This is a genomic window from Pseudomonas sp. KB-10 (assembly GCF_018221585.1).
Classification (GTDB): Bacteria; Pseudomonadota; Gammaproteobacteria; order Pseudomonadales; family Pseudomonadaceae; genus Aquipseudomonas; species Aquipseudomonas yangonensis.
Genome location: NZ_QYYB01000006.1, coordinates 170,270 through 226,230 on the forward strand (window position 1 = coordinate 170,270; position 55,961 = coordinate 226,230).

General features: G+C 62.6%; 51 protein-coding genes and 2 pseudogenes (2 of these 53 running past the window's edge). 27 read left to right on the top strand and 26 right to left on the bottom strand.

The window, feature by feature from the left end; genetic code table 11:
* Positions 1–139, bottom strand: partial view of an SDR family oxidoreductase gene (locus DXK50_RS17375; RefSeq protein WP_212631196.1) — the 5' portion only. It extends 692 nt beyond the left edge of the window; the window shows 139 of its 831 coding nt (coding positions 1–139); the start codon lies at positions 137–139; the stop codon falls past the left edge of the window.
* Between the two features lie 99 nt (positions 140–238).
* Between DXK50_RS17375 and DXK50_RS17380 the strand changes: the two genes are divergently transcribed.
* Positions 239–1,159 carry a LysR family transcriptional regulator gene (locus tag DXK50_RS17380; RefSeq protein ID WP_212631197.1) on the top strand — a complete coding sequence of 307 codons (921 nt, stop codon included), beginning with the start codon at positions 239–241 and terminating at the stop codon, positions 1,157–1,159.
* Here the strand turns inward: DXK50_RS17380 and DXK50_RS17385 are convergent.
* The 4 genes from DXK50_RS17385 to DXK50_RS17400 form a co-directional block, all read right to left on the bottom strand.
* Complete coding sequence (locus tag DXK50_RS17385; RefSeq protein ID WP_161867122.1) at positions 1,147–2,010, bottom strand: helix-turn-helix transcriptional regulator; 864 nt, start codon at positions 2,008–2,010, stop codon at positions 1,147–1,149. The genes DXK50_RS17380 and DXK50_RS17385 overlap by 13 nt on opposite strands.
* Before the next feature lie 202 nt (positions 2,011–2,212).
* Complete coding sequence (locus DXK50_RS17390) at positions 2,213–2,716, bottom strand: hypothetical protein (protein ID WP_212631198.1); 504 nt, start codon at positions 2,714–2,716, stop codon at positions 2,213–2,215.
* A 166-nt stretch (positions 2,717–2,882) separates the two neighbouring features.
* Positions 2,883–3,773, bottom strand: a complete 891-nt coding sequence (locus DXK50_RS17395) for a chemotaxis protein CheV (RefSeq protein ID WP_161867120.1) — start codon at positions 3,771–3,773, stop codon at positions 2,883–2,885.
* A gap of 58 nt (positions 3,774–3,831) precedes the next feature.
* Positions 3,832–4,854, bottom strand: coding sequence for a zinc-dependent alcohol dehydrogenase family protein (locus tag DXK50_RS17400; protein WP_161867119.1), 1,023 nt, complete (start codon positions 4,852–4,854; stop codon positions 3,832–3,834).
* Positions 4,855–5,073: 219 nt separating this feature from the next.
* Here DXK50_RS17400 and DXK50_RS17405 point away from each other — a divergent pair, with 219 nt between their 5' ends.
* The 4 genes from DXK50_RS17405 (at position 5,074) to DXK50_RS17420 (ending at position 11,996) form a co-directional block, all read left to right on the top strand.
* Positions 5,074–5,988 carry a LysR family transcriptional regulator gene (locus DXK50_RS17405; protein WP_161867118.1) on the top strand — a complete coding sequence of 305 codons (915 nt, stop codon included), beginning with the start codon at positions 5,074–5,076 and terminating at the stop codon, positions 5,986–5,988.
* A 177-nt stretch (positions 5,989–6,165) separates the two neighbouring features.
* Positions 6,166–7,404: a multidrug efflux RND transporter periplasmic adaptor subunit MexE gene (gene mexE, locus DXK50_RS17410; RefSeq protein ID WP_161867117.1), complete on the top strand. Its 1,239-nt coding sequence runs from the start codon at positions 6,166–6,168 to the stop codon at positions 7,402–7,404.
* Positions 7,405–7,431: 27 nt separating this feature from the next.
* Positions 7,432–10,611 (top strand): efflux RND transporter permease subunit, encoded by a 3,180-nt coding sequence (locus DXK50_RS17415; RefSeq protein ID WP_212631199.1) that lies wholly within the window; start codon positions 7,432–7,434, stop codon positions 10,609–10,611.
* Positions 10,608–11,996 carry an efflux transporter outer membrane subunit gene (locus DXK50_RS17420; RefSeq protein WP_161867115.1) on the top strand — a complete coding sequence of 463 codons (1,389 nt, stop codon included), beginning with the start codon at positions 10,608–10,610 and terminating at the stop codon, positions 11,994–11,996. The genes DXK50_RS17415 and DXK50_RS17420 overlap by 4 nt, the downstream gene beginning before the upstream one ends.
* A 76-nt stretch (positions 11,997–12,072) precedes the next feature.
* Here the strand turns inward: DXK50_RS17420 and DXK50_RS17425 are convergent, their stop codons facing one another.
* Positions 12,073–13,920 carry a sensor domain-containing diguanylate cyclase gene (locus DXK50_RS17425; RefSeq protein WP_212631200.1) on the bottom strand — a complete coding sequence of 616 codons (1,848 nt, stop codon included), beginning with the start codon at positions 13,918–13,920 and terminating at the stop codon, positions 12,073–12,075.
* A 119-nt stretch (positions 13,921–14,039) separates the two neighbouring features.
* On the opposite strand from DXK50_RS17425, the gene DXK50_RS17430 reads away from it, so the two are divergent.
* Together DXK50_RS17430 and DXK50_RS17435 are read left to right on the top strand one after the other, a co-directional pair.
* Positions 14,040–14,837 (top strand): aminoglycoside adenylyltransferase family protein, encoded by a 798-nt coding sequence (locus DXK50_RS17430; RefSeq protein ID WP_212631201.1) that lies wholly within the window; start codon positions 14,040–14,042, stop codon positions 14,835–14,837.
* Complete coding sequence (locus tag DXK50_RS17435) at positions 14,834–15,187, top strand: MmcQ/YjbR family DNA-binding protein (protein ID WP_212631202.1); 354 nt, start codon at positions 14,834–14,836, stop codon at positions 15,185–15,187. The genes DXK50_RS17430 and DXK50_RS17435 overlap by 4 nt, the downstream gene beginning before the upstream one ends.
* Here the strand turns inward: DXK50_RS17435 and DXK50_RS17440 are convergent.
* Both DXK50_RS17440 and DXK50_RS17445 read right to left on the bottom strand, forming a co-directional pair.
* The gene (locus DXK50_RS17440; RefSeq protein WP_212631203.1) at positions 15,173–15,895 is read right to left on the bottom strand and encodes a DUF1294 domain-containing protein; all 723 of its coding nucleotides are present in this window, start codon (positions 15,893–15,895) and stop codon (positions 15,173–15,175) included. The two genes, DXK50_RS17435 and DXK50_RS17440, sit on opposite strands and share 15 nt — an antisense overlap.
* A complete protein-coding gene (locus DXK50_RS17445) occupies positions 15,892–16,722 on the bottom strand; it encodes an undecaprenyl-diphosphate phosphatase (protein ID WP_161867110.1) in 831 nt (276 codons plus the stop codon). The genes DXK50_RS17440 and DXK50_RS17445 overlap by 4 nt, the downstream gene beginning before the upstream one ends.
* A 247-nt stretch (positions 16,723–16,969) precedes the next feature.
* On the opposite strand from DXK50_RS17445, the gene DXK50_RS17450 reads away from it, so the two are divergent.
* From DXK50_RS17450 to DXK50_RS17465, 4 genes are read left to right on the top strand one after another with little or no spacing between them, the layout of a single operon-like run.
* Positions 16,970–18,604: a methyl-accepting chemotaxis protein gene (locus tag DXK50_RS17450; protein ID WP_212631204.1), complete on the top strand. Its 1,635-nt coding sequence runs from the start codon at positions 16,970–16,972 to the stop codon at positions 18,602–18,604.
* Positions 18,605–18,611: 7 nt separating this feature from the next.
* Complete coding sequence (locus tag DXK50_RS17455) at positions 18,612–19,226, top strand: hypothetical protein (RefSeq protein WP_212631205.1); 615 nt, start codon at positions 18,612–18,614, stop codon at positions 19,224–19,226.
* A 50-nt stretch (positions 19,227–19,276) separates the two neighbouring features.
* Positions 19,277–19,846, top strand: a complete 570-nt coding sequence (gene pnuC / locus DXK50_RS17460) for a nicotinamide riboside transporter PnuC (RefSeq protein ID WP_212631206.1) — start codon at positions 19,277–19,279, stop codon at positions 19,844–19,846.
* Positions 19,843–20,394 carry an AAA family ATPase gene (locus DXK50_RS17465; protein ID WP_212631207.1) on the top strand — a complete coding sequence of 184 codons (552 nt, stop codon included), beginning with the start codon at positions 19,843–19,845 and terminating at the stop codon, positions 20,392–20,394. Before pnuC ends, DXK50_RS17465 begins: the two co-directional genes overlap by 4 nt.
* On the opposite strand, the gene DXK50_RS17470 is transcribed toward DXK50_RS17465, so the two are convergent.
* Together DXK50_RS17470 and DXK50_RS17475 are read right to left on the bottom strand one after the other, a co-directional pair.
* Complete coding sequence (locus DXK50_RS17470; protein WP_161867105.1) at positions 20,362–20,829, bottom strand: DUF3429 domain-containing protein; 468 nt, start codon at positions 20,827–20,829, stop codon at positions 20,362–20,364. The genes DXK50_RS17465 and DXK50_RS17470 overlap by 33 nt on opposite strands.
* A gap of 68 nt (positions 20,830–20,897) precedes the next feature.
* The gene (locus DXK50_RS17475; protein ID WP_349292103.1) at positions 20,898–21,956 is read right to left on the bottom strand and encodes a sigma-54-dependent transcriptional regulator; all 1,059 of its coding nucleotides are present in this window, start codon (positions 21,954–21,956) and stop codon (positions 20,898–20,900) included.
* Positions 21,957–22,329: 373 nt separating this feature from the next.
* Here DXK50_RS17475 and DXK50_RS17480 point away from each other — a divergent pair, with 373 nt between their 5' ends.
* From DXK50_RS17480 to DXK50_RS17495, 4 genes are all read left to right on the top strand, one after another.
* Positions 22,330–24,204 carry a di-heme-cytochrome C peroxidase gene (locus DXK50_RS17480; RefSeq protein ID WP_212631208.1) on the top strand — a complete coding sequence of 625 codons (1,875 nt, stop codon included), beginning with the start codon at positions 22,330–22,332 and terminating at the stop codon, positions 24,202–24,204.
* 33 nt (positions 24,205–24,237) lie between these two features.
* Positions 24,238–25,431: a catalase family protein gene (locus tag DXK50_RS17485; protein WP_212631209.1), complete on the top strand. Its 1,194-nt coding sequence runs from the start codon at positions 24,238–24,240 to the stop codon at positions 25,429–25,431.
* Between the two features lie 171 nt (positions 25,432–25,602).
* Positions 25,603–25,875 carry a hypothetical protein gene (locus DXK50_RS17490; protein WP_212631210.1) on the top strand — a complete coding sequence of 91 codons (273 nt, stop codon included), beginning with the start codon at positions 25,603–25,605 and terminating at the stop codon, positions 25,873–25,875.
* Positions 25,876–25,967: 92 nt separating this feature from the next.
* Positions 25,968–26,195 carry a DUF1272 domain-containing protein gene (locus DXK50_RS17495; RefSeq protein WP_212631211.1) on the top strand — a complete coding sequence of 76 codons (228 nt, stop codon included), beginning with the start codon at positions 25,968–25,970 and terminating at the stop codon, positions 26,193–26,195.
* A gap of 51 nt (positions 26,196–26,246) precedes the next feature.
* Here the strand turns inward: DXK50_RS17495 and nfuA are convergent, their stop codons facing one another.
* From nfuA to DXK50_RS17510, 3 genes are all read right to left on the bottom strand, one after another.
* Positions 26,247–26,831 (bottom strand): Fe-S biogenesis protein NfuA, encoded by a 585-nt coding sequence (gene nfuA / locus DXK50_RS17500; protein WP_017360966.1) that lies wholly within the window; start codon positions 26,829–26,831, stop codon positions 26,247–26,249.
* A 70-nt stretch (positions 26,832–26,901) separates the two neighbouring features.
* Entirely contained in the window at positions 26,902–27,921 is a 1,020-nt protein-coding gene (locus DXK50_RS17505) for an acyltransferase family protein (protein WP_212631212.1), read from the bottom strand.
* Positions 27,922–28,080: 159 nt separating this feature from the next.
* Positions 28,081–30,357: a fatty acid cis/trans isomerase gene (locus DXK50_RS17510; RefSeq protein ID WP_212631213.1), complete on the bottom strand. Its 2,277-nt coding sequence runs from the start codon at positions 30,355–30,357 to the stop codon at positions 28,081–28,083.
* Between the two features lie 152 nt (positions 30,358–30,509).
* Here DXK50_RS17510 and metH point away from each other — a divergent pair, with 152 nt between their 5' ends.
* Together metH and osmE are read left to right on the top strand one after the other, a co-directional pair.
* On the top strand, positions 30,510–34,220 hold the full coding sequence (gene metH / locus DXK50_RS17515; protein ID WP_212631214.1) for a methionine synthase: 3,711 nt from the start codon (positions 30,510–30,512) through the stop codon (positions 34,218–34,220).
* A 141-nt stretch (positions 34,221–34,361) separates the two neighbouring features.
* The gene (gene osmE, locus DXK50_RS17520) at positions 34,362–34,697 is read left to right on the top strand and encodes an osmotically-inducible lipoprotein OsmE (RefSeq protein WP_161867097.1); all 336 of its coding nucleotides are present in this window, start codon (positions 34,362–34,364) and stop codon (positions 34,695–34,697) included.
* A gap of 39 nt (positions 34,698–34,736) precedes the next feature.
* Here the strand turns inward: osmE and DXK50_RS25535 are convergent, their stop codons facing one another.
* Positions 34,737–34,823, bottom strand: a complete 87-nt coding sequence (locus tag DXK50_RS25535; protein ID WP_461818883.1) for a small membrane protein YohP — start codon at positions 34,821–34,823, stop codon at positions 34,737–34,739.
* An 86-nt stretch (positions 34,824–34,909) separates the two neighbouring features.
* Positions 34,910–35,203, bottom strand: coding sequence for a DUF1883 domain-containing protein (locus DXK50_RS17525; RefSeq protein WP_003246948.1), 294 nt, complete (start codon positions 35,201–35,203; stop codon positions 34,910–34,912).
* A 139-nt stretch (positions 35,204–35,342) separates the two neighbouring features.
* Here DXK50_RS17525 and DXK50_RS17530 point away from each other — a divergent pair, with 139 nt between their 5' ends.
* The 4 genes and pseudogenes from DXK50_RS17530 to DXK50_RS25545 all read left to right on the top strand — a co-directional run bounded on the left by DXK50_RS17530 (position 35,343) and on the right by DXK50_RS25545 (position 39,611).
* Positions 35,343–36,389 (top strand): DUF5924 family protein, encoded by a 1,047-nt coding sequence (locus tag DXK50_RS17530; RefSeq protein ID WP_161867096.1) that lies wholly within the window; start codon positions 35,343–35,345, stop codon positions 36,387–36,389.
* 154 nt (positions 36,390–36,543) lie between these two features.
* Entirely contained in the window at positions 36,544–37,584 is a 1,041-nt protein-coding gene (locus DXK50_RS17535) for an RNA methyltransferase (protein WP_212631215.1), read from the top strand.
* A 143-nt stretch (positions 37,585–37,727) separates the two neighbouring features.
* Positions 37,728–38,753: pseudogene (locus DXK50_RS25540) on the top strand (HAMP domain-containing protein); the annotation flags it as partial.
* Positions 38,754–38,783: 30 nt separating this feature from the next.
* Complete coding sequence (locus tag DXK50_RS25545; protein WP_461818884.1) at positions 38,784–39,611, top strand: methyl-accepting chemotaxis protein; 828 nt, start codon at positions 38,784–38,786, stop codon at positions 39,609–39,611.
* A 66-nt stretch (positions 39,612–39,677) separates the two neighbouring features.
* On the opposite strand, the pseudogene DXK50_RS17545 reads toward DXK50_RS25545, so the two are convergent.
* The 4 genes and pseudogenes from DXK50_RS17545 to DXK50_RS17560 form a co-directional block, all read right to left on the bottom strand.
* Positions 39,678–40,753: pseudogene (locus tag DXK50_RS17545) on the bottom strand (polyamine ABC transporter substrate-binding protein).
* 54 nt (positions 40,754–40,807) lie between these two features.
* The gene (locus tag DXK50_RS17550) at positions 40,808–41,149 is read right to left on the bottom strand and encodes a cupin domain-containing protein (RefSeq protein ID WP_212631217.1); all 342 of its coding nucleotides are present in this window, start codon (positions 41,147–41,149) and stop codon (positions 40,808–40,810) included.
* Between the two features lie 33 nt (positions 41,150–41,182).
* Positions 41,183–42,586 (bottom strand): NAD(P)/FAD-dependent oxidoreductase, encoded by a 1,404-nt coding sequence (locus tag DXK50_RS17555; protein WP_161867091.1) that lies wholly within the window; start codon positions 42,584–42,586, stop codon positions 41,183–41,185.
* A 45-nt stretch (positions 42,587–42,631) separates the two neighbouring features.
* Complete coding sequence (locus DXK50_RS17560) at positions 42,632–43,453, bottom strand: AraC family transcriptional regulator (protein WP_212631218.1); 822 nt, start codon at positions 43,451–43,453, stop codon at positions 42,632–42,634.
* A gap of 118 nt (positions 43,454–43,571) precedes the next feature.
* Here DXK50_RS17560 and DXK50_RS17565 point away from each other — a divergent pair, with 118 nt between their 5' ends.
* A complete protein-coding gene (locus DXK50_RS17565; protein ID WP_161867089.1) occupies positions 43,572–43,799 on the top strand; it encodes a DUF2970 domain-containing protein in 228 nt (75 codons plus the stop codon).
* A 1-nt stretch (position 43,800) separates the two neighbouring features.
* On the opposite strand, the gene DXK50_RS17570 is transcribed toward DXK50_RS17565, so the two are convergent.
* Complete coding sequence (locus tag DXK50_RS17570) at positions 43,801–44,829, bottom strand: ABC transporter substrate-binding protein (RefSeq protein ID WP_212631324.1); 1,029 nt, start codon at positions 44,827–44,829, stop codon at positions 43,801–43,803.
* A 464-nt stretch (positions 44,830–45,293) separates the two neighbouring features.
* Here DXK50_RS17570 and DXK50_RS17575 point away from each other — a divergent pair, with 464 nt between their 5' ends.
* The 3 genes from DXK50_RS17575 to DXK50_RS17585 all read left to right on the top strand — a co-directional run bounded on the left by DXK50_RS17575 (position 45,294) and on the right by DXK50_RS17585 (position 47,974).
* Positions 45,294–46,952 (top strand): nitrite/sulfite reductase, encoded by a 1,659-nt coding sequence (locus DXK50_RS17575; protein ID WP_212631219.1) that lies wholly within the window; start codon positions 45,294–45,296, stop codon positions 46,950–46,952.
* Positions 46,936–47,433: a DUF934 domain-containing protein gene (locus DXK50_RS17580; RefSeq protein ID WP_161867087.1), complete on the top strand. Its 498-nt coding sequence runs from the start codon at positions 46,936–46,938 to the stop codon at positions 47,431–47,433. The genes DXK50_RS17575 and DXK50_RS17580 overlap by 17 nt, the downstream gene beginning before the upstream one ends.
* Before the next feature lie 139 nt (positions 47,434–47,572).
* Positions 47,573–47,974 carry a transcriptional regulator gene (locus DXK50_RS17585; RefSeq protein WP_212631220.1) on the top strand — a complete coding sequence of 134 codons (402 nt, stop codon included), beginning with the start codon at positions 47,573–47,575 and terminating at the stop codon, positions 47,972–47,974.
* 86 nt (positions 47,975–48,060) lie between these two features.
* On the opposite strand, the gene DXK50_RS17590 is transcribed toward DXK50_RS17585, so the two are convergent.
* Both DXK50_RS17590 and DXK50_RS17595 read right to left on the bottom strand, forming a co-directional pair.
* Positions 48,061–49,743, bottom strand: coding sequence for a DEAD/DEAH box helicase (locus tag DXK50_RS17590; protein ID WP_212631221.1), 1,683 nt, complete (start codon positions 49,741–49,743; stop codon positions 48,061–48,063).
* A 312-nt stretch (positions 49,744–50,055) separates the two neighbouring features.
* The gene (locus DXK50_RS17595; RefSeq protein WP_212631222.1) at positions 50,056–50,829 is read right to left on the bottom strand and encodes a spermidine synthase; all 774 of its coding nucleotides are present in this window, start codon (positions 50,827–50,829) and stop codon (positions 50,056–50,058) included.
* Positions 50,830–51,105: 276 nt separating this feature from the next.
* Here DXK50_RS17595 and DXK50_RS17600 point away from each other — a divergent pair, with 276 nt between their 5' ends.
* Positions 51,106–52,452 (top strand): class II 3-deoxy-7-phosphoheptulonate synthase, encoded by a 1,347-nt coding sequence (locus DXK50_RS17600; protein WP_161867083.1) that lies wholly within the window; start codon positions 51,106–51,108, stop codon positions 52,450–52,452.
* On the opposite strand, the gene DXK50_RS17605 is transcribed toward DXK50_RS17600, so the two are convergent.
* Genes DXK50_RS17605 through DXK50_RS17620 form a run of 4 tightly spaced genes read right to left on the bottom strand, consistent with a single transcriptional unit; the run spans position 52,449 to position 55,327 of the window.
* Positions 52,449–53,645 carry a winged helix-turn-helix domain-containing protein gene (locus DXK50_RS17605; protein ID WP_212631223.1) on the bottom strand — a complete coding sequence of 399 codons (1,197 nt, stop codon included), beginning with the start codon at positions 53,643–53,645 and terminating at the stop codon, positions 52,449–52,451. The two genes, DXK50_RS17600 and DXK50_RS17605, sit on opposite strands and share 4 nt — an antisense overlap.
* Positions 53,646–53,659: 14 nt before the next feature.
* Positions 53,660–54,106 (bottom strand): DUF3291 domain-containing protein, encoded by a 447-nt coding sequence (locus tag DXK50_RS17610; protein ID WP_212631224.1) that lies wholly within the window; start codon positions 54,104–54,106, stop codon positions 53,660–53,662.
* A 28-nt stretch (positions 54,107–54,134) separates the two neighbouring features.
* Complete coding sequence (locus tag DXK50_RS17615) at positions 54,135–55,079, bottom strand: DMT family transporter (protein WP_212631225.1); 945 nt, start codon at positions 55,077–55,079, stop codon at positions 54,135–54,137.
* 23 nt (positions 55,080–55,102) lie between these two features.
* Positions 55,103–55,327 (bottom strand): DUF1127 domain-containing protein, encoded by a 225-nt coding sequence (locus DXK50_RS17620; RefSeq protein WP_212631226.1) that lies wholly within the window; start codon positions 55,325–55,327, stop codon positions 55,103–55,105.
* Positions 55,328–55,424: 97 nt separating this feature from the next.
* On the opposite strand from DXK50_RS17620, the gene DXK50_RS17625 reads away from it, so the two are divergent.
* A protein-coding gene (locus DXK50_RS17625) for a LysR family transcriptional regulator (protein WP_212631227.1) crosses the window boundary here: on the top strand, positions 55,425–55,961 show its 5' portion. 318 nt of this gene lie beyond the right edge of the window; only the first 537 of its 855 coding nucleotides appear in the window; the start codon lies at positions 55,425–55,427; the stop codon falls past the right edge of the window.

Consider the following 55,961-nt stretch of genomic DNA (forward strand, 5'->3'; position numbering starts at 1 on the left):
CGTTCAGCGTGGCCAGCTCCCTGCCCGCGCTTACATCACGCATGGTCGCCACAACATTCCAGCCAGCCTCGGAGAAGCGCCGAGCGCTGCACAGTCCGAAACCACTGGATGCGCCAGTAATCAGTACCGTCTTTTTCATGTGTGCCTACTCCTACATGGATTCAGCAGCAGGGTAACGGCACATATGGCTGACGATAATCAGCCCCTTCTTGCATGTGTTGATGAGTGATACCGAACAATGAATCGCCCGGCCTTGCTCGAACTCAATGCCTTCGTCGCCGTAGCCCGGCACAGCAACTTCCGCCGCGCAGCCGTGGAGCTGCAGGTCTCGCCCTCTGCCATCAGCCACGCCGTTGCAGCCCTTGAGCGGCGCATGGGAGTCAAACTGCTGCACCGCACTACACGCAGCGTGGCCCTGTCCGAAGCGGGTGAGCAGTTTCTGGTACGTATCGGACCCGCGCTCGAGGAAATCTCGGCGGCGATGGAGCAAGCCAACGATTTTCGGCAAACCCCCATGGGCACCCTGCGCATCAATACGTCTGAAGGTGCCGCCCAGATAGTGCTGGCACCTCTGATACTCGCTTACACCCGACGCTATCCAGACATGCAGCTGGAGCTGGTTACCGACGATGCCCTGGTCGACATAGTCGCCCAGGGATGTGATGCAGGCATTCGCCTGCTTGAGAATGTGCCACAGGATATGGTCGCTGTGCCCTTGACCGCGCCATTGAAACTGGTGACCGTCGCCGCACCGAGCTACCTGAACCAACACGGCCGACCGGAAACACCGCAAGACCTGTTGAGACACAACTGCATTCGCCGGCGTTTCCCAAGCGGCGCGATACACAGATGGGAGTTTGCCAACGCCGAGCAACAGCCGAGCATAGATGTCACAGGGCAGTTGACGCTAGGCAGCCATCAGCTGATTCTGCAAGCCGCACTGACTGGCGCAGGCATCGCCATGCTCAGCGAATTCGCCGCATCTCGCTACCTGGCCAGCGGAGAATTGGTCCAGCTGCTCGAGTCGTGGACACCGACGCACTCCGCTCTGGCCTTGTTCTACCCGGCCAATCGTCATCCTTCGGCAGGTCTGAGGGCATTCGTCGAGCTGGCCAAGACGCTCGGCACCAACGCAAGCGGGTCCCCTCAGTCGCGGTAGATCTGCACCTGCAATCTCGCCGGTACGTCCTCACCCTCACTGCGCAACCACTCTCCTGGGGGCTGACCTACCTGCTGGGCGAAGGTGCGTGAGAACGACGCCTGCGAGGCGTAACCGACGGCGTCGGCGATTACCTTGATCGGCTTGCCCTCGCGCAGCAGGTCCTGTGCAACCTTGATGCGCCAGGCCGTGACATAGGCCATGGGGGTCATTCCCATGATTTCATGAAACAGCGCGGCGAACTGGGTACGCGACATCTTCGCCAGCTCGGCCAGACGCTCGACGCTCCAGGCCAGCTGTGGTTCCTGATGAATGCAGATCAGCGCCGGGCCCAGCTTGCTGTCCTGCAGGGCATAGAGCAGCCCCCTGGTGATGCGCCCTTCCTTCACCGCACGGCGGACCAACAGCACGAACACGTATTCGAACAGCAGATTGAGCGCCTTGCTGCGACCGGGCGCAGGTGTGCGGAACTCGTTGACCAGCGAGCCGATCACCGGCCCGAGCTGCTCCAGGGCACTCAGTGGAAACACCAGCGTTTCCTCCAGACCGAGTTCGAAAGGCTGTTGACCATAGCGCCCGAACTGGAAAGACGAGCAGATCAGATCCACGCCACCGGGCTCATGGGCACGCAGTTTGTAGCAGCAACAGCTGGGACAGAACAAAACGCTGGGCCGATCGATCGCGACGCGAGGCTTTTCGGAATGCACCATATCCAGTGCGCCGCGCTCGACCACGTGAATGAAGGCCATGCCAGGAGGCTTGTCCAGCACCAGCGTACCGTCTACCGGGCCTGCGAATAACAGGCGCCCTTGCAGGCTAGTGCGCTCGAAGAACTCGGAGAGAACATCCATATTTCGGGAACGACCAAATAAGATTCTTTGGGAAAGTCGATCCAGTTGCAGCCCACTAAGGGTGAACTGTCGTCGATTGATAGAGACAGTTCAGGGGATAAAAATTCCCAAAGACTTTCAGGAAAATGAAAATTCTCCGCTATCCATATCCCAGGTCCATTTCACCGAGTTCGTCGAGCCGGGCTGGCGAGACTGAAGACAATCAAATCAGTCCATAAGAGCGGGTGTCACCTCCCCCTTGCGCCTGCATCTCAGCTCGCTCCTGCAGACGCTGAGCGATCTCTTCTTCCACTGCCTTCTGCTGCTCCGGCGTCATGGCTTCGATCTCCTCTTCGGTCAGCCCCATCTCCTTGAGAATACCGTCGCGCAGCTTTTCCGCCGGAGTCATCTCCATGTAGGCCTTGAATGCCTCCAGTGCAGCGTCACCGCCATCCTCACCCAGGCGCTTTTCCAGGCGCCCTGAAGTGACGCTGGTTTCTACTTTTCCTTCGGATGCGTTCTGCAAGGCGACACGCAGGCGGGCGAACCCCTCCTCCGTGGCCTGCCTGGCGCGAAGTTCCCGCTCTGACTCGGCGTTTGCGGTGCGCGTGGTTTTCTCGACGTTACGCGCCATCAGGGCCAGTTCGCCCTGCTCCTCGCTTTGTTTGTTACGAAACCCGGTTAGCGATATGCCGCTGTAGCCGCCAATACCTCCAATGGTGCTCATGCTGTGCTCCTTGACTAGGTTGCAAATTGCCAGGCGCACCGATTCAAGGCGCGTGCCAGTTCGCAGCACGTACCTAACTCACTGTAAATATTGGATTAACTGATATTTCCGAAGGGAAAGAGAGGCAAGCCCTTGCCGCTGAGCGGCAAGGTGCGGCATTGCCAGGTCAGGCTTGTCCGCTCATTTGCCGGAAGGCATCGAGCAGTGCCTGGCTGAGATCAACCGAGGAGAACTTGGTCAGCACTGCGTTGGCCCCAACCGAACGGGCCCTCTCGGTATTCATGGTGCTGTCCAGCGAGGTGTGTAGCAGCACATAGGTCTCGGCAATGTCAGGGCTGCGACGGATTTCCTGAACCAGGCTGTAGCCGTCGAGCTCAGGCATCTCGATATCCGAGACCAGCAACTCGAAAGGCATGCCGGCCTGATGGTATTCGTGCAGCTGCTGCAAGGCTGCCTGGCCGCTGCGCACCGCCGTGCAATCGAAGCCCAGCTGGCGCAGCACGTTGAGGGTCTGTTGCAGCGCCACTTGCGAATCATCGACCAGCAGCACGCGGCGCCCCTGCAGCAGGCTGGCGTCCTGCCCCTGGAGCAGACCAACGGGCGCCTCTTCCAGTGCAGGCGCGATATCGTGCAGAACCTTCTCGATATCGAGAATCTGCACGATGGCACCGTCGATCTGGGTCACGCCGGTGATAAAGGCTCGATTACCAGAGCCGGCAGGTGGCGGGCGCACGTCTCGGGTGGAGCACTGCACGATGCGTTCGACGTTCTTCACGTGCAGGCCCTGACGCGAGCGGCTCAACTCCGTGACGATCAGGCAGCCGTCGTCTTCATCAGCCGCGCCGCGTTCACCGATGGCGCGCGCCAGGTCAATCACCGTCATCGCAGCGCCACGCAAGGTGGCAATGCCGCGGACGTTGGGATGCCGATTGGGCAGCTTGGTCAACGCCGGGCAGGGAATGATCTCATTGACCTTGAGCAGGTTGATCCCCAACAGACGACCGCTATGCAGACGAAACAACAGCAGCGATAGCGCGTCGCCGGTAACCAGACTCATGTACCTTTCCTTAGAACGAACGTAGACCTAAGTTATAGCGACCACACGGCCACGGACTTTAATCCGTGGCCAGCTTCAGGGCCACCCGGCCGCGATTGGGACAGGTTTCCATGTAGCGATGGGCCGCGACGAAGTCCTCGAAATCGAACACCTTGTCGATAACAGGCGTCAACAGGCGGTCCGCGGTCATCTGGTTGATATGCGTGAGCGCACGCTGCACCGCCTCGTTGTTCGGCTCAATGCCCAGCTCCGGACACCCGGTGAAGTCCAGCACGCAGTGACGGAAGAACTGCAGGTGCTTCTTGAACGCGGCACAAGCTGGAAAAGCCGTGTCGTTGCCGCCGTTGATCCCATAAAGGACCAGCTTGCCACGCGGCGCGGCGATATCGCCCAACAACTTCATCTGCGGGCCGGCACACTGGTCGAGGATGATCTCGACGCCCTTGCCTTCGGTGTAGCGCTCCACCTCCAGAACCAGGTCCTGTTCCTCGGTCACGATCACCTTGTCGGCACCCAGGCCGCGCAGGAACTCGCGATCATCGGCTGAACCGGTGGATACGATGACCTTGGCACCCAGCGCCTTGGCCAGCTGCACGGTCTGCGGCGCCATGCAGTGGCTGGCCTCGGTGATCAGCACATGCTGGCCGGGCTTGAGATGGGCAAGATCGTTAAGCGCCAGGTAGCCGAACAGCAGGCTGGAGTAATGCACGCTGGCCTCGACCGGGCTGAGCACCTCGGGATAGCGGGTCAGGGCGTGGCTGGGCATCAGCACCAGATCACCCCAGGTCGGGTAGCGGTTCGGCGTGCCCGCCGGGAAACCGGCAACGGCAGCGCCAACTTCCAGCTCACTCACGCCGTCACCCAGCGCCGCCACGGTGCCGGCCAGTTCGAAACCGGTACCGGCAGGTAGCTTGGCCTGTTCTGACGCAAGGTTCTGCCGCCAGAGCACGTCTTTCCAGCCCAGGCCGACAGCCTGAACGCGCACCAGTACCTCACCAGGGCCGGGCACGGGCGTCGGAACCTCTTCGTACTGGAGCACATCGGCATCGCCGAACTTATGAAAACGGATCATGCGGGACATCGCTTACCTCGAGCTTGATCGCGGATTAACACTTCAATGACTGTGGACTCTATCCGCTGTGCGGCGGCGACACTATCAGACTCTATCGATAGTCTTCATGCCTGTCAGTGATTCAGCGTCTTTCAATCCGCTACACACTGCCCGTACTATTGCCCAGGCAAAGGCTCTCATTTGCAGCGCGGTGCTGACAAGGCCCGTTTCCCCTCGGATGGTACCCGGATGAATCGCAACGACCTGCGTCGCCTCGATCTGAACCTGCTGATCGTCTTCGAGACGCTGATGCACGAACGCAGCGTGACCCGGGCTGCAGAAAAGCTGTTTCTCGGCCAGCCAGCCATCAGCGCGGCACTTGCCCGTCTGCGCACCCTTTTCGACGACCCCTTGTTCGTGCGCACCGGCCGCAGCATGGAGCCGACACCGCGCGCGCAGGAGATCTTCGCCCTGCTTTCGCCAGCGTTGGACTCGATCTCCACCGCCGTCAGTCGCGCCGCCGACTTCGACCCGGCCACCAGTAAGGCCGTGTTCCGTATTGGCCTTTCCGATGACGTCGAGTTCGCCCTGCTTCCTGCCCTGCTGCGTCGTCTGCGTGCCGAAGCGCCCGGCGTGGTGCTGGTGATCCGTCGCACCAACTATCTGATGATGCCTGGGCTGCTGGCCTCCGGGGAAATCTCCGTGGGCGTGGCCTACACGGAGGAACTGCCAGCGAACGCGAAACGCAAGGTGTTGCGCCGCAGCAAGGCCAAACTGCTGCGCGCCGATACCGTCCCCGGTGCGCTGAGCCTGGAAGATTACTGTGCGCGTCCTCATGCGCTGGTGTCCTATGCAGGCGACCTGACAGGCTTTATTGATGAGGAACTGGAGAAGGTCGGCTGCAAACGTCAGGTGGTACTGGCGGTGCCGCAGTTCAACGGCCTGGCCAGCCTGCTGGCGGAAACCGATATCGTCGCCAGCGTGCCGGACTACACGGCTGCAGCCCTGACCGCAGCCGGAGGCCTGCGCGCCGAGGAACTGCCACTGGAAACGCCCTCTTTCGAACTGCACATGGCCTGGCGCGGCGCCCAGGACAACGACCCCGCCGAGCGCTGGCTGCGCTCGCGCATCCAGATGTTCTGCGGCGACCCGGATAGTCTCTAAAGGCTTGCACCATTGACGTGCCGCCAGGAACTGACGCGCACCTTTATGACTCAAAGTTGATATAACTGCGTCATTCATCATTCCCGCTGATATTCAATTTCATGGCGTTCGATTCGTAGCCTTCCAAGACTCGCAGCAGACTCCGCCCATCCACAAATCCGACTGGCGGAGTCACCCATGGAACAACATCACAAGAAAATCTGGATATTCCCGCTGGCTCTCGCCGGTGTCCTTGCCCTCAGCGGTTGTGATCAGGCGGCGCAGCCCCAGGCACAAATGCCTGCGCCCAAGGTCAGCGTGGCCGAAGTCATCGAGCAACCCGTCAACGAGTGGGATGAGTTCACCGGTCGCCTCGAAGCGCCGCAATCCGTCGAAATTCGCCCGCGCGTTTCCGGCTATATCGACAAGGTCGCCTTCGATGAAGGCACGCTGGTGAAGAAAGGCGATCTGCTGTTTCAGATCGATCCGCGGCCATTCCAGGCCGAAGTCAAACGTCTCGAAGCCCAGCTGCAGCAGGCCCGCGCCAACCAGGCTCGCGCCGCCAACGAGGCACGCCGCGGCGAGCGCCTGCGTCAGAGCAACGCCATCTCAGCCGAGCTAGCCGATGCCCGCGCCAGTGCGGCGACCGAGGCCCAGGCGCAGGTCGCCGCGATCCAGGCGGAACTGGACAACGCCCGCCTGAACCTCGGTTTCACCCGTATCACCTCGCCCATCGACGGTCGCGTCAGCCGCGCCGAGATCACCGAAGGCAACCTGGTGGGTGCCGGTGAGAGTCTGCTGACCTCGGTGGTTTCCACCGACAAGGTCTACGCCTACTTCGATGCCGACGAGCGCGCCTTCCTCAAGTACGTCGAGCTGGCGCGCCAGTCCGGTGCCGATGCCCGTGGCGCCAGCCCGGTGTACCTCGGTCTTTCCGATGAAGCCGGCCACCCCCATCTGGGCCAGCTGGACTTCCTCGACAATCAGGTCAACCCGCGTACCGGCACCATTCGTGGCCGCGCCGTGTTCGACAACCAGGACGGTCGTTTCACCCCCGGCCTGTACGCGCGCCTGAAACTGGTGGGCAGCAAGCCCTACGCGGCCACCCTGATCAAGGACGAAGCGGTCGGCACCGACCTGGGCAAGAAGTACGTGCTGGTGCTCGGCGCAGACAACGCCGTGGCCTACCGCGCCATCGAACTGGGGCCGAAGCTCGAAGGCCTGCGCATCGTCCGTAGCGGCCTGAGCAAGGGCGAAAAAATCGTCGTCAACGGCCTGCAACGCGCCATGCCGGGTGCCACCGTCGACCCGCAGCCAGTGACCATGGCCGATGACAGCACCCTCGAGCAACTGGCCCGCATGCGCCAGGCCGTCGATGGCAGCCAGGCCCCGCGTATCGCCGCCGAAAAGATCGACGCGCGCGCGCCGCGCGGCTGATTCAGACCGCGCCCAGAGGAAAGACCCATGAATTTCTCGCAATTCTTCATCCAGCGGCCGATCTTCGCCGCGGTGCTGTCGCTGCTGATCCTGATTGGCGGCGGTATCTCCCTGTTTCAGCTGCCCATCAGCGAATACCCCGAGGTGGTACCGCCGACCGTGGTGGTGCGCGCCAACTTCCCAGGCGCCAACCCCAAGGTGATCGGTGAAACCGTCGCCTCGCCGCTGGAACAGGCCATCGTCGGCGTCGAAGGCATGCTCTACATGTCGTCGCAATCGACCGCCGACGGCAAGCTGACCCTGACCGTGACCTTCGCCCTCGGCACTGACCTGGACAACGCCCAGGTGCAGGTGCAGAACCGCGTCACTCGTACCATGCCGACCCTGCCCACCGAAGTGCAGCGTCTCGGCGTGACCGTGGACAAGGCCTCTCCGGACCTGACCATGGTAGTGCACCTGACCTCGCCGGATCAGCGCTACGACATGCTCTACCTGTCCAACTACGCCGCGCTCAACGTCAAGGACGAGCTGGCGCGCCTGGATGGCGTGGGCGATGTGCAGCTGTTCGGCATGGGCAACTACTCGCTGCGCGTCTGGCTCGACCCGAACAAGGTCGCCTCGCGTGGGCTGACGGCCACCGATGTGGTCAGCGCCATCCGTGAGCAGAACCGCCAGGTCGCTGCCGGCGCCCTAGGCGCACCGCCCGCCGATGCCGGCAACAGCTTCCAGCTGTCGATCAACACCCAGGGGCGCCTGGTCACCGAGGAAGAGTTCGAGAACATCATCATCCGCGTTGGCGACAATGGCGAGATCACCCGCCTGCGCGATATCGCCCGCGTCGAGCTGGGCTCGAACCAGTACGCCCTGCGCTCGCTGCTGAACAACCAGCCGGCCGTGGCCATGCCGGTGTTCCAGCGCCCCGGTTCCAACGCCATCGCACTTTCAGACTCGGTGCGCGAGCGCATGGCCGAGCTCAAGCAGAGCTTCCCGCAGGGCATGGACTACGAAGTGGTCTATGACCCGACCATCTTTGTCCGTGGCTCCATCGAGGCAGTGGTGCATACCCTGCTCGAAGCCGTGGTGCTGGTGGTACTGGTGGTCGTGCTGTTCCTGCAAACATGGCGCGCCTCGATCATCCCGCTGGCCGCCGTACCGGTATCGCTGATCGGCACCTTCGCGGTCATGCATATGTTCGGCTTCTCGCTCAACGCCCTGTCGCTGTTCGGCCTGGTGCTGGCCATCGGCATCGTGGTGGACGACGCCATCGTCGTGGTGGAGAACGTCGAGCGCAACATCGCCCTGGGTAAAACACCGGTAGAAGCCACCCGCCAGGCCATGAAGGAAGTGACCGGCCCCATCGTCGCCACCGCCCTGGTGCTGTGCGCGGTGTTCGTACCGACGGCCTTCATCTCCGGTCTCTCGGGCCAGTTCTATCAGCAGTTCGCCCTGACCATTGCCATTTCCACGGTGATCTCGGCAATCAACTCGCTGACTTTGTCGCCGGCCCTCGCGGCCATCCTGCTCAAGGACCATCACGCGCCGAAGGATGGCTTCTCGCGTGTGCTCGACAAGCTGCTCGGTGGCTGGCTGTTCGGCCCGTTCAACCGCCTCTTCGACCGAGCCAGCAATGGCTACGTCGGTACCGTGCGCCGCGTTCTGCGTGGCAGCAGCATCGCCATGCTGATCTACGGTGGCCTGCTGGTGCTCGGCTACCTGGGCTTTTCCAGCACCCCGACCGGCTTCGTGCCGCAGCAGGACAAGCAGTATCTGGTGGCCTTCGCCCAATTGCCTGACGCCGCGACACTCGATCGTACCGAAGCGGTGATCAAGCGCATGAGCGAAATCGCGGGCAAGCACCAGGGCGTGGAGAACACCGTGGCCTTCCCGGGCCTGTCGATCAACGGCTTCACCAACAGCCCGAACAGCGGCATCGTTTTCGTCGCACTCAAGGACTTCGACCAGCGCAAGGACGAAAGCCTGTCTGCAGGGGCGATTGCTGCCGAGCTCAATGGCCAGTTCGGTGAGATTCAGGAAGCCTACCTCGCCATCTTCCCGCCACCCCCGGTACAGGGCCTGGGCACCATCGGTGGCTTCCGCCTGCAGATTCAGGACCGCGGCAACCTGGGCTATGAAGAGCTGTATACGCAGACTCAGAATATCCTCAACAAGGCCCGCCAGTTGCCTGAGCTGAACCCGATGTCGGTATTCACCAGCTACCAGGTCAACGTGCCGCAGGTCGATGCCGCCATCGACCGCGAAAAGGCCAAGACCCATGGTGTGGCCATCAGCGATATCTTCGACACCCTGCAGGTGTACCTGGGCTCGCTGTATGCCAACGACTTCAACCGCTTCGGCCGCACCTATCAGGTCAACGTCCAGGCCGACCAGCAATTCCGTCTGGAGCCGGAGCAGATCGGCCAGCTCAAGGTACGCAACAACCGTGGCGAGATGGTGCCGCTGTCGACCTTCGTCAAGGTCGATGACAGCGCCGGCCCGGACCGGGTGATGCACTACAACGGCTTCCTCACCGCCGAGATCAACGGTGCCGCCGCGCCGGGTTACAGCTCTGGCCAGGCCGAAGCAGCCATCGCCAAACTGCTGAACGAGGAACTGCCGATCGGCATGACCTTCGAGTGGACCGATCTGACCTACCAGCAGATCCTCGCCGGCAATACCGCGATCTTCATCTTCCCGCTCTGCGTGCTGCTGGCCTTCCTGGTACTGGCCGCCCAATACGAGAGCTGGAGCCTGCCAATGGCGGTGATCCTGATCGTGCCGATCGTGCTCTTCACCGCCATCACCGGGGTGATCATCGCCGGGCTGGACAACAACATCTTCACCCAGATCGGCCTGATCGTGCTGGTGGGCCTGGCGTGCAAGAACGCCATCCTGATCGTCGAGTTCGCCAAGGAGAAACAGGTAGAGGGTCTCGATCGTGTCGCGGCGGTCCTGGAAGCCTGCCGCCTGCGTCTGCGCCCGATCCTGATGACCTCGATCGCCTTCATCATGGCCGTGGTGCCGCTGGTGCTGTCTAGCGGCGCAGGCGCCGAAATGCGCCATGCCATGGGTGTGGCGGTGTTCTCCGGGATGATCGGCGTGACCTTCTTCGGTCTGCTGCTGACTCCGGTGTTCTATGTCCTGATCCGTGGCTTCGTCGAAAAACGCGAAGCGCGCAAAGTCGCCCGTCTGCAGGAGTCGCATGCATGAAAGCCTTTGCCCCCGCTCTGCTGACCCTGGCGCTGTCGGCCTGCGCCGTCGGCCCGGACTATCGAGCGCCCGTGACCGATCCTGCACGCATTGCCGCGCTGGAGGCGGCCGATTACGACCGCAGCCGTTTCGAAGCCGCCTGGTGGCAGCAGTTCGACGACCCGACGCTGAACCAGCTGGTGCAGCGTTCGCTGCAGGACAACCGCGAGCTGCGCGTGGCGTTCAACCGCCTGCGTGCGGCACGGGCGATCCGCGATGATGTGGCAAACGACCGCCTGCCCACCGTCACCAGCCGCGCCAGTGGCGAGTTCGGCAAGGCGCAGCAGCCGCCGACCACGGACGAGCGCATCCGTCAGGAACGCTACGACCTGGGCCTGGACATGGCCTGGGAGCTGGACCTGTTCGGTCGCATCCAGCGCCAACTGGAAGCCAGCGAGGCTCGCATCGAAGTGGCCGAGGCCGACTACTACCAGTTGCAGGTAAGCCTGATCGCCGAACTGGTCGACGCCTACGGCACCCTGCGGGGCGCGCAACTGCGCGAAAGCATCGCCCGCGAGAACCTGAAGAACCAGCAGGACTCGCGCGCCATCACCGAGCAACTGCGTGACGCCGGCGTCGGCACCGAACTCGACGTGCTGCGCGCCGATGCCCGGCTGGCCGCCACCGAAGCCAGCCTGCCACAGCTGCAGGCGCAGCAGGTACGTGCGCAGAACCGCATCGCCACCCTGCTCGGCCAGCGCCCGGAACAGCTGCAGATCGATCTGTCGCCCAAACCCCTGCCGGTGATCGCCAAGGCACTGCCGATTGGCAACCCGGGCGAACTGCTGCGCCGTCGCCCGGATATCCAGGCGGCCGAACGGCAGTTGGCAGCGGCAACCGCCGAGGTCGGCGTGGCGACGGCGGATCTGTTCCCGCGGGTCAGCCTCTCCGGCTTTCTCGGCTTTACCGCCGGGCGCGGCTCGCAGCTGGGCTCGTCAGCCGCACGCGCCTGGGGCGTAGCGCCGAGCATCAGCTGGGCTGCGTTTGATCTGGGCAGTGTACGAGCACGTCTGCGCGGCGCCGAAGCCGAGGCCGACGGCGCGCTGGCACAGTACGAACAGCAGGTGCTGCTGGCGCTCGAAGAATCGGAAAACGCCTTCAGCGACTACGCCAAACGCCAGCAGCGCCTGGTTTCCCTGGTGCGGCAGGCCGAAGCCAGCCGTGCAGCAGCGGATCAGGCGGCGATTCGCTATCGCGAAGGCACGGTGGACTTTCTCGTGCTGTTGGACGCCGAACGTGAGCGTCTGGCCGCCGAAGATGCCCAAGCGTCCGCGGAGACCGAGCTGTACAGCGGCATCGTCGCGATCTACAAGGCACTGGGTGGCGGCTGGCAGCCGCAGGCCTGAACAGACTCTCCCGGTCGGTAGCCCTGCCGACCCTCCTCAGCCCCGGAGCCGATGCTTCGGGGCTTTTTTATTTCTGTCAGCCGCATTCCACCCGATTACGGCCCTGTGCCTTGGCCCGATACAACGCCGCATCGGCACGCTGCAGGAGGATTTGCGCCGAGCTGTCGCCATCGTTCTGCATCGAGGCGATACCGACGCTGATACTGACGTGACCCAGTGGCGAGCGTTCATGTGGCAAGGCCAGGGCTTCGACGGCCCTCACCAGTTTCTCTGCCATGCTCTGCGCCCCGACGAGCCCGGTCGACGGCGCGAGAAATACGAACTCCTCACCGCCGTAGCGAGCCACCAGGTCAGTGGAACGACTGATGGTGGCGGCCAGGGTTTGTGCGACCTGCTGTAGACAGCTATCGCCGGCCGGATGGCCGTAATGATCGTTGTAGGCCTTGAACCAGTCGACATCCAGCACGGCCAGGGCCAACGGCTCGCTGACACGCTGGGCGCGTTTGCATTCCTTGGCCAGCACATCGTCGAAGTGCCGACGGTTGGCGATACCGGTAAGGGCGTCGGTCAGGCTGAGCATTTCCAGGCGGCTGTTGAGCACCTGCAATTCCTGGGTTCGCTCAGCGACACGCTGTTCCAGCTCTCGCTCGGATTGCTGCAGGGTTTTCACCAGCTGCTCGCGGGTTTGCAACAATCTGGCTTGGGCTTGCAGTTTTTCCTGACGCATCACGTTGATGCGGTCGGCCAGGGCGAAGGCCAGCAGCAGCATTTCCAGTGACGAACCGATCTGCAGACCGTCCTCCGTGAAGGCGTTGGTAGGCAGGATGCCCAGGGCGCGCAGCGTGGTAGTGGCGCCGCCGAGAATCAGCAGGCCGAAGGCGGCGAGAAAGAAGTAGGCGCTACGCTGACGCTTGAGGGCGCAGCCCAGCCCTACAGCCATCATCACCAAGGCCGTCAGCAGCTTGACCAGGACGGCGGCACGTGAGACCTGCGGCAAGGCAACGGCGTAGATCAGCGGGGAAATCAGGTACAGGGCCACCAGGGCCAGTAAACCGCGGTCGACCCGCGGCAACAGACGTGCGGTCTGCAACATGCTGCGCATGAACAGCAACAATCCGCTCAGCGCTAGCGAGGCGCCCGAGTAATACGCCACATTGGAATTGAGCGGCAGACCGAACAACGTCCAGTCCGGCGCCATGCCGTTCTTGATCGTCAGGGCGCACACGGCGCACAGCACGAAGGTCACGTAGAGCAGATAGATGCGTTCACGCAGGGCGATGAACAGCATCAGGTTGAACAGGATCATGGCAATGGCGATGCCCATGTAGCCGGCACGCGCCATGTAGTCTTCGCGCTCATAGGCCTTGAAGCCTTCGACCGTCCACAGCTGTAACGGTACCAGCAGACCGATGCTCGACTCGACCCGCAGGTAGACCGACTGCTGCGAACGTGCCGGCAGGTGCAAGGGGAAGACGAAGTTGCGGTTGTCGTAGGCCTTGCCGCTCTGCGGCCGGTCTGCCCCGGTGAGCCAGGCACGATAGCCACCCTGCCCGTCCGGCACATAGGCATCGACCAGGGAAATACGTGGGTTGTCCACCACCAGCAGGCGCGTCAGCGGCTGGTCGCTGGAGTTGCCAACATCAAGCCGGAACCAGTAGGCCGAACGGGTAAAGCCCAACGCAAAGGATGAACTTTCGACCGATTCATAACGAAAGCGATCACGCATTTCGGCAGAACGGACATTGTCGAACGTCAGGGTGCGGCTGGTATCTTCCAGCACGCCAACGGAGGTGGTCAGTGGTTTGGGCGTTTGCTCGATCTGCGCCGCATCAAGGTAACGAACACTGGCCCACGCTTGCGAAGAAAGCAGCAGCATGCCGAGCACGAGCCAGGGCAACAACCGAAAACGACGAATGCGATTCATGAAAAGGTTCGACTGGGGACAGGCCGGCCCCAGCTCAGATGAGCACAAGGTGCCGGAGTCTACTCGACAAAACCGAATGCCGGCAAAATGTCACGAAACCACGTCAAGGCGCTGACAAGATGAACACCCAGATAACCGATACGCTCGCTTTGCTGCGACAGCATCTGGGCGACGAACTGCTGGCAGTGCATCTTTATGGTTCTGCCGTGGCTGGCGGTCTCAAACCTGGTAGCGACATCGATTTGCTCGTCACTGTACGCACGCCGTTGCGTGACGCTGTGCGCCATGCGCTGATGCACGGGCTCCTGGGTCTTTCGGCCTGGCCTGCGAACGAGCGGCTACGCCCGCTGGAAGTGACGATACTGAGTTGTGATGCCGTGCACCCCTGGCGCTATCCGGCGATGCGCGAGATGCAGTTCGGCGAATGGCTGCGTGAGGATTTGACCGCCGGCCGCATCGAGCCTGCAATAGCGGATCATGACCTGGCGATACTGCTGAGCAAGGCGCGGCAAGACAGTATCGCCCTGATAGGCCTTCCTGCTGACGAGTGGTTCGACCCGGTTCCCCAAGCCGACCTGATCCGCGCCTTGCACGACACCGTGGCGCAATGGCGAGAGGCATCGGGCTGGCTTGGCGACGAAACCAACGTAGTGCTGGCGCTTGCGCGTATCTGGCTGACGTTGAGCACGGGCATGATTGCGTCCAAGGACTTCGCCGCCAGTTGGCTGCTCGAACGTCTGCCAGAGATACATCGTCCCGTGCTGGTGACCGCCCGGAGCGTCTACCTGGGCCACTGCCGGGACGATTTGGGCCAGCGCACCCCGGCAGTGGCAGCATTCATCGATCATGCAAGAAAGCAGATCGAGCGCCTCGACAGGGCCGACTCCAAGCTCGACGCCACGCAGAGGAACTCATGACCCGCGATCAGATCACCGCCTTCTGCCTCGCCCTGCCCGGCGCTCGCGAAGACCTTAAATGGGGCGGCAACCGGGTGTTCTCGGTGGCGGGCAACAAGATGTTCGCCATTCTCGATTTTCTTGGCGAAGACCTGGCCTTCAAGGTCGATGACGACCTGTTTCTCGGCTATGTCGACCGCCCGGGCATTCGTCCCGCGCCCTATCTGGCCCGAGCGCGCTGGATCAGCATGAGTGCCCGGCAGTTGCCGCTGGGCGAGCAGGAGCTGCGCCAGCTACTGACTCGCTCGCATCAACTGGTGGTACGCAAGCTGCCCAAGCGCTTGCGGCCGGGCCTGCTACTGGACGAATAACGGGATAAGGCGGGCGATGTAGGCGCCATCGAGCAACAACAGATCAATCCAGAGCACCTGGTGAGCGACAACGATCAGCCAGAAAACTGTCTGGTAGGTTGCCTTGCGGGTCTTGTGGCGGAAGGTCTGCTGGGCAATCAGTGCACCCGGCCAACCACCGGCCAGCTCCACCAGATGCAAGGTGTTTTCCGCCGTGCGGCGGCTACCATTCTGGGCGCTGCGCTTGTCCAGCCAGTACTGTACAAAGCTCAGCAGACTGGCCAGCAGATAAAGCGGCAGTACCCACCAGAAGCCCTTGTCGAACAGTTGCAGTGCGCCCAGCAGCGGCAAGAGGCACAAGGAAACAAGCACCACAGCCTTGCCGGAAAAGTTCTGGATGGAGCCCTTCCCTTCTGCTTTGCGCACGGACCTGACAGGCGCCTTTGACGATGCCGGAACGGCCTTGCCGGCACTTTTCGGTTTGCGCCGTATCGCCTGTCGGTCGAGGCTCAGCTCGCCTGCCAGACGCAGATGCTCCGCGCATGGGCGACCACGCGGGTCACGTCCCTCGATGAACAGCACCTCGTCACCAGACAGCGGGCGACGATCACCACGCACCACCGAAATATGTGCGAAAACCTCGGGGCCACCGTCCAGCGGCTGGATGAAACCGAAGCCCTTGGCATCATCCCAGCTTTTCAGGCGTCCCCTGCGCTCGTTGCCGGTCAAGGCTGCGCCGTGCTCCAGTCGATCAGGTGCAGTTGCCAGGTGGCGAGAATCACCAGACCGAAAGCGATGCGGTACCAGGCGAACACCGCGTAACTGTGGCTGGTGATGAACTTGAGCAGTGCCCGTACGGTGATCATCGCGACGATGAAAGTGCTGACGAAACCGATGGCGAAGATCGGCAAGTCGCTCAACTGCAGAATGTCGCGGTATTTGAACAACGAATAGACCGTGGCCGCGACCATGGTCGGCATGGCCAGGAAGAAGGAGAACTCGGTCGCTGCCTTGCGCGACAGACCGAATACCAGGCCACCGATAATGGTGGCGCCCGAGCGTGACGTACCCGGTATCAGCGCCAAACACTGGGCGAAGCCGACCTTCAGGGCCAGTTTCCAATTCATGTCGTCGACCGTTTCGGCCTTGATAGCGTGATCGCGCTTCTCTGCCCAGAGCATGATGATGCCGCCGATGATCAGTGCCATGGCCACGGTGATCGGATTGAACAGCCAGTGTTCGATCAGATCGGCGAAGGCCAGACCGAAGATCACCGCCGGAATGAATGCCAGAAACAGATTGAAGCTGAAGCGTTGGGCCTTCGGGTCGTTGGGTAAGCCGACCACCACTCCCAGCACCTTCGCCCGGAACTCCCATATGACCGCCAGAATGGCGCCGAGCTGGATGATGATCTTGAACGCGGTTGCTGTCTGGCCATTGAAGCCAAGCAGATCCCCCACCACGATCAGGTGCCCGGTGCTGGAAATGGGCAAGAACTCGGTCAGGCCTTCCACTATGCCCAGAATGAGGGCCTGAAAGGCCGCCCAGATATCCATCAAATCCCCCAAAGCGCGGCGACTCACCTACGCGTAAACCAATTGAAATGCGGGTCCCGCCGTGGGACACAAAGCCGCCGCAGAGGTTCCTCGGCGGCGGCTCTGGCTCGGTGCTTGTTCAGCTTCTGCGCCAGCGGCCGAAATGTATCAGACAACTGGCGTGAAAATCGCCCTGATATGACAGTATTGTCTTGCGCAACCTTGGGTTAGCCTGACGCCGATAATTACAACAATACGGAGTTCATCCATGAACAGCTTACGCAGCCTTCCCATCAGCCGCCGCCTGTGGCTGATCCTGGCACTGGCCATCCTGACCCTGGTCCTGCAGGGCGCCTACATGCTGCGCCAGATCCACACCGACCTGTACTTCGGCAAATCGGAAAAGACCGAACATGTGGTACAGAGCGCTGCCGGCATCCTCAAGCACTTCCATGGTCTGGAAAGCACCGGCAGCCTGAGCCGCGAAGAAGCGCAGAAACAGGCCATGGAGGTGATTCGCGGCTTGCGCTACGACGGTCAGGAGTACTTCTGGATAAACGACCAGACGCCGGTCATGCTCATGCATCCGATGAATGCGAAACTCGAGGGACAGAACCTTTCGGGCTTCAAGGACCCGGACGGCAAGGCTCTGTTCAACGAGATGGTCGCCATCACCCGTAACCAGGGCGCCGGCCAGGTCGACTACCGCTGGCCGAAGCCAGGCGCCAGCGACCCTGTTCCGAAGATTTCCTACGTCGAGCTGTTCCAGCCCTGGGGCTGGATCATCGGATCCGGTGTGTATGTCGATGACGTGCAGGAGGAATTCAGAGCTCAGGCGCTGAAGGCCATGAGTATCGGCCTGCTGATCGCCCTCCTCCTTGCCGCCCTGGTGGTGCTGATCACCCGCAGCATCGTGCAGCCGCTCCAGGCAGCCGTGGGAGCCATGGCCAACATTGCCAATGGCGAAGGTGACCTGACCCGCAATCTCGACACTCACGGTCGCGACGAACTCACTGCGCTGTCCACCTATTTCAATGCCTTTACCGACAGGCTGCGCCACGTCATTCGGCAGATGCTCGACTCGGCGGGCTCGCTGGACCAGGCCGCACGCACCCTCGGCGATATTTCCAGCGAAGCGCAACGTCACAGCCAGCAACAAGCGCAGCAGATGGAACTGGTAGCCACCGCCGTCAATCAGGTGACCTACGGTGTGCAGGACGTGGCGAAGAACGCCGAGCACGCCTCCAGCGAAATGCATACGGCCGAGGACCAGGCCGGCCAGGGGCAGCAGAACATCGAAGCGAGCCTGCGCCAGATCGATCAGCTGTCGGGCACCATCGACAAGGCCGTCGAGGTGATCCAGTCGCTGGCCAGCGAGAGCACGCAGATCGGCAGCGTACTGGAAGTGATCCGCTCGATTGCCGAGCAGACCAACCTGCTTGCCCTCAACGCCGCCATCGAGGCAGCACGCGCGGGCGAACAGGGCCGCGGTTTCGCCGTGGTCGCGGATGAAGTGCGGCTTCTGGCGCAACGTACCCAGCAGTCCACTGCAGAGATCCAGGGCATGATCGAGCGCCTGCAAGGCAACTCCGAGGCGGCCGTCAAGGTGATCCACGAAAGCAGCCGCGCGTCCCAACTGACCGTGGAACAGGCCAGTCAGGCCGGTGAGAGCCTTGCCCAGATCGCCCAGTCGCTGCGCAACCTGACCGGGCTCAACGCTTCGATCGCCAGTGCCACTCTGGAGCAATCCCACGTGGTGGAAGACATCAACCAGAACGTCACGCAGACGGCCGCTCTGGCCCATAACACCGCCGAGGCCGCGGAGCAGTCGAGCGCGGCTAGCCAGCACCTGAAGCAACTGGCCGACCAGCTCAACCTTCTGCTCGGGCAGTTCCGTGTATGAGGCGGGCATGAGCAGCATGCAGCATCAGGAGGTCGATTTCAGTCGGCCGCCGAACCTGGACCTGATCTGGGACCTGGACAGCATCGCCCGCCGCGAGCTGGCCGAGCGTTTCATCAAGCTGTTCGAGAACCGCCTGTGTGTCTATTCCGAATCGGTGGGGCAGCTGTACACCAACTACAGCCTGCACTTCCCCACCGACCTCGGCCGCAAGATGGTGGTGCTGCCCAACCCTTATGCGTTCCACGACACCCTGCACGGCATCGACAGCCAGGCCATTCGCAAGACGGGCCTGTGTGTCTTGCCCGGCCGGGTGATCGGCAAGCCCGGACTGCTGCTCAGCACCCAGATCAGGGACGGCGGCCCCGCGCCCAAGACCATGGCGTTCAAACCGGCACTGGCGCAGATCATCAGCAACCAGAAAAAAATCGGTGACCTGTTCCTACCCGTACTGATGAAAGGCGATCTGCGCGAGTTCGACCAGCAGATGCCCTACATCCACCTGCACCGTCTGCAACTGGCGCGCCTGGAACGCTTGTCGAGCTTCGAGCGCGACGACATCCAGCAGACCATCACGCGCAAGCTGCTGATGCTCTACCGGCAGGCCGACAGCCTGGTGTGCTGAGCCGCCCACATCAGTACAATCGCCACCCTTTCCCCAGTTGAGGACGCTGCATGTCCTGGCTCGAACTCATTGCTGCCGGGCTCGGCATCGTCGCGGTATGGCTGACCGTCCGGCAAAACCCCTGGTGCTGGCCCATCGGCTTGATCATGGTGCTGCTCTACGCCTGGCTGTTCTACGACTGGCGCCTGTACTCCAACCTGCTCCTGCAACTGTTGTTCGCCGCACTGCAGCTCTACGGTTGGTGGCAATGGACCCGTGGCGGCGAACGCCACGATGGGCGCAAGGTCAGCCGCCTGGGGCTCATTGCAGTGGCCGCCGGCCTGCTGGTCGGCGCTCTTGGCGCCTGGCTGCTCGGCTATCTGATGGCTACCTACACCGATGCCAGCTCGCCCTGGCTGGATTCGGCGCTGACCGCCTTCAGCCTGGTCGCGCAGTTGTGGATGGCGCAAAAACGCCTGCAGTGCTGGGCTCTGTGGGTGGTGGTGGACGTCTGCTACGTCGCCTTCTTCCTGCATAGCGAGCTGTATCTCACTGCCGCGCTTTACGCCGCTTTCACCGCCCTGGCCGTCAGCGGCTGGCTGAGCTGGCGCCGCGACCCCGCGTTGCACTACGCATCATGAAAGTGCTGGTGCTGACCGGGCCGGAGTCCAGCGGCAAAAGCTGGCTGGCGAGTGAAATTCAGGCGCGCTTCGGTGGCCTGGTGGTGGGCGAGTATGTCCGTTACTTCATCGATGAGCAGCGGCGCGATACCTGCTATGCCGATATCGGCGAAATCGCGCGCGGCCAACTCGCCTGGGAGGATGCTGCAAGGGCAGCCAAACCCTCGCTGCTGGTTCTCGACACGCATCTGCTGAGCAACATGCTGTGGAGCCGATGCCTGTTCGGCGATTGCCCAGGCTGGCTGGAAAACGAATTGCTTGCACGTCGCTATGACCAGCATCTACTGCTTGACCCTGCAGGTGTGCCATGGATAGAGGATGGCCAGCGTTGTCAGCCACAACTGGCTGAACGTCAGGCGTTTCATCAGGCCTGTCGGGACTGGCTGCTGAGGCACGGCCAGCCCTTCAGCGAGCTCTGCGGCAGCTGGAGTGAACGGCGCCAGGCAGCGTTGGAGCAGGTCGCGGCGCTGCTCGGCTCAGCTGACCAGCACGCTGGCCCAAGCCACTAACAGGCTCAGGCACACCACCAGCGTCAGGGGCGTACGCAGTGCCGGATACCATTGAGGCGCCAGCCCCACGCGTACTGCGTGCATATCGGCCAGGTACAGACCAATGAAGGAGAACAGGCAGATCGGCAGTGACAGCCCCATCGGCAGCCCACCGGCCAGTGCAGCCCAACCCAGCAAAGGCGGAATCACCGAAAGTCCCAGCTGCAGCCTGGCATTCTGGTCAGTTTCTTCCGCGCGCATGGCCAGGCCCCAGTGAATGGCGCCCATGAAGGCCAGGATCACTGCCGAATAATCCAGCAAGGCACTTAGCACGAACGGTCGCCAGCCCAGGGGAATCACCCAGATGCCCAGCGCGCCACCCACGAAAGGCAGAAGCCCGGCATAACCCAGCAACACGGCCAGCTTCGGCGGCTTCGCGGCGTCGAACGGGTGCATGGAAATTTCCTCGGCTGTGGGTTTGACGAGCACCTTAGCAGTGTTTCTCGAGCGTTACAGCAAGAGCCTCAGCGCAAGCGATGCTTGTGCAGCAGGCGATAGAAGGTCGGCCGCGAGATCCCCAGCGTGCGTGCGGCCTGACTCATGTTGTGGGTGTAACGCCCCAGCACATCGTTCAGCGCCTGACGTTCGGCCCGCAGGATGTAATCCTCCAGTGTCACCGGGACGTCAATCTCGACCGGAACCGACTGCAAGCCCAGGTCGGCAGCCAAGATCTGCCGCCCCTGCGCCGACACCAGGGCACGCACTACGCGATTATGCAATTCGCGTACGTTACCCGGCCAGGCGTGTGCTCTCATGGCGTTGACCGCATCTTCGCTGAAGCGCCGGTGGTGGCGCGCGAACACGGCGCCGTGCTGTTTGGCGAAGTGTTCGGCCAGCAGCAACTGGTCGCCAGGATGCTCGCGCAGATTCGGCGTGCGCAATTGCTGCGCCGTCAGCTGGTGAAACAGATCTCGGTTGAAACGCCCGTGCTGCAGCGCTTGCATCAGCTCCCCTCGATCCAGCGTCACGAGCGATGCTCCAGGATGGGCCAGCAGGTAATTCAGCAAGCGCTGCTGCGACGCATCGGGCAGCTCTGCGGGGTTCTCAAGCACAACGGTGGTGTCAGTCGACGCGGCCATGACTGCCTCATCGAAGGGTTCGGCACCATCCATCAGACGCATGGCGCGTACCCGGCGTGGTGAGCGCAGATGCAGCAACTCCGCCAACAGATGCTTGCCGCTGCCCCGTTCGCCACTGACGAGCAGCGGGCCGTCGCCACGGCTCAGGCGATCCACCTGTTTGCGCAGGTCTCGCACCGCGCCGCTATTCCCCAGAAACTGCAGCGACTGCCGCGCAGCCTTTAGCCTGCGCAGACGCGTAACGGCTTGCGCCTGCTGCAAGGTTTCCATCAGTCGCGGGGTTTCCACGGGTAAAGACAGGGCGGCGAATAACCATTCGCCGGCAAGCTCTTCAGTGTCGAACCGTCTCGGTCGCTGAGCATTCACCAGCGCCACGCAGGCAAGCCCCGTGCGCTGCAGCTGCTTGAGCAGCTTGCGTTCAGGTTGCTGATCGACAAGCAGCACAAGCGCGTCCGCCTCATGACCAGCAGGTCTCAGCCGTACAGCGCTGCAGGATCCAGCCCGCAGCCTGCAGAGGCTGAAGCAACGCTTCGCATACCATGAAAGGCTCGAGCACCAGTAAACGCCGGGATAAAACGGAAACGGCCCGCATACTCCATCCTTGGCGCCATTATTTTGTAATTCCAATAAAAACAATGCTTTGGCGCACACAAGTGTAACGCTAGCAAGAACTTTGACGCTTAATGGATCGTTTCTCTATAAGTCTTGTTCCTGTGGGTTATTGCGCAGTTTCATGATCTCGGCGATAGCAACTTGCCAATAGCCTGCAGTATTGGCATAACGGCCAATCAATAAGAACGCCACAAGGAAGTTTCCGATGCGTCTGCTGCGCCGTACTCTCAAGTTCGTGATCTTGCTGGCACTGGTCGGCCTGGCCGTGGTTCTGTATTACGTGGCCAACCCCAACCTGCCAACCTACCAGCAGCCCAACGAGCTGCACTATCTGCAGCAGTGGAGTGACGAGCAGCGCCAGACCTATTACTACACGCCGCAAGGCACCACGGTGAAAGGCCTGCGCTACGACTGGTTCACTGCGCTGGAAATGCCATTCAGTACGGAAAAGTTCGCTCGCCTCGATTATCTTGCCCGCTTCGGTTTTCTTACCGATCCCAGGCAACAGCCAAGCGCGCTCAACCCCGGCAATCTGCCCGTTGGCTTCACTCGCCATCAGGACAGCGAGAGCGGCGAACACTTTCTCGACATCAGTTGCGCCGCCTGCCACACCGGCGAGCTGCGCTACAAAGGCCATGCCGTACGCATCGACGGCGGCGCCGCCCTGCATTCGCTGGCATCCACCGTACCGACTCTGCGCGGCGGCGGCTTCGGCCAGGCGCTGGGCATGAGCATGGCGTTCACTTACTACAACCCGCTGAAATTCCGTCGTTTCGCTCAGCAAGTCCTGGGCGACCAGTATGAGCAGGACCGTGATCAGCTGCGCGAGGAGTTTAAGCAGGTACTCGATCGGCTGCTGGCGACCGCGTTCAACGACTGGCATCGCGGTCTTTACCCGACCGAAGAAGGTTTTGGCCGCACCGATGCGTTCGGGCGCATCGCCAACACGGTTTTTGGTGATGCTCTGGACGAAGCCAACTACCGCGTCGCCGATGCCCCGGTTAGCTATCCGCACCTCTGGGACATCTGGAAGTTCGACTGGGTGCAGTGGAACGGCTCGGCCATGCAGCCCATGGCGCGCAACGTCGGCGAAGCCCTGGGCGTCGGGGCAAGCCTGCATCTGCTCGACGAACAGGGCAAAGGCGTCGCCGCGGCGGACCGCTATGCGTCAAGCGTGCGCCTGCACGATCTGTATACCCTCGAGGAAACCCTGAAACGACTGCAACCACCGAAGTGGCCAGAGGCAGTATTGGGCAAGGTAGACCTGCCTCTGGCCAGTCGCGGCAAGGCCCTCTACAGCGAAAACTGCGCCTACTGCCACGCCCCTGATCCCAAGCCCCGCGACCAGCGCCTGGCGCCGTCACGCGACCCCGAATGGAGGATGCGAGTGGTGCCGATCAGCATCGTCGGCACGGACCCGGCCACTGCCGACAACATCGCCGATCATCGTTTCGACATCAGCCGCCTCGGCTGGACCAAGGCCGAACTGTCGCAGCTTGACGTAAAGCTATACGGCGCCAGCCTCGACGACGTCGACTTCAAGCGCATTTCCAGCGCCAAAGCCCTGGCCTACATCACCGCCTACGTGGAGAACCGCGCCTATCAGGACGCCGGCATAGGGCCACGCCAGCGCCAGGAAATGGATGGTTACGGGTTGCCCATCGGCGTTCAGGAGAAACGCGGCTACAAGGCGCGCCCGCTGGACGGCATCTGGGCCACCCCGCCCTTCCTGCACAACGGTTCGGTGCCCAATCTGTTCGAGTTGCTCTCTCCCGTTTACGAGCGGCAGGCCAGGTTCTGGGTCGGCAACTTCGAATACGACCCGGTACGGGTGGGCTATCGCAGCGAGGAGTTCGCGGGCGGCTTCCTGCTCGACACCCGCGTCACCGGCAATGGCAACGGCGGCCATGAATTCCGCGATGGTTGCCGCCAGGAAGGTGTGATCGGCCGCGCCCTGTCGCCGGACGAGCGCCTGGCACTGATCGAATACCTCAAGGTACTCGGCAATGCCGAACTGGAAACCCAGCTCAGCGACGTGCCGGTACGCCCCTGGACACCCGGCCCGAGCTGCGAAGGCTGATTTCAACCGATATCTAGAACAAGGATTACAACGATGTTGAAACGCTTCTGGCTCTGGCTCGGTCGCCTGCTTGGCAAACTGCTGCTCACCGTCGCACTGCTCGGCCTGGTTGGCTGGGGGCTGGGCGAGGCCTATTACGGCTGGAAATTCTCCGGCCCGGTCTCGACCCAGGAAGAGATCGCTCCGGATGAAGCCGCACTCAGCCGGCTGATCATCGAAGATGCCGTACGCATCGTCGAGCAGCACCGTGACAATACCCGCGTGCTGCGCGATGCCCATGCCAAGGCACACGGCTGCGTCAGGGCCGAAGTGCAGGTGCTCGACACTCTGGACGAATCGCTGCGCCAGGGCGTGTTCAGCGAGCCAGGGCATACCTGGCAAGCCTGGATGCGCCTTTCCAACGGCAATGCCTATCCCCAGTTCGACCGCGCCCGCGATGCCCGCGGCATGGCCATCAAGCTACTCGACGTGCCCGGTGAGAAACTCATGAAGAGCCCGGCACATGCCGGCGAGCAGGATTTCGTGATGTTCAATCACCCTGCCTTCTTCGTGCGCGACGTCGCCGAATACCGCAGCAACTTCGCCGCCCAGGCCGACGGCAAGAAGGCTCTGGCGTTCTTCCCCAGCTGGGACCCGCGCAGCTGGGAGATCCGTCATCTGTTCATCGCCCTGAAGACCCTGGCGCCTGCGCCGGAAAGTCCGGTGGCTACCACCTACAACTCCATCGCGCCGTTCAAGCTCGGAGAGCTGAACATCAAGTACCGGGTGATACCGACTCCGCAGAACTGCCCGCCCTACGAACTGCCGGAACAGAACACCGGCTTGCCCAACTTCCTGCGCAACGCGCTTTACCAGCAACTGTCACTGGACCGCGTACCCGCTTGTTTCGAACTTCAGGTACAAAAACAGAACGCGCAGTACTACATGCCCATCGAAGATCCGACCGTGGAATGGAGCGAAAAGATATCGCCTTTCGAAAGCGTCGCACGCATTACCGTGCAGCCTCAGGACTTCGATAGTCGCGAACAAAACCTCTTCTGCGACAATTTGTCCTTCAACCCGTGGCATGCATTACCCGAACACCGGCCTATCGGCGGTATCAACCGTTTGCGCAAGTCGGTTTACGAAGCGGTGAGCGCCTACCGGCAGCAGCGTAACGCTCCAGCCCCCGCTGCGCCTGAGCTGCGACCGATCGACGCGGAAGCGGGTGCGGAACTTTCGCAGTAAAAAGTTGTAATCGGCGAGACGCCAGAAGTTTTTATTGCGGCACTTCGCACAGCAATAAAACTTTTTTCAGCGATGTGTGACTTATGGGTTCGCTGAGTTCATCAACAGCAATGTAAGGCCAACATGCTGGCCGCAATTAATTGTTGGGATCAACTCGGAGAAACCGAACCCATGAACACACCGCTGCGTTTCAACGAAGCCTTGCTGATTGCCGATCGCGCCTTCCGCCCGTTCCAGTGCGTAGCTTGGACTCCGCAGGACGGCACCGGCACCGGCATCGTCAACATCAGCGTCATCGACCGCACCAGCACCCGCCTGCTCGGCCGCCAACTGTCCAGCGCCACCTACACCGACCCGCAGCAGCTGGAAGATGCGCTGCAGCACTCGCGCGACGAACTGCGCAGCCAGGGCTTCGACCTGGCGCCGTGGAGCATGCCTGAGTAAGGCCTTTGCGGGGCGCCTTGTGCGCCCCGTTGCGCTTGGGCCTGGGGAGACTGCAGACTGCTGCAATCGCCCACCATTGCGAGCCTAGCGCCATGCTTGAACTGCGCCCCAACTGCGAGAACTGCGACTGCGATCTGCCGCCAGCCAGCTCCGACGCTCTGATCTGCTCCTTCGAATGCACCTTCTGCCGCTCCTGCGCGGAGTCGGTGCTGACACTGCGCTGCCCGAACTGCGGCGGCGAACTGGTGAAGCGGCCGATCCGCCCTGCGGAAAAGCTCGAACGCTTTCCAGCATCCAGCGAACGCGTGCACAAAGCCTGAAATGAAAAGGGGCGACCTCTCGGTCGCCCCTTTTCATGTGCGCTGCGCCTGTCAGTAATAGGCGTTCTCACGATTGCTGTGGTCGGTCACGTCACGCACGCCCTTGAGTTCCGGAATACGCTCGAGCAGGGTTTTCTCGATGCCTTCCTTGAGCGTGTAGTCAGCCTGGCCACAACCCTGGCAACCACCACCGAACTGCAGTACGGCAATACCTTCGTCGACCACGTCGACCAGGCTCACCTGGCCGCCGTGGCTGGCCAGACCGGGATTGATCTCGGTCTGCAGATAGTAGTTGATGCGCTCGTTCAGCGGGCTGTCCTCATTGACCATCGGCACTTTGGCGTTCGGCGCCTTGATGGTCAGCTGGCCGCCCATACGGTCGGTGGCGTAGTCGACTACGGCGTCTTCCAGGAAAGGCTCGCTGATGCCATCGATCCAGGCGGTGAAGCTGGCCAGACCAACGGCGGTGTCTTCAGGCTTCTGTTCACCCGGTTTGCAGTAAGCGATGCAGGTTTCTGCATAAGGCGTACCTGGCTGGGTGATGAAAACGCGGATGCCGATACCCGGGGTGTCCTGCTTGCTCAGCAGCTCGGCCAGGTAATCTTCGGCAGCTTGGGTAATGGTGATGGCACTCATGGCAACTCCTCACGGTCATGCGGCGGATTGTACGCCAAGTGACGACCTGAATATAGTCCTACTAATTTACTCAGGATAGCGACTGCAGCCCTTCCCGTCCTGCTCGGTGCCCGACCCAGACTTTGGCACGAACGACAAAACGCTTTTCGATCAGCTCATAACTGCCCCAGGCGGCGACCGCGATCACCGGTACGCAGGCCGCAATCACGACGGCAGGCGCAAGATCCAGACGGGTCTGCAGGTACCAAGCCAGGGACAGTACGATCACGTGCAGCAGATAGACCGAATACGAGCAGTCGCCCAGATGGCTCAGTAGCCGGTTGTCCTTGAACCAGGGCTCCATGGCGATACAGGCGGCGACGATCAACGCGCTCGGCAGCCCCCAATGCAGCAGGCGCATGGAGTTGTCGAAGTGGTAGATGGTCAGCAGCGAGGCCGCGATGACCAGCAGCGGCAGCCACAAGCCCTGGCGAATCCAGCCCCGCTTGTAGGCCACGCCCAGGAGCATGCCGAAGATGAACTCGTAGACGATGCTGTTACGGTAGAAGTCGCTCATCCACGGCTGGGTTGCCAGCAGGCTGAACGTGGCCAGGGCCAGGACGATGAACAGCAGGCGCAGACGCTCGGTCACGATGAAGGCCAGGGCGAACAGTAGGTAGAAGAACATCTCGTAGTTCAGCGTCCAGCCAACGTTGAGCGTCGGATAGAGGCCGAAGCCCCCAGGATTTTCGGCGGGGATGAAGAACAGCGAGAGCAGCAAATGGTGCAGGTCGAACTCCTGCACGGGCATCACCTGATTGGCGAAGGCGATGATCAGCGCCGCGATCAATGAGTAGAGCCAGTAGGCCGGGACGATGCGCAGCACACGATTGAGCATGAAGCGCCAGGGGGTGATGGTCTTGCCCCGAGTGGGCAGATAGATCACCAGCCCGCTGATGACGAAGAAGATATCGACGCCAACCGCCCCCCTTTCGGCGAACAGCCGCCCGACGAAGCTGTCGGCCTGAAAATTGAAGAACACCTGCATGACGTGATGAAACACCACAACCCAGGCCGCCAATGCCCGTAAAGCCTGCACTGAAACCAGCATGAAACCGCCATTCCGCTGAACTCGTAACCCGGCTGCCTGAATCAGGCAACTACAGGGTCCGACCGCAGCGGGGGAAGAAAGGTCGGCGGAATAAACGCTGGACGACAGGTTGCAAGCAGCGCAGCGGACACCAGTGTCCGCCACGCGCTGTTTTCGGCGCTAGAGGTTCTGGTACCGGTTCATGTCCAGTACCCCCGCCTCCAGCGGCTGGGTTTCGCGGATATGCTCGGCCAGATCATGGAAATAACGCCAGAACTCGGGATGGCTGCGGCGTATGCCCCAGCGCTCGACGATACACTCGAAGGATCGTGCGTCGCGCACGCCTTCCATCTGCTTGACGAAGGCATCCACCTCCCCGGCTTTGACGTTGAAGAGAAAGTTTGGATAGCTGCTCAGCACCTCGGGATAGAGGGTCAGGGTGTCCAGGCGTGGCTGATAGCGCAGCTCCTCACCCAACATGAAGGCCACATTGCTGTGCGCGCGGTTGCGCAACAGGCTGTAGATCTCCCGTGAGCCGTCGCTCAGTTCCACTCGCAGCATGGTCGCTTCCGGCAGTTGATCGATCACTCGCAAACCGCCTGCCGGACGACTAGCCAGACGCGACAGCGCCTGTTCGGCATGTTGCAACTCCTTGGGCAGACCGGCGCGATAACAGTGCGCACCGGCGCAGCGGTTGATCGGATCGGGACGCGCATTCAGCCTGTCATAGCGCTGCAGCAAGTGTTCGGCGAACTGCTTCTTCGGGTCCTTGCCATTCAGAGCGATAGCGCTCGGCGAACGGTGATCGACCGAGGTGTAGTCCAGCAGCATCTTCAGCTTGCCGCTGTTCTGGTACCAGTCGTCCAGGTAGGCCTCACGCGAACGAGCCGGCAGCAGGCGCAGGAAGTTCACCTCGGCGCCATTGCGGATCAGATCGAAGTACAGGCGCGTCTGCGCCTGATGCGAGACATTGCCGAACACGTCGAAGTTGACTACCAGCTGGTAGTAGGTGCGCTCCAGCAGCGGATAGTCCAGCCACCAGAGGGTCTGCGGTATCTCACCCAGCAGGCCTTTACGCACCGAGGCACTGTCGTGCTGGCGGAAGATCGACAACAACGCGTTGTCGTTGCCACTCCAGATATGTTCCCAGTCCGCCGGCGGCGCATCGGCGTAGGCTTCCCTGCGCAGGTTTTCATAATCGTTGCGCTTGTTGCGATAGTCGCGCCACAACCCCAGCAGATCGCCGATATCGTCGATCTGGCCGGGCATGGCCAAAAGCGGCGTGGCCTCGCGTCGATACTCGGCATCGGTGAGGTAAAGGTCATGTTCCGGGGCCTGGAACAGCGCCCAGAAATTGTCGCGAATCACGTCGGTGGCGATCTGCCCGCGGCATACCGGGCCACGGATAAAGGTACGCACGAAGTATTCGGCGTTATCCAGCATGAACTGATAACGCGCCTGCGCCGGGATCGCAGCGAAGGTTTCGAACGGGTTGGCCCGACGTTGCGTCCCGTAGCCCGGCACGGCATCGAGTGCCCAGTCCTCTGCGAAGAACAGCGTCTTGACCCGGGCCAGCTTGTCCTCGCTCAGCGGATAGGTGATGTGCGTCTTGTGCACGATCACACCCTGGATCGGCCACAGGCGGTAGTAGAACTCCGAGCCCGGGTCATCGTTAGGGCGCCGCGTGGCGATGGGGTCGATGGGTTTGCCGCTGGGGGTACGCGAGCGCACCATCTGGAAAAAGTGGCCAGGCTCGCCGCCCTCGAAGTGCAGATGCGCCAGGAACAGGTGCTCGTAGAGCCAGCGTGAGACCAGATCCTGCCGCGCACCGGGCGCGTTGAGGAAAGTCTCCCACTGCTCCACCTGACGCAACTCGACCGCGCTGGGTTTGAGCGCCTGCTCGGCGACCGGCGCCCCCTGCGCCAGCCACTGTTCCAGGGTGGCGAACTCTTCATCGTTCAGGCCGACCACCGCGAACGGCATGCCGCCGTGGGGATTCTTCTGCGCATAGGCGGTGAACTCACCCGGCAGTGGGCAGCTGTTACTGCGGGTGATGGCTATGTCGAGGTTGTCAGGGAGCTTGGCGTTGGGCTCGAGCGGCTGGCTGCGCCCAAGCTCCAGCATGCGCCTGATCAGTGCAGCCTGGCCGTTCTCGCCATCGAGCACCGAGTGAAAGTCGCGTTTACGCCAGGCCGCCTCGCCCTGCGCGTCCAGGTAGAGCCGTGTGGTGGCCTGCGCCTTGCTGCGCGTGCCGTCATAGACCAGCTGTTTGCTGGCCCCCCGCAGGACGCCGTCCCCGCTGCCGAGATTGAGCTGGCAGGGGGCGTCATAGCAGGTATGGCACGCCACGCACTTGTGGGTGAGGATGGGCTGGACGTCATCGACGTAAGAAATCGCTTCGGCGCGGGCCAGGCCAGCTGCGAAGGAAAGAAAAAACAATGCAGCGGGCTTGAGCATGGCCTCGTCCTTGGTTGCGATGCTGGCAATTCTAGCGAGACGGCGCCTCCAGTAACATGAATGAAATTCATGAAAACTGCCCGAGCGCTCCAGAACCCTGCAGCTTTGCTATCATCGCGCACCTTTGTTCCCGCTTTGCTCAGGTAGTCCTCATGTCCGATCGCAGCGCACGCCTCCAAGCCCTCCAGCAAGCCCTGAAGGAGCGCATCCTGATCCTCGACGGCGGTATGGGCACAATGATCCAGAGCTACAAGCTGGAGGAAGCCGACTACCGCGGCGAGCGCTTTGCCGACTGGCCAAGCGACGTCAAGGGCAACAACGACCTGCTGCTGCTGACCCAGCCGCAGATCATCGCCGCCATCGAGAAGGCCTATCTGGATGCCGGCGCCGACATCCTGGAAACCAACACCTTCAACGCCACCCGCGTGTCGCAGGCCGACTACGACATGGAGGAACTGGTCTACGAGCTGAACCTGGCCGGCGCCCGCGTCGCCCGTGAAGTCTGTGATGCCAAGACCCTGGAAACCCCGGATCGTCCGCGCTTCGTCGCAGGCGTTCTAGGCCCGACCAGCCGCACCTGCTCGATCTCCCCGGACGTCAATGACCCCGGTTACCGCAACGTCACCTTCGACGAGCTGGTGGAGAACTACACCGAAGCCAGCCGCGGCCTGATCGAGGGCGGCGCCGACCTGATCCTGATCGAAACCATCTTCGACACCCTCAATGCCAAGGCGGCGATCTTCGCCGTGCAGCAGGTGTTCGAGGAAGACGGCGTCGAACTGCCGATCATGATCTCCGGCACCATCACCGACGCCTCCGGCCGCACCCTGTCCGGCCAGACCACCGAGGCGTTCTGGAACTCGGTGCGCCACGCCAAGCCAATCTCCGTGGGTCTGAACTGCGCCCTCGGCGCCAAGGACCTGCGCCCGTACCTGGAAGAGCTGGCCAACAAGGCCGACACCCATGTGTCCGCCCACCCCAACGCCGGCCTGCCCAACGCCTTCGGCGAGTACGACGAGTCGCCTGCCGAAATGGCGACGGTGGTGGAAGAGTTCGCCGCTTCGGGTTTCCTCAACATCATCGGCGGTTGCTGCGGCACCACCCCGGCGCATATCCAGGCGATCGCCGAGGCGGTGGCCAAGTACCCGCCGCGCGTGATCCCGGACATTCCCAAGGCCTGTCGCCTGTCGGGCCTGGAGCCCTTCACCATCGACCGCAACTCGCTGTTCGTGAACGTCGGTGAGCGCACCAACATCACCGGCAGCGCCAAGTTCGCCCGCCTGATCCGCGAGGAGAACTACACCGAGGCCCTGGAGGTCGCCCTGCAGCAGGTGGAAGCGGGCGCCCAGGTGATCGACATCAACATGGACGAAGGCATGCTGGACTCCAAGGCCGCCATGGTCAGGTTCCTCAACCTGATCGCCGGCGAGCCGGACATCTCCCGCGTGCCGATCATGATCGACTCCTCCAAGTGGGAGGTGATCGAAGCGGGCCTGAAGTGCATTCAGGGCAAGGGCATCGTCAACTCCATTTCCATGAAGGAAGGCGTCGAGCAGTTCAAGCACCACGCCCGCCTGTGCAAGCGCTATGGCGCCGCCGTGGTGGTAATGGCCTTCGACGAGGTCGGCCAGGCCGACACCGCCGCGCGCAAGAAGGAAATCTGCCAGCGCAGCTACGACATCCTGGTGAACGAAGTGGGCTTCCCGCCGGAAGACATCATCTTCGACCCGAATATCTTCGCCGTAGCCACCGGCATCGAGGAGCACAACAACTACGCGGTGGACTTCATCGAAGCCTGCGCCTATATCCGCGACCAGCTGCCCTTCGCGCTGTCCAGTGGCGGCGTGTCCAACGTGTCGTTCTCCTTCCGTGGCAACAACCCGGTGCGCGAAGCGATCCACTCGGTGTTCCTCTACTACGCCATCCAGAACGGCCTGACCATGGGTATCGTCAACGCCGGCCAACTGGAGATTTACGACGAGATTCCCAAGGAGCTGCGCGACGCTGTCGAGGACGTGGTGCTCAACCGCAATGACGGCGCCACCGAGGCGCTGCTGGCCATCGCCGACAAGTACAAGGGCGACGGCGCCGCCAAGGAGGTGGAGAACGAAGAGTGGCGCTCGCTGCCGGTGGACAAGCGCTTGGAGCACGCGCTGGTCAAGGGCATCACCGCCTTCATCGTCGAAGACACCGAGGAGTGCCGTCAGCAGTGCGCGCGCCCCATTGAGGTGATCGAAGGCCCGCTGATGGCCGGCATGAACGTGGTCGGCGACCTGTTCGGCTCGGGCAAGATGTTCCTGCCCCAGGTGGTCAAGTCCGCCCGGGTGATGAAGCAGGCCGTGGCGCATCTGATCCCCTTCATCGAAGCCGAGAAAGGCGACAAGCCGGAAGCCAAGGGCAAGATCCTCATGGCCACGGTCAAGGGCGATGTGCACGACATCGGCAAGAACATCGTCGGCGTGGTGCTGGGCTGTAACGGCTACGACATCGTTGACCTGGGCGTGATGGTGCCGGCAGAGAAAATTCTGCAGACCGCGCGCGACGAGAAATGCGACATCATCGGCCTGTCCGGCCTGATTACCCCCTCGCTGGACGAGATGGTCCACGTGGCCAAGGAAATGCAGCGCCAGGGCTTTACCCTGCCGCTGATGATCGGCGGCGCTACCACTTCCAAGGCGCACACGGCGGTGAAGATCGATCCGCAGTACAGCAACGACGCCGTGGTCTACGTCACCGACGCCTCGCGCGCCGTGGGCGTGGCCACCCAGCTGCTGTCCAAGGAACTCAAGGCCGACTTCGTGCAGAAGACCCGCGAGGAATACGTGGTGGTGCGCGAGCGCACCGCCGCCCGCGCGACCCGCACCGAGCGCCTGAGCTATGCCGATGCCATCGCCAACAAGCCGGCCTTCGACTGGAACGGCTACGTCGCACCCAAACCGAGCTTCACTGGCGCGCAGGTGCTGGAGGACATCGACCTCAACGTGCTGGCCGAGTACATCGACTGGACACCGTTCTTCATCTCCTGGGACCTGGCTGGCAAATACCCGCGCATCCTCACCGACGAGATCGTCGGCGAAGCCGCCACCAGCCTGTTCAACGACGCCCAGGCGATGCTGAAGAAGCTGATCGACGAGAAACTGATCAAGGCCCGTGCGGTCTTCGGCTTCTGGCCCGCCAATCAGGTGCGTGACGACGATATCGAAGTCTACGGCGACAACGGCGAACAGCTCGCCACCCTGCACCACCTGCGTCAGCAGACCATCAAGCCGGACGGCAAGCCGAACCTGTCCCTGGCCGACTTCGTCGCACCGAAGGAAAGCGGCATTACGGATTATGTAGGTGGCTTTATCACCACCGCCGGCATCGGCGCCGAGGAAGTCGCCAAGGCATACGAGGCCAAAGGCGACGACTACAACTCGATCATGGTCAAGGCCCTGGCCGACCGCCTGGCCGAGGCCTGCGCCGAGTGGCTGCACGAGCGGGTGCGCAAGGAGTACTGGGGCTACGCAGCGGATGAGCAACTGGACAACGAGGCGCTGATCCGCGAGCAGTACAAGGGCATCCGCCCTGCCCCTGGCTACCCGGCCTGCCCGGATCACACCGAGAAAGGCACGCTGTTCAAGCTGCTCGACCCCGAAGCGGACTACAACAAAGCGGGCCGCAGCGGCGTGTTCCTCACCGAGCACTACGCCATGTTCCCGGCCGCCGCCGTTTCCGGCTGGTACTTCGCCCACCCCGAGACGCAGTACTTCGCCGTGGGCAAGGTCGACAAGGATCAGATCGAGCGCTACAGCGAGCGCAAGGGTCAGGACCTCGCCATCAGCGAGCGCTGGCTGGCGCCGAACCTCGGCTACGACGACTGATGCAAACGAGCCCGCGAAAGCGGGCTCTTTTCATTCTAAGAGAGACGACTCGCGCCGATCATCGAAAAACACGAACTCCCACGCCGGAACACCGCTCCAACTCATGTCGAGCCAATTCGGCTCATTCGACGGAGCGATGACATGCACAAGCACAGCCTTGCAGTCCTGGCCGTAGCGGCCGTGATGACCGGTTGCTCGACCATCGAGAACCCGGTCGACTACGTGACCTTTCGCAACGAACCTCTGGTCAAGCAGGTCGACCATGGCATGACCAGGGAACAGGTACGCACCCTTGGCGGCCCGCCCTCATCGGAAGTGCGCAACAGCGTCACCGGCGGCACCTGCAATAACTACGTGATGAATGTCGACGGGGTGGAACAGCCTTATTACGTGGACTTCGACGTCAACGACCGCGTCGACAGCAAGGGCTTCATGACCTGCGAACAGCATCAGGGCAATCAGCGCAAAAGGCTCTGAATACGGTCAGCCCCGCTGCATGCAGCGGGGCTGATGGGTCTAGAAGATGAGTTTAAACAGCCCGATCACCACGATCAGGCCGATGATGAAAATGATACCGGCGGTACCGCCTATGAATTTCAGCATGCTGACGCTCCTTTTTTGGGGGTTCACGAGTTGTGACCCGGCGAGAACGTCAGCGTTTAGCTTTTTTCCATCTGCGACAGCATTGATCAGGCGCCCGGGCGGCGAACGATCTTGATGCTGTATTCCATCTGCGGTTTACGCGTCATGCTCACGGCGCGCCGGGTCACGGTGTCCAGGGTGATGTTCCAGAAGCCGCTGGAGGGCACCCGTATCTTCGCCGGGAACTTGATAAAGGCGCCGCCGTGGTAACTGTGCCGACCACGGTTCCTGAATGCGCGAAAGTTGGCATCGTTCATCAGGCGGATGTTGCAGGGTTGCGAACACTGGATGACCACCAGATCGCCCTCTTCCAGATGCTCGCGTTGATGGATGAATTTCATCGTATTCGGACTCGGTGGTGAAACGGGGGCGCAATAGTGCCGCAAGCGGCGCGGCATCGCCAGCACAGCTGACGACTCGCTTGCCGTCCAGGCACATGCTGCCTAGCATGCGCGCCCACAATTGCCATGCCCTGCCGCCATGAAAGCCGTGCTCGACCACATCCCCGCTCTTATCGCACTGCTCAAGCGCTATCCCGGCCTGGTTGCGCTGTTCGGCTTCTGCTCGGGCTTGGCCAGTTTTCTTTTGGTCGACCGCCAGGCGCATCTGGCCAAGGTCTTGGGGGTGGTGCTGGTGATCAGCTGGGTCTGGCTGATTCTGGAAAACCTGCTGCGCGAGCGCATTGCCCAGCGCTTCGGCTTCGAGCTGCCGCTGCCGTTGCTGCGCTACGGCACGCAGATGATCCATCAGGAAAGTCTGTTCTTCGTCCTGCCGTTCTTTTTCATCACCACAACCTGGAACAGCGGGCAGTTGCTGTTCAGCGGCCTGCTGGCGATTGCTGCGCTGGCTTCGATCACCGACCCGATCTACTACCGCTGGCTGGCGCCTAGACGCTGGCTGCTGTTGATCTTTCACAGCCTGACGCTGTTCACGGTAACGCTGACTGCGCTGCCGATCATCTTTCACCTGAGCACGCCGCAGAGCTATCGCATCGCCCTGGCGGTCGCCACGTTGCTGGCATTACCGAGCCTTCCGGGGCTGATCGGTCTCGCTGGCTGGCGACGTAGCCTGCTGCTGGCTGTCTTGCCGCTGGCCATGGCCAGCGCGGGCTGGATGGCGCGGGTTTGGGTCCCGCCGGCGACGTTGTGGCTGACGGAAGTGGCGATCAGTGACCGCTTCGATGGTGAGCAGCGAGCGCCAGGTGCCAGTCTGAAACGGGTTACACCGCAGCAGCTGCATGATGATGGGCTCTACGCCTACACCGCGATCAATGCCCCGCGCGGCCTAAACGAGCGCATCTATCACATCTGGCAGCACAATGGCCGGGAAGTCGATCGCATCGCCCTGGACATCAGCGGCGGGCGCAAGCAGGGCTATCGCGCCTGGACGCATAAGCTCAATTTCCCCGCCTCGCCCGAGGGGCGCTGGCAGGTTCGGGTCGTCACCGAGGCCGGGCAGATGATCGGTGTACTGCGCTTCGAGGTGGTCTCTTCGGCGCCACGCGAGCCGACCACTCCACCGTTCTAATAACGGAAGTCCACGGTGACTCTTGCGCCGCTCGCAGGCACCGCTCCAAGCGCTTGAAGAGCCGTGTCGCGGGGCCTGGCCTGCGTAGCCGATCTCGCGCCCCCGCTGAAACGGCCTACGCAGGGGCGCGTCGCGGTGGTAGCATGCGCGCCCCATGCAGCTCAACGAACTCAACCAACGCCTCGCCGATCTCGGCGCCAAACCCCAGCATATCGGGCGCATTACCCGTGCCTGGCTGCAGGGCAAGTCGCTGGACACCGGCACCAAGCACCAGAAAACCGAGAATTTCCTGCCGCTTACGGTGCGTGAAGGGCTGCCTGCCATTGCCGAAAGCCTCGAGCAGCTGGCCCGGGTCAGCAGCGAACACCCGGGCTCCGACGGCTCATCGCGCCTGCTGGTGGAGTTGGCCGACCGGCAGATGGTTGAAAGCGTGCTGTTGCCTCGGGACGGCCTGTGCATCTCAAGCCAGGTGGGTTGCGCCGTTGGCTGCACCTTCTGCATGACCGGCAAGAGCGGCCTGCTGCGCCAGCTCAGCAGTGCCGAGATGGTCGCTCAGGTAGTGCTCGGCCGGCGTCGGCGCGCGGTGAAGAAGGTGGTGTTCATGGGCATGGGCGAACCCGCCCACAACCTCGACAACGTGCTGGAGGCCATCGACCTGCTCGGCACCGAGGGCGGTATCGGTCACCGCAATCTGGTGTTCTCCACGGTTGGCGATCCCCGTGTCTTCGAACGCCTGCCGAAACAACGCGTGCGCCCTGCCCTGGCCCTGTCGCTGCACACCACCGACGCCGAGCTGCGCCAGCGCCTGCTGCCCAAAGCGCCACGCATCGACCCGGAGCAGCTGATGGAGCTGGGCGAAGCTTATGCCCGCAGCATCGACTACCCAATCCAGTACCAATGGACGCTGCTCAGGGGCATCAACGACAGTCAGCAGGAAATGGACAACATCCTGCGCCTGTTCAAGGGCAAGTTCGCCGTACTCAACCTCATCCCCTACAACAGCCTGGAAGCCGACGAATACCAACGCCCCGACGGTGAGCGCATCGTCGAGATGGTGCGCTATCTGCATAGCCGGGGTGTGCTGACCAAGGTGCGCAACTCCGCCGGCCAGGACGTGGATGGCGGTTGCGGTCAGTTGCGTGCACGGGCGGTGGATGTGGTCAACACCAGTCGGCTGCATAAAAATCGCGGCTGATGCTCAAGAACGGCTGCGTTTAACCGATAAGCAACGTACAGAGAACACACGTCCAGCAGGCAAAACGCCAGCACTGTACTAGGTTTTAAAGAACCACCTTGCATGGATGCAGCCCCGCCTTTCTTGCATCCTGGAGTCCACCGATGAAAATCGCCCACAAGGTCGGTATCGCAGCCGCGACCGTGCTTTTTCTTACCACCAGCTTGTTATCCCTTTCGCAGGTCAGCCAGGTACGAGAAACCCTGCGCAGCCAGGTTGAAGAAAGCATTGCCGAGTCGAGCAGCGCCCTGGCCGGGCAGATCGAGAACTGGCTCAACGCCAAGCTGAGGCTGATTGACCTGATGGCGCAGACCATCGATAGCAACTACAGTCCCGAAGAAACCCAACGGGTGTTCAACGCGCCGCTGCTTAAGAGCGAATTCATTCTGGTATTCGGAGCGTTGGAAGCAGACGGTAAACCGATCAAGAACAGCGATGAGTGGAAACCGAACGCGGATTGGGATGGACGCCAACGCCCCTGGTACGCCACTGGCAAAGCTGCCAGCCAGGCCATGCTGACCGAGCCGTACGTGGATTCCACCACAAATGAAATCCTTATCTCCGCCGTGGCCCGCATCAGCGATGCTGGCCAGTTTCTGGGCGCGTTCGGCGGCGATATCCGCCTGCAATCGGTAGCCGACGCGGTCAATACCTTGGATTTCAACGATGCTGGCTACGCCTTCCTGCTCAGCCGCTCGGGCAACATCATTTCCCACCCCAACGCCGACTATAACGGCAAGTCCTACAGCGCACTCTTCGATGGTCAGAGTCCGGCACTGGGTCAGGATCTGCGCGAGGTCGAGGCCGGCGGCAAAACGCTGCTGATCTCCTTCACCCCGCTGCCCAATCTGCGTGGCATGGACTGGTATATCGGCGTGGTACTGGACGAAAGCGTGGTCATGGCCGAGGCCAATCGCCTGACCTGGCTGGCGGTAGTCGGTACCGTGGTCGGCGTGGCCATCAGTTTGGTGGTGCTGGGCCTGCTGATGAACAGCCTGCTCAAACCCTTGGGGCTGCTTGGCACCTCGCTGCGCGAAATCAACAGCGGTGAAGGCGATCTGACCCGCCGCCTGGCGATCACCAGTAACGACGAGGTGGGCGAGCTGTCGCAGGAGTTCAACCGTTTCCTGCAGACACTGCAGACACTGATCGGCGACGTCATGAGCAGCTCGCATCAGGTCCGCGAAAGCACCGCACTGACCTCGAACGAATCGGAACAGGCCGCTCGCCGCCTGCAGGAACAGCTGCAGGAACTCGATCAACTGGCCACCGCCATGCAGGAAATGGCCTCCACAGCCGAGGAAGTGGCACGCAACGCCCAGGCCGCAGCCCAGGCAGCCGTTGCCGCCAACGAGGAAACCGAGAACGGCGTGCGCGTGGTGTCGCAATCGAGTTCGGCGATTCGCCACCTGGCCGACGAGATGGACGAAACCAGTCATGCCATCAACGAGCTGGCCAAGCTCAGCCACAATATCGAGTCAATCCTGCAGGTCATAACCAGCATCGCCGAGCAGACCAACCTGTTGGCGCTGAACGCCGCCATCGAGGCTGCGCGCGCCGGCGAATCCGGCCGCGGCTTTGCCGTGGTCGCCGACGAGGTACGCTCGCTGGCCTCGCGCACGCAACAGGCCACGCAGGAAATCCGGCAGATGATCGACCAGCTCCAGGGCGGAGTGCGTCAGGCAGAGAACCGTATGCAGCAAAGCCGCGACACGGCCAGCAAGACCGCTGAGGAAGCCGGCGCGGCCAACGACATGCTCGGCCGCATCCGCGAGGCGATCACCCGCATCAACGACATGAACCTGCAGATCGCCACTGCAGCCGAAGAGCAGAGCGCCACCACCGAGGAAATCAACCGCAACACCACCAACATCCGTGACATCAGCCATGAGCTGGCTGGCGGCGCCGAACAGCAGGTACAACAATGCGCGTCGATGGTGGAGCAAGTCGGCCAGCAGGATCGTCTGCTGGGGCGTTTCAAGGTCTGAACCAAGCGCAGCCAATCCGCGCGCAGGAAAAAGCCCCGGCATGCCGGGGCTTTTTAATCGATGCCATCAGACGCCGCTCTTGACCTTGCTCCAAATCCGCGTGCGCACCCGGTCGATCTTCAACGGCATGGCCTCCAGCGTGTACAGCTTGTCCATCACCGCATCAGGTGGATAGACGGTCGGATCTGCCTTGAGCGCTGGCTCGACCAGACTGTCGGCCTTGGCGTTGCCATTGGCGTACTTCACATGATTGCTGATGGCCGCCATCACCTCGGGCTGCAGCAGGTAGTTCATGAAGGCATAGGCGCCCTCCTCATTCCCCGCATCGGCCGGCATGGCCACCATGTCGAACCAGATCGGCGCGCCTTCCTTGGGAATCTCGTACTGAATCTTCACCCCGTTGCTCGCTTCTGCGGCGCGGGCGCCAGCCTGCATGATGTCGCCAGAGAAGCCGACTGCCATGCAGATCTCGCCATTGGCCAGGTCACCAACATATTTGGAGGAGTGGAAATAGCGCACGTTCTTGCGCATCTCCATCAGTAGCGCTTCGGCGCGCCGATAATCCTCGGGGTTCTTGCTATGGTGCGGTAGCCCAGATGATGCAGGGCAATCGGCAGCATTTCCGGGCCGTTGTCGAGGATCGCCACGCCGCACTGGTTGAGCTTGGCCAGCGTGGCCGGGTCGAACAGCACGTCCCAGCTGCCCATCTTCACGTCATCGCCCAAGACCGCACGTACCTTGTCGACGTTGTAACCGATACCAGTGCTGCCCCACAGGTAAGGGAAGCCGTGTTCGTTGCCCGGATCGTTCACCTCCAGCGCTCTCATCAGCACCGGGTTGAGGTTGTTCCAGTTCGGTAGCTTGCTGCGATCGAGCTTCTTCAGTGCGCCACCCTCGATCTGCCGGGCCATGAAGTGGTTGGAGGGGAACACCACATCGTAGCCGGAGCGACCGGCCATGAGCTTGGCGTCCAGCGTCTCGTTGCTGTCATAGACGTCGTAATGGGTGCCCAGGCCGCTGCTCTTTTCGAACTGTTTGAGGGTGTCCGGGGCGATGTAGTCGGTCCAGTTGTAGATACGCACGCTGTCAGCGGCATGGGCGGTGCCGGCCAGTATCAGGCACGGCAGGAGTTTCTTCAGCATGAAATACCTCGTCGATGATCTTGTTGTTGTAGGCAGTCACTGAAAAGGTGCTGGTCAGAAGATCAGCACATAGCTCTTACGCACCGTTTCTTGTATGTCCCAGATGCCAAGGGTGTTGGCCGGCATCATCAACGCGTCGCCAGCGCGGATCTCGATAGCCTCGCCGCCGTCAGGCGTGAAGGTGCAGCGCCCGGCCACGAAGTGACAGAACTCCTGCTGCACGATCTGTCGGCGCCAGCGCCCCGGGGTGCATTCCCAGACGCCGGTCTCGACGCCATCACTGCGCTCGACACTGGTGGTCGAGGCGACCGCCACCGGCTCGCCCAGCGGGACGGCGACAGGGCTGGACGTATCTAGGGCGATGCCGGGGGTGTCGCGAAAAAGGGTAATGTTCATGAGTACTCCAGATAAAGAACGGCTGGCATTCGCTCAGCCCATCAGGCTTTCCATGCGCGCCGCCACCGCCTGCGCCAGACGCCGTCGCCAGGCTGGGCTGCGCGGGTTGGCGAGTACTTCGTCCTCGTGAACGAAACTGCGGATGATCGCGTTGTAACCGAGCCAGCGGCAGGGTTCGGGCTCCCAGCGAGGCAAACGGGAAATCGGGCTGTCATTCAGCACCCAGGGCTGGTGCAGCAGTTCGCTGTCGCGGCCCAGAATCAGATCAGCCAGGGTTCGTCCACCCAGGTTGCTGGCACCGACGCCCTCACCACCGTAGCCGCCAGACAGCGCGATGCGGTTGCGCGAGTCACGCAGCATGTGCGGCTGGAAGCGCCGTGCCATGCCCAGATTGCCACCCCAGGAGTGGCTGAAGCGCACGTTGCGCAGTTGCGGGAAGAGCTCACCCATCAGGTAGCGGCGCAGACCGCGTTCGTCCTCAGTCAGGTTGAAGTCGTTACGCAGCCGGCCTCCAAAGCGATAGCCACCACGCGCACCGAAGATAAGACGATCATCGAGGCTGCGCTGGCCGTAGGTGACCTGGCGGCTGAATTCGCTGAACGCCTGCCCACGCTCCAGGCCGATACCGGCCCAAATGTCCGCCGGCAGCGGCTCGGTGGCCACGATCAGGCTCTGCACCGGCAACTGGTGATTGCCCAGCGGTGACAAGGTGGCCGCATAACCCTCGATGGCCGGCACCACCCAATCAGCCGTGACGCGAGCCTGAGCCGTGCGCACCTGGCCTGGCTGCCAGTCGATCACCGGGCTGCGCTCGTAGAGCTCGACGCCCATATCTTCGACGCTACGCGCCAGACCCCGCACCAGCTTGGCAGGCTGAATGGTCGCGCAATGCGGGCTGTACAGCGCGCCATAGGCATTGGCGACACGCAGTTGCGCGACCAGCTCGCTCGGTGACAGCCAGCGGTAATCGTCTTCACCGAGGCCCAGCTCGCGCAAGTGCTCGAGGTAATCGCGCAGGCGCACTTCCTGCTCCGGATAGCGCGCGGCGCAATACAGCACGCCACCCTTGCGCAGGTCGCAATCGATGCCTTCGCGGGCCACCACCTCGGCCACTTCGTCGGGAATAGCGTGCAGCAGGTCGAAGGATGCCTTGCGCGCGGCAGACGGCCGAGCGGCCAGCAGGTGATCCTCACCGAGCAGGTTACCCATCAGCCAGCCGCCGTTACGCCCGGAAGCGCCGAAACCGGCCGTCTCGGCCTCCAAAATCACGACGCGCAGTTGTGGGGCATACCGTTTGAGGTAATAGGCCGTCCACAGGCCGGTATAGCCGGCGCCGATGATGGCTACGTCTGCCTGAATATCGTGCTGCAGGCTGGGCCGCGCCTGCAGTGGATCATCGAGCTGATCCATCCATAGGCTGATGTTGCGCCAGTTCATCCATGCCTCCGTCATCGGTTGATGACGCAAGGCTAGTAGTGGCGATCAGGTGCTGTCTTGCGTGCGTACCCGCGAGGAAATTTTCTTGAGATAAGCCTTCGGCGATAGCCCGGTGTGGCGCTTGAAACAGCTGTAGAACGCCGACAGGGAATTGAAGCCTGAAGCAAAGGCCAGCTCGTCGATACGTTTCAGGTCACTGCCGGCCTGCAGGGCGTCGAGCAGGTACTGCAGGCGAGCGCGATTGACGTAGCGATAGAAGCTTTCGCCGAGTACCTGGTTGAGCAGATGGGAAATCTGGTTGCGGCTGTAGCCAGTCGCCGCTGCCACCTGCTGCAGGTCCAGCTCCGGGTCGAGAAATGGCCGGCTGCGCTGGAAGTAATCCTGTAGATCCTGCGCCAGTTGCCCGAGCTGACGCGTCGACAACCCCAGACGACTGATCGCCGGGCGTGAAGTGGCAGTTTTGCCCGCGCCACGGGCCTCATGCACGAGGGTCGCGTATTCGTTGATGCGCCAGATCAGGCCGTCGCGCACGGTGATGGCCTCGCCGGTGCGAAACGACACCAGCCCGTCCCCGCCCAGCAGGCTGGTGCGGTACTGGATGAAGGCCGTATGGCCATCGATGCGAATACGATCGACATGCTCCAGCAGCTCGCCCGGGCGGCGCGGCAGGTTGGCCTCGACGTACTCGCGCAGGTCGGCCAGGCGCATGCAAAGCTGCTGATAGAAATCGTTGTATTCGATGTCCGGGTGGTACAGCGCCAGCACCGCTTCGAGATCACGGTGCTTCCAGCTCAGGTGATAGCGCAGGATGGTTTCACGGGTGCGCTCGGTTTGCGCGGCATCGTCGGCAAAAAGATCGTCAGGCATGGTCGGCGTCGGTGGTCAGCGCCCTGGCAGATTGCCTGATTAGCAGAAGCCAGCCTAGCCCCCTCGTGCTGCCTGGCAGGTTGCGGACTATGCTTGCAGCAGCGAAGGAGAGACCGACATGACAGATCAGGACAAAGATCCCCAGCAGGCCCCACTGACCCTGCGCGAGATGCTACAGAGCGTGCTGGCGGCAGCGCTCGGCGTACAGAGCGGCAAGAACCGCAGCCGTGACTTCAGCCGCGGCAAACCCGGTCATTTCATTCTGCTCGGGATTCTCTTCACTGCCTTGTTCGTGATCGTGCTGCTGGGCGCAGTGAAACTGATCCTGCACCTGGCGACCGGCTGAGTCAGTCCAGCAGTGATGCGATCGAGCAGTCATACCGCTGCAGCTGAGGCTGTGGCACCGCGCTGAACTGGCGAAAGTCCATTTCGATATCCGCCTGACCAAGGCGTCTGAGCAGCCTCTGCGCCTGCTCCCTGTCGATGATGCGCAGCAGCCGCGCCTCCTGATCCTTGCCACCGCGCTCGATGAAATCCAACCCGCGGGCGTGGTCACTGAGCATCACCATAGCGCAGGCGCCCAGAAGGAAATGCCCGCTGGCCAGGACCTCGACCTGTCCGTCTGTTCGCGCTTGCAGCACCCGCGGCGAGTTGTTTAACGCAGCATAGTGCAACGTCCGATTCTGTTCGGAAGCCGCCCGCATGACACCGAACGCCATTGCGTCGTTGGCGGACCAGATCAGGCTCACCTGCGGATGGCGCGGCAGCAAGCTGACGGCCTGCTCATAGGCGCGCTGCTCAAGCCATTCGCCATGCACAGCCTGCACCAGACGCACATGCGGCGCCCGGCTCAGCGCGCGCTGCAGGCCGGCCAGGCGCAACATCGAGGATGGCGTCTGCTTGACGCCGGCAAATGCAAGCAACTCGGTTGGCTGCCCGCGGCTGAGTGCAATCAGTTCGCGCCCCATCAGGTAGCCCGCGTCCTCGTCGTTGGGCACCAGACTGCCCAGCCAGTTGCGATGACGCTCACGGCTGCCACCGATCAGGCTCTGCTGCTCATCGGTGAGCGTGCTGTGCAGGGCGAAAAGACGCACCTGACTGCCTTCGAACAAACGCAGCAGTTCAGGCCCCAGGAACTGCTCGTTGGTAAAGATGAGGTAATCCGGATGCTCGCCCTGCAGGACCTGCCGGGCATTGCTCAGCATGCGCACGGGGTCGCGTTCAGCGTAAAGCACGGTCAGTTGCACGCCCAGATCGCCAGCGGCGTCAGCCATATAAAGGGCGTAATCGCTCCAGAACGGCTCGTCGGAATAACCGGGATTGAGAAAAACCACCGACGGCGCACGCGATTGCGCTGTCGCCAGTGCACAGCACAACAGTAACCCCAGGCCCAACACCCACCTGCTCACGACGCCCCTCCCCGGTTGACGGGGCGCAGTATAGGGTGCAAAAAGAAAAAGGCCGACCGCTAATGCGCGCCGGCCTTCACGCTCACTGCCCGCTAACCCAGAAGACCGCAGTCCCCACCGCAATCAGGATCAGGCAGAAGATCGCCCAGGCGTCGATGACGCTGTCGGAATTATCCATATCGGTGTGTTCGCTCATGGCTCCCCCTCTTCTTGTGATTGTGGGTGACGCATACTGCATTTAAGACCAGCCTCGGCACTGGCTCAAACCATCTGGTTATGCTTTAGGACAGTCTTATTCCTTAAAGCTAGGTTTATATATTCAAACATCACTTTTACGCATAAACCTGAGCTGGTATCGTGCCCCGGCTCCTCGGGGAGTGCGCGGCCGTGCGCGCTGATTGGCAGTAAGCAGCCTGAAAACAGGACCCTTCATGTACGTATATGACCAGTACGATCAAAAGATCGTCGAGGATCGCGTCAAGCAGTTCCGCGATCAAACCCGCCGCTACCTCGCCGGAGAGCTGAGCGGCGAGGAATTCCGTCCGCTGCGCCTGCAGAACGGTCTGTATATCCAGCGCTACGCGCCCATGCTGCGCATCGCTGTGCCTTATGGCCTGCTGTCGTCTACTCAGGTGCGCATGCTGGCCAAGATCGCCCGCGACTACGACAAGGGCTATGCCCATATCAGCACCCGCCAGAACGTTCAGTACAACTGGCCGGAGCTGGAAGACGTGCCGGAGATTCTCGCCGAACTGGCCACCGTGCAGATGCACGCCATCCAGACCAGCGGCAACTGCATACGCAACACCACCACCGACCAGTTCGCCGGCGTGGCCAAGGACGAGATCGTCGATCCGCGTCCCTGGTGCGAAATCATCCGTCAGTGGTCGACCTTCCACCCCGAATTCAGCCACCTGCCGCGCAAGTTCAAGATCGCCGTCAACGGCGCCGTCAGCGACCGCGCCGCCATCGAAGTGCATGACATCGGCCTTGAAGCGGTGAAGAACGAGGCTGGCGAGCTGGGCTTTCGCGTGTCCGTCGGCGGCGGCCTGGGCCGTACCCCGATCGTCGGCAGCTTCATCAACGAATTCCTGCCCTGGCAGCACCTGATCAGCTATCTCGACGCCATCCTGCGCGTGTACAACCGCTATGGCCGTCGTGACAACAAGTACAAGGCGCGCATCAAGATTCTGGTCAAGGCGCTGACCCCCGAGGTATTCGCCGAGCGCGTGAACGCCGAGTGGGCGCACCTCAAGGATGGCCCGACCACCCTGACCGAGGCCGAGGTCGCTCGCGTCGCCGCGCATTTCGTCGACCCGGCCTACCAGGCCCTGAACGACGAAGACGCCCTGCTCGCTCAGCAGGACGCCGAGCACCCGGGTTTCGCCCGCTGGCGCCAGCGCAATACCTTCGCCCACAAGAAGCCCGGCTACGTCGCCGTGACCCTGTCGCTCAAGCCCACCGGCGTGGCGCCGGGCGACGTCACCGACAAGCAACTCGATGCCATCGCCGACCTGGCCGACCGCTATTCGTTCGGTGAAGTGCGCAACAGCCACAACCAGAACGTCATCCTCGCCGACGTGGAGCAGCGTCAGCTGCTGACCCTGTGGGGCGAGCTGCGTGAGCAGGGCTTCGCCACGCCGAATGTGGGCCTTTTGACCGATATCATCTGCTGCCCGGGCGGTGATTTCTGCTCGCTGGCCAACGCCAAGTCGATCCCGGTGGCCGAAGCCATTCAGCGCCGCTTCGACGATCTCGACTATCTGTTCGACATCGGCGATATCGACCTGAACATCTCCGGCTGCATGAACGCCTGCGGTCACCACCACGTCGGTCATATCGGCATCCTCGGCGTGGACAAGAAAGGCCAGGAGTTCTATCAGGTCTCGCTCGGCGGCAGCGCCGGTCGCGAAGCCAGCCTGGCGCAAATTCTCGGCCCGTCCTTCGCCCAGGACGACATGCCGGAGGTGATCGACAAGATCATCAAGGTCTACGTCGAGCAACGCACCGAAGAAGAAAGCTTCCTCGATACCTATCGCCGCATCGGTATCGACCCGTTCAAGGAGCGCGTCTATGCAGCGAATCATTAAGAACGGTCAGGTGGTCGACGAAACCTGGCACCTGCTGGCCAAGGACGTGACCCTGGACGTCATTCCCAACTGCGACGACATCATCGTCCCGCTGGCCCTGTGGCGCGAGCATGCCCATGCCCTCAAGGCCCGCGACGGCGGTCTCGGTGTATGGCTGGAAGCCGGTGACGAGGTCGAGGAAATCGCCGAAGACCTCGCGCACTTCCAGGTCATCGCCCTGGAGTTCCCGGCCTTCACCGATGGCCGTCACTCCTCCAGCGCCTACCTGCTGCGCACCCGCTACGGCTACAAGGGCGAAGTCCGCGCCATCGGCGACGTGCTGCGCGATCAGCTGTTCGCCCTGCGCCGCGTCGGCTTCGACGCCTTCGCCCTGCGCGCGGACAAGGACCCGTTTGATGCGCTGAAGGCCTTCGAGGACTACAGCGAGGTCTATCAGGCTTCGGCCGACGAACCGCAACCGCTGTTCCGCCGCCGCGCCTGATCGCCGCTGGCAAATCGACTGAAACGCCCCGACTGGTTCGGGGCGTTTTACTTTGTAGGGACCGCTCAGGCAAATGGGTCGAACCGTACCGCGTTGGTGAAGTCGGACTCTATAAGCCCATCGCTTAGGGAGAATCGCCATGAAACATGACTGGGACCTGATCGAACGCCTGCTGCACGAGGCGCAGAACTCCGCCGGTAAACCCTTCGCCCCGCGTCGCTACGCCGAGGACCTGGCCGAGGAGCATGAAAGTGCCGGCGAACCCGTGGACGATCTCGACCACCTGCGCGCCGAGGCTGCCCGCTATGAGGCACGCTTGCTGCACAACGGCTTCATCGAGCCGCGCCCGGAGGAAGAAGGCGGCAACGGCGAGAATTTCATCCTCACCGCGCGCGGCGCACAATTGCTGAGCATGCTCGACAGCAGCATCCCCGGCAGCGAGCACCCGCGCGAGGTGCTCGACGAGGCTGGCGAAGCGGCGCTGACGCCCGAGGTATTCGACCGCCTGGCGCCCAAGGCCAATCTCAGCGAACCTACCTGATTCGCCGCTGCGCAAATGAAAACGCCGCAGCCCATTAGGGTTGCGGCGTTTCGCTGATCCAGTGGCTCGGCACCAGGCCTGGCGGATCAATCCTCGCGGTAGCGACGCAGCTTTAGCGCCTTGCCGGCCACGCGGGTGTCTTTCAGCTTGCCGAGCAGACGGTCCAGGCCATCTTCCGGCAGTTCGACCAGGCTGAAGGTTTCGCGAATCTGGATGCGGCCGATGGCTTCACGCGCCAGGCCGCCCTCATTGAGAATGGCGCCCAGCAGGTTCTTCGCGGCGATACCGTCGCGAGTACCCAGCGCGGTACGGCAACGCACACGACCTTCGGCCAGCGGCAAGGGTGCACGACGCTCGCGGTATTCGCCACGCTCGCCACCACGATCACCATCACGCTCGCGACGCTCTCGCGGCGCACCGCCAACACCCGGAACCAGCGGCTGCTCACGCTCGACGCTGGCCAGATCCAGCGCCTGGCCATTGGTGGCTTTCTTCAGCAGCGCAGCGGCCAGCGCGCGCTGGCTGCAGCCGATGTCGGCAGTCAGGCGATCGAGCAGATCGCCATGACTGGCTTCGGCTTCGGCAACCAGCGGCGCCAGGCTGCTGGTCAGCTTCTTGATGCGCGCATCGAGTACCTGCTGGGCGTTTGGCAGTTTGACCTCGCCCACCTTCTGCCCGGTGACTCGCTCGATCACCTGCAGCATGCGGCGCTCACGCGGGGTCACCAGCAGCAGCGCGCGACCATCGCGACCGGCGCGGCCGGTACGGCCGATACGGTGCACGTAGGATTCCGGGTCGTACGGCATGTCGACGTTGAACACGTGAGTGATGCGCGGCACGTCGATACCACGGGCGGCGACGTCGGTGGCGACGACGATGTCCAGACGACCGTCCTTGAGCGACTCGATCACGCGCTCACGCTGGTTCTGGGCGATGTCGCCGTTCAGCGCAGCGGCCTTGAAGCCCTTGGCTTCCAGAGCGGAGGCCAGGTCCAGGGTGGCCTGCTTGGTCCGCACGAAGGCGATCAGCGCGTCGAAATCCTCGACTTCCAACAGGCGCAGCACGGCGTTGGTCTTCTGATCGGCGTGGATCATCAGGTGCGCCTGTTCGATGCGCGAGACGGTCTGGGTCTTGGCTGCGATCTTGATGTGCTGCGGCTCGCGCAGGTGCTTCTCGGCGATGGCGCGGATCGAATGCGGCAGGGTTGCGGAGAACAGTACGCTCTGACGGCTTTCCGGCATGGCTTCGAAGATGATCTCCAGATCGTCCATGAAGCCCAGCTTGAGCATCTCGTCGGCTTCGTCGAGCACCAGGTGCTGGATGGTGGACAGTACCTTCTCGTCACGGCGCAGGTGGTCGACCAGACGGCCCGGAGTGGCGACGATGACCTGCGCGCCCTGGCGGATGGCCTTGAGCTGCGGGCCCATCGGCGCGCCGCCATAGACGGCGACGACGTTCACGCCCGGCATTTGCTTGGAATAGGTTTCGAAGGCGGTGGCCACCTGCAGGGCCAGTTCGCGGGTCGGCGCGAGGATCAGCACCTGCGGCTCGCGCTTGGCCGGGTCGATCTTGCTCAGCAGTGGCAGTGCGAAGGCCGCGGTCTTGCCGGTACCGGTCTGCGCCTGGCCGATCATGTCGTGGCCGGCGAGGATCACCGGAATGGCCTGCGACTGGATCGGGGATGGCTCTTCGTAACCAACGGCGGTCAGAGCGGCGAGAATATTGGGGTGAAGTCCGAGCGCGGCGAAGCCGCCGATTTCCTGGGTCATGGGTCTGCCTCAAGTGCATCCGCAAAGACCCATGTTCCAAAGCTGCGCATGCCGTGCAAGACCTTTTGGGTCACCCTGGCAGCCTGGTCGGCGGGGATTTGCGAAAACGTGATGAAAGTGAATCGTCAAGGATAGTCCGCTGGGGACTGGCTGCCGGAAGTTAATTTCCCGGGCGAGTTGCACTACCTGAACGTGGCCAGTGAATTGGCCGGCGCGCATCATACCGGAAATTCCTGATCAAGGTGCTGTTTTTTGTGGCCTGCCTCTCTAGCGACGACCTTTCACGCCGCTGCAAGCGACGTCAGAACGGCCTCATGTTGCCGGACGCAGCGCCTCGATCAGGCTTTGCAGGGAGTAGCCCAGGCGCGGCGCCAATTCACCCGCGCGCACCTGCAAACGCCCCATGTTCAGGCGCTGGTCGAGGTCTGCCGGAATCAGCAGCACCACGTTGCCCTCCTTCACCGGGCACTCCCAGTAGTGCCGGTGATAGAGCCCGCGCAACAGTGCCGCGCCCAGCGGCTTGCCGTCGTTGCCTGCCCATTGGTTGATGATCAGCCACCCGCCCGGGTTGAGCTTCTCGCGGCACCGATCGAGAAAACGCCAGGCCAGATGCCCGGCGCCGGGCCCCTGATCGGTGTACAGATCGAGAAAGATCAGGTCGGCGGTTTCCGCGCTGTCGAGCAGTTCGATGGCATCACCAATGCGAATGGTCAGCCGCGGGTCATCGTCGAGCCCGAGAAAATCCATGGCCAGGCGCGGTACATCCGGGCGCAGCTCGATGGCCTCGACATCCTCCAGCGGCAGGAACTTGAGGCAGGCCTGAGTCAGGTTACCGGCGCCCAGACCGAGAAACAGTGCAGTTTCCGGCGCGTCGTGGCACAGCGCGCCCAACAGCATGGCGCGGGTGTAGTCGTATTCGAGCCAGCTGGGATCGCCCTGAAAAACGCAGCTCTGCTCGATGGCATCTCCGAACTCGAGGAAGCGGTAGGCACCGATCTGCACCACGCGAATCACCCCGAAGGCATCGCGCACCTCGGCCAGCAGCACCTCGTCCTGCAATTCGTCCTCTGGCGGCAACCCTGGCATCGATACCTCTCCCTCAATGACATCCCACAGCATAGAAGCCGGGCTAAAGAGCCGATTGTCATGGATGCGAACGCCCCGGGTCACGTGTTATTTCCCGCGCCTGCGCTGCCATCCATCTCAATCAGGCTCAGCCCCTGGTGCCTCGCGGTGTCGCGATGGCAAGGGTGCGCTGCGAATGCCCGAGCCATCTTGTCTTTCAGACATCCGGGCCAGGCATCTAGCAGCGCTTATCGGTTACCATGCGCCCTTCGCCTGATCAATCGCTAGAGCCACAGCATGTCGCACGCCTGGAGTCCCGATAGCTGGAGGGCCAAGCCCATCCAGCAGCAGCCCGAATACCCTGAAGCCGCTCACCTTGCCCGTGTCGAGCAGACCCTGGCCGGCTACCCGCCGCTGGTGTTCGCGGGCGAGGCGCGCGAGCTGCGCCGCCAGTTCGCCGAGGTCACCCAGGGCCGCGCCTTCCTGCTGCAGGGCGGCGACTGCGCCGAGAGCTTCGCCGAGTTTTCCGCCGCGAAAATCCGCGACACCTTCAAGGTGCTGCTGCAGATGGCCATCGTCATGACCTTCGCTGCCGGCTGTCCGGTGGTCAAGGTCGGGCGCATGGCCGGCCAGTTCGCCAAGCCGCGCTCGTCCGGTAGCGAAACCATCGATGGCGTCACCCTGCCCGCCTACCGCGGCGATATCGTCAACGGCATCGGCTTCGACGCCGCCAGCCGCGTGCCCGATCCGGAGCGCCTGCTGCAGGCCTATCACCAGGCCACCGCCAGCCTCAACCTGCTGCGCGCCTTCGCCCAGGGCGGTTTCGCCGACGTGCATCAGGTGCATCAGTGGAACCTCGATTTCATCGCCAACTCGGCGCTTTCCGAGAAGTATCACCAGCTCGCCAACCGCATCGACGAAACCCTGGCGTTCATGCGCGCCGTCGGCATGGACAGCGCGCCGCAGCTGCGCGAAGTCAGCTTCTTCACCGCCCACGAAGCGCTGCTGCTCAACTACGAAGAAGCCTTCGTGCGTCGTGACAGCCTCACCGGCCGCTGGTACGACTGCTCCGCGCATATGCTGTGGATCGGCGACCGCACCCGTCAGCTGGACGGCGCCCACGTCGAGTTCATGCGCGGTATCGAGAACCCCATCGGCGTCAAGGTCGGCCCGAGCATGGACCCGGACGAACTGATCCGCCTGATCGACACGCTCAACCCGGACAACGATCCGGGCCGCCTCAACCTGATCGTGCGCATGGGCGCCGACAAGGTGGAAGCGCACTTCCCGCGCCTGCTGCGCAAGATCAAGGAAGAAGGCCGCCAGGTGCTGTGGAGCTCCGACCCCATGCACGGCAACACCATCAAGGCCAGCAGCGGCTACAAGACCCGCGACTTCGCGCAGATTCTCAGCGAAGTCCGGCAGTTCTTCGCCGTGCACCAGGCCGAAGGCACCTACGCTGGCGGCATCCATATCGAGATGACCGGGCAGAACGTCACCGAATGCATCGGCGGCTCACGCCCGATTACCGAGGACGGTCTGTCCGACCGCTACCACACCCATTGCGACCCGCGCATGAACGCCGACCAGTCGCTGGAGCTGGCGTTCATGATCGCCGAAACGCTCAAACAGGTGCGCCGCTAGGCAACAGGTACGCCGAGCGTTTTCACGCTCGGCGCCAGCCACACCTCATCCAGCCCCAGCCAGTGCGCCAGCGCACGCAGCGAATCGCCCAGCGCCAGGCGCGCCTCCTCGCTCAATACCGCTTCCTCCAGATGCACGGCATGCACCGCCAGGCGCCCGGCGGCGCGCTCGCTGCGCAGGTCGACACGGGCCAGCAGACGCTCGTGATGCAGGAAGGGCAGCACGTAATAGCCGTATACGCGTTTGGCTTGCGGGGTGTAGATCTCCAGGCGGTAGCGGAAGCCGAACAGCCGTTCGGTGCGATCACGCTCCCAGATCAGCGAGTCGAACGGCGACAACAACGCGCTGTGACGGATGCGCCGAGGCAGGCGTGGCTCACCCCGACAGTAGGCCAGCTGCCGCCAGCCCTGCACCGCGACCGGCTGCAACTCGCCCGCCTCCACCAGCTCGGCGATGCGGCGCTTGCTGTCGCCGGCATCGAGCCGGTAGTAGTCACGCAGATCCTTCTCCGTCGCCACACCCAGCGCATCGGCCGAACGCAGCAATAGGCGCCGCTGCGCCTCGTCCTCATCCAGCTCGGCGTGATTGAGCAGCTCGCCGGGGATGACGCGCTCCGGCAGATCGTAGAGGCGTTCAAACCCACGACGGCCGGCAACGGTGACTTCGCCTGCCGCAAACAGCCATTCCAGCGCCATCTTTTCCGCGCTCCAGTCCCACCAGGGGCCGGCTTTCTCGGTACGGCTGGACAGACTGCCGGCGCCCAGCGCGCCGCGCTCGCGCACGATCTGCAGCACGGTATCTATGGCATCGCGCCGCTCCACGCCGAAGCGCGCCAGGCCCGGGTAGATGCCCTGTCCAGCGGCGGCCCGGCGCATACGCCAGCGCAGCAGCGGGTAAAGCTCCAGCGGCAGCAGCGAAGCCTCGTGCCCCCAGTACTCGAACAGGCGCCGACGGCGCGCCCGGCCCCAGGCCAGCTCGTCGAGGTGCTCGGCCTGGTAATGGCCAAGGCGGGAAAACGCCGGCAGATAATGCGAGCGCACCAGGGCGTTGACCGAATCGATCTGCAGCACGCCGAGGCGTTCGATCTGCGCCTGCAAGTGCCGGTGGGCGATGGCGCCGCGCGGGGTACGGCCGAATCCCTGAGCAGCCAGGGCCAGGCGGCGCGCTTCGGCGAGAGATAATGAGAGCGTCATGGCGACCCAGCCTATCAGGCCGGCGCCGCGAACGCATGGCGAAAGGTGAAGGCCTGCTGCGTGGCGCCATGCTCGCGCAAGTGCGCCAGACGCTCGGCCGCCTCGACCACGTCCGGATGATGCCCGGCCGGCACCCACCACAATACCTGGTGCGCCTGTTCGACGCGCCCGAACCATTCGCGGCGGCGCTTGAGCATCTCGGTGTGCGCCGATTTGTAGACGTAATCGCTGAGCGATTGCACGTCCTGCCAGAGCGACATGTTCACCAGCACCTCATCACCGAACGGGCGGATCGCCGTGGCGTCGCCCGCCTCGTCCTGCAAACGCCAGACATAGCCGGGCGAGCCTTCGGCCAGTGCATTGATACGCTCCAGATTGGCGACGAAGTCAGCCATCTCCGGTGACTCCAATGGCGCCTTCATCCAGGCGATGTTCAGTTGGGCCAAATGATAAGCGGACAAATTCCAGACTCCTTGTGCGAGCGAGCTATCAGGATCGTTGCGGCGATCCACGCCAGTCAGCGAAGCGTCGACGCAGCCAGGCCTCGCTGCTGACCAGGGTGATGCCCGACAGCACCAGAGCTGCGCCGACGATGAAGTTCAGCGTCAGCGGCTCGTCCAGCACCAGCACGCCGAAACTGACGCCGAACAGCGGGGTCATGAAGGAAAACACTGCCATGTTCGAGGCCAGGTAACGGCGCAGCAGCCAGAACCAGGTCAGGTAGGTGAAGAACGACACCACTACGCCCTGCAGCAGGATGCTGCCGATGGCGATCGGGCTCCAGCGCAGCTGGCCAAGATCGACCACCGCCAGCGCATAGCCAAGCAGGAGCACGAAGGCCACCGCCAACTGATAGAAAAGGGTCAGCCCCGCGGGCGCCTCCGACAGGCGCGAGCCACGAACTACCACCGTGGTGGCGCCCCATGCCATGCCTGCGCACAGTCCCAGCGCGTCGCCAAGCAGCATGCCGGCATCGATTCCGGCCCAGTTGCCGCCAACGCCGAAGGCCATCACCACACCACCAAAACACAGCGCGATACCCAGCCACTGCAGACGCCGCAGACGCTCGCTGGGCAGCAGCAGGTGCAGCCCGAGCGCCGAGAAGATCGGCGCGGTATAGAGAAACACCGCCATATGCGAGGCCGTGGTGTGGCGCAGACCCAGCGCGATGAAAAAGAACTCCAGAGCAAACAGCACACCCGCCAGCACGCCGGCCAACCAGGTAGAACCCAGCCATTCACGCCAACCGCCCTGCCAGATCAACAACAGGCCGACCAGTAGCGCGGCGATGCCGGAGCGCAGGGCTACCTGCAGCATGGGCGCGATGTCGTCCGCCGCCAGTTTGATCGCCACCTGCTGGCTGCCCCAGATGGCGCACAGCAGCAGCATCAGTTGGAACAGGAAAAGATCGGCGCCCTTGCGTACCGCGCTCATTCAATAACTCCAGTCATTACCCGTCACTTTCTCAGCGGATCATCCCAGAACGGCCGCTCGGCCTCCTGCAACGCATCGGCTCTGGACAAACCCAGATCCTTGAGCGCCATATCGCTAAGCCGAGCCAACTGTTGCCGCTCACGAGCCAGTTGACGCCAGCGCCGCAGCATACGCCAAACGCCGGCCAATGACGGCAGACGTTCGAAGTGGATGGCCTGAGCCAGCGCGTAACCTTTTTGACCTTTCATCTGTTCGCCCTCCTTGTGGGGTTGGCGTCAGTGTCGGTCCGCACTTAAGATCAATCCAACGAATGTTTCTTATGCTATCCATCTCAAGGATTGATGAATGGCCTACCACCCCAGTATCGATACCGAACTGCTGCGCAGCTTCGTTGCCATTGCCGACACCGGTGGCTTCACCCGCGCTGCGGAAACGGTCAATCGCACTCAGTCGGCGGTAAGCATGCAGATGAAGCGGCTGGAGGAAGATGTGGTACAGCGGCCGCTGTTCGAGCGCGACGGCCGCCAGGTACGACTGACACCCGAAGGCCAGGTGCTGCTGGGTTATGCGCGGCGAATTCTCAAGCTGCACGGCGAAGTGCTCAACACCCTGCGCGAACCGCATATGGTCGGCGCCGTGCGCATCGGCACGCCGGACGACTATGTGATGCGTTTTCTCCCGGAGATTCTCTCGCGCTTCGCCCAGGCCTATCCGTTGGTGCAGGTGGAGGTGCACTGCGAACCCTCCGGCCAGCTGCTGCTGCGCCAGGATCTGGACCTGACCATTGTTACCCGCCAACCCGGCAAGGAGATTGGCCAATTGCTGCGTCAGGAGCGCTTCGCCTGGGCCGTGGCCCAGGGATTCGCGCCACACGAGCAGAAC

Bases quoted from the DNA above. Each gene is read 5' to 3' on its own strand.
- DXK50_RS17380 (WP_212631197.1), top strand. From the start codon at position 239: ATGAATCGCCCGGCCTTGCTCGAACTCAATGCCTTCGTCGCCGTAGCC.
- DXK50_RS17385 (WP_161867122.1), bottom strand. From the start codon at position 2,010: ATGGATGTTCTCTCCGAGTTCTTCGAGCGCACTAGCCTGCAAGGGCGC.
- DXK50_RS17390 (WP_212631198.1), bottom strand. From the start codon at position 2,716: ATGAGCACCATTGGAGGTATTGGCGGCTACAGCGGCATATCGCTAACC.
- DXK50_RS17395 (WP_161867120.1), bottom strand. From the start codon at position 3,773: ATGAGTCTGGTTACCGGCGACGCGCTATCGCTGCTGTTGTTTCGTCTG.
- DXK50_RS17400 (WP_161867119.1), bottom strand. From the start codon at position 4,854: ATGTCCCGCATGATCCGTTTTCATAAGTTCGGCGATGCCGATGTGCTC.
- DXK50_RS17405 (WP_161867118.1), top strand. From the start codon at position 5,074: ATGAATCGCAACGACCTGCGTCGCCTCGATCTGAACCTGCTGATCGTC.
- mexE (WP_161867117.1), top strand. From the start codon at position 6,166: ATGGAACAACATCACAAGAAAATCTGGATATTCCCGCTGGCTCTCGCC.
- DXK50_RS17415 (WP_212631199.1), top strand. From the start codon at position 7,432: ATGAATTTCTCGCAATTCTTCATCCAGCGGCCGATCTTCGCCGCGGTG.
- DXK50_RS17420 (WP_161867115.1), top strand. From the start codon at position 10,608: ATGAAAGCCTTTGCCCCCGCTCTGCTGACCCTGGCGCTGTCGGCCTGC.
- DXK50_RS17425 (WP_212631200.1), bottom strand. From the start codon at position 13,920: ATGAATCGCATTCGTCGTTTTCGGTTGTTGCCCTGGCTCGTGCTCGGC.
- DXK50_RS17430 (WP_212631201.1), top strand. From the start codon at position 14,040: ATGAACACCCAGATAACCGATACGCTCGCTTTGCTGCGACAGCATCTG.
- DXK50_RS17435 (WP_212631202.1), top strand. From the start codon at position 14,834: ATGACCCGCGATCAGATCACCGCCTTCTGCCTCGCCCTGCCCGGCGCT.
- DXK50_RS17445 (WP_161867110.1), bottom strand. From the start codon at position 16,722: ATGGATATCTGGGCGGCCTTTCAGGCCCTCATTCTGGGCATAGTGGAA.
- DXK50_RS17450 (WP_212631204.1), top strand. From the start codon at position 16,970: ATGAACAGCTTACGCAGCCTTCCCATCAGCCGCCGCCTGTGGCTGATC.
- DXK50_RS17455 (WP_212631205.1), top strand. From the start codon at position 18,612: ATGAGCAGCATGCAGCATCAGGAGGTCGATTTCAGTCGGCCGCCGAAC.
- pnuC (WP_212631206.1), top strand. From the start codon at position 19,277: ATGTCCTGGCTCGAACTCATTGCTGCCGGGCTCGGCATCGTCGCGGTA.
- DXK50_RS17465 (WP_212631207.1), top strand. From the start codon at position 19,843: ATGAAAGTGCTGGTGCTGACCGGGCCGGAGTCCAGCGGCAAAAGCTGG.
- DXK50_RS17470 (WP_161867105.1), bottom strand. From the start codon at position 20,829: ATGCACCCGTTCGACGCCGCGAAGCCGCCGAAGCTGGCCGTGTTGCTG.
- DXK50_RS17480 (WP_212631208.1), top strand. From the start codon at position 22,330: ATGCGTCTGCTGCGCCGTACTCTCAAGTTCGTGATCTTGCTGGCACTG.
- DXK50_RS17485 (WP_212631209.1), top strand. From the start codon at position 24,238: ATGTTGAAACGCTTCTGGCTCTGGCTCGGTCGCCTGCTTGGCAAACTG.
- DXK50_RS17490 (WP_212631210.1), top strand. From the start codon at position 25,603: ATGAACACACCGCTGCGTTTCAACGAAGCCTTGCTGATTGCCGATCGC.
- DXK50_RS17495 (WP_212631211.1), top strand. From the start codon at position 25,968: ATGCTTGAACTGCGCCCCAACTGCGAGAACTGCGACTGCGATCTGCCG.
- nfuA (WP_017360966.1), bottom strand. From the start codon at position 26,831: ATGAGTGCCATCACCATTACCCAAGCTGCCGAAGATTACCTGGCCGAG.
- DXK50_RS17505 (WP_212631212.1), bottom strand. From the start codon at position 27,921: ATGCTGGTTTCAGTGCAGGCTTTACGGGCATTGGCGGCCTGGGTTGTG.
- DXK50_RS17510 (WP_212631213.1), bottom strand. From the start codon at position 30,357: ATGCTCAAGCCCGCTGCATTGTTTTTTCTTTCCTTCGCAGCTGGCCTG.
- metH (WP_212631214.1), top strand. From the start codon at position 30,510: ATGTCCGATCGCAGCGCACGCCTCCAAGCCCTCCAGCAAGCCCTGAAG.
- osmE (WP_161867097.1), top strand. From the start codon at position 34,362: ATGCACAAGCACAGCCTTGCAGTCCTGGCCGTAGCGGCCGTGATGACC.
- DXK50_RS25535 (WP_461818883.1), bottom strand. From the start codon at position 34,823: ATGCTGAAATTCATAGGCGGTACCGCCGGTATCATTTTCATCATCGGC.
- DXK50_RS17525 (WP_003246948.1), bottom strand. From the start codon at position 35,203: ATGAAATTCATCCATCAACGCGAGCATCTGGAAGAGGGCGATCTGGTG.
- DXK50_RS17530 (WP_161867096.1), top strand. From the start codon at position 35,343: ATGAAAGCCGTGCTCGACCACATCCCCGCTCTTATCGCACTGCTCAAG.
- DXK50_RS17535 (WP_212631215.1), top strand. From the start codon at position 36,544: ATGCAGCTCAACGAACTCAACCAACGCCTCGCCGATCTCGGCGCCAAA.
- DXK50_RS25545 (WP_461818884.1), top strand. From the start codon at position 38,784: ATGAGCAGCTCGCATCAGGTCCGCGAAAGCACCGCACTGACCTCGAAC.
- DXK50_RS17550 (WP_212631217.1), bottom strand. From the start codon at position 41,149: ATGAACATTACCCTTTTTCGCGACACCCCCGGCATCGCCCTAGATACG.
- DXK50_RS17555 (WP_161867091.1), bottom strand. From the start codon at position 42,586: ATGAACTGGCGCAACATCAGCCTATGGATGGATCAGCTCGATGATCCA.
- DXK50_RS17560 (WP_212631218.1), bottom strand. From the start codon at position 43,453: ATGCCTGACGATCTTTTTGCCGACGATGCCGCGCAAACCGAGCGCACC.
- DXK50_RS17565 (WP_161867089.1), top strand. From the start codon at position 43,572: ATGACAGATCAGGACAAAGATCCCCAGCAGGCCCCACTGACCCTGCGC.
- DXK50_RS17575 (WP_212631219.1), top strand. From the start codon at position 45,294: ATGTACGTATATGACCAGTACGATCAAAAGATCGTCGAGGATCGCGTC.
- DXK50_RS17580 (WP_161867087.1), top strand. From the start codon at position 46,936: ATGCAGCGAATCATTAAGAACGGTCAGGTGGTCGACGAAACCTGGCAC.
- DXK50_RS17585 (WP_212631220.1), top strand. From the start codon at position 47,573: ATGAAACATGACTGGGACCTGATCGAACGCCTGCTGCACGAGGCGCAG.
- DXK50_RS17590 (WP_212631221.1), bottom strand. From the start codon at position 49,743: ATGACCCAGGAAATCGGCGGCTTCGCCGCGCTCGGACTTCACCCCAAT.
- DXK50_RS17595 (WP_212631222.1), bottom strand. From the start codon at position 50,829: ATGCCAGGGTTGCCGCCAGAGGACGAATTGCAGGACGAGGTGCTGCTG.
- DXK50_RS17600 (WP_161867083.1), top strand. From the start codon at position 51,106: ATGTCGCACGCCTGGAGTCCCGATAGCTGGAGGGCCAAGCCCATCCAG.
- DXK50_RS17605 (WP_212631223.1), bottom strand. From the start codon at position 53,645: ATGACGCTCTCATTATCTCTCGCCGAAGCGCGCCGCCTGGCCCTGGCT.
- DXK50_RS17615 (WP_212631225.1), bottom strand. From the start codon at position 55,079: ATGAGCGCGGTACGCAAGGGCGCCGATCTTTTCCTGTTCCAACTGATG.
- DXK50_RS17620 (WP_212631226.1), bottom strand. From the start codon at position 55,327: ATGAAAGGTCAAAAAGGTTACGCGCTGGCTCAGGCCATCCACTTCGAA.